Annotated in this window: 41 protein-coding genes; 19 read left to right on the top strand and 22 right to left on the bottom strand. The window is 65.1% G+C overall.

Going from position 1 to position 42,549, the window contains the following annotated elements; all coding sequences use genetic code 11:
* Positions 1-731: TonB-dependent receptor plug domain-containing protein (locus tag GTP90_RS23250; protein WP_254452012.1), on the bottom strand; the 731-nt coding region annotated here is incomplete at its 3' end.
* A 216-nt stretch (positions 732-947) separates the two neighbouring features.
* Here GTP90_RS23250 and GTP90_RS23245 point away from each other — a divergent pair.
* Positions 948-1,511, top strand: coding sequence for a TOL_0243 family YfiR-like periplasmic protein (locus GTP90_RS23245; protein WP_254452011.1), 564 nt, complete (start codon positions 948-950; stop codon positions 1,509-1,511).
* Complete coding sequence (locus GTP90_RS23240) at positions 1,508-3,466, top strand: ATP-binding protein (RefSeq protein WP_161085769.1); 1,959 nt, start codon at positions 1,508-1,510, stop codon at positions 3,464-3,466. The genes GTP90_RS23245 and GTP90_RS23240 overlap by 4 nt, the downstream gene beginning before the upstream one ends.
* Here the strand turns inward: GTP90_RS23240 and GTP90_RS23235 are convergent.
* The 5 genes from GTP90_RS23235 to GTP90_RS23215 are packed head-to-tail and all read right to left on the bottom strand — an operon-like array spanning position 3,456 to position 8,603.
* Positions 3,456-4,451, bottom strand: a complete 996-nt coding sequence (locus tag GTP90_RS23235; RefSeq protein WP_161085768.1) for a 2-hydroxyacid dehydrogenase — start codon at positions 4,449-4,451, stop codon at positions 3,456-3,458. The genes GTP90_RS23240 and GTP90_RS23235 overlap by 11 nt on opposite strands.
* Positions 4,448-4,987, bottom strand: coding sequence for a DinB family protein (locus tag GTP90_RS23230; RefSeq protein ID WP_254452010.1), 540 nt, complete (start codon positions 4,985-4,987; stop codon positions 4,448-4,450). The genes GTP90_RS23235 and GTP90_RS23230 overlap by 4 nt, the downstream gene beginning before the upstream one ends.
* A complete protein-coding gene (locus GTP90_RS23225) occupies positions 4,984-6,534 on the bottom strand; it encodes a hypothetical protein (protein WP_254452009.1) in 1,551 nt (516 codons plus the stop codon). Before GTP90_RS23225 ends, GTP90_RS23230 begins: the two co-directional genes overlap by 4 nt.
* 25 nt (positions 6,535-6,559) lie before the next feature.
* Positions 6,560-7,846 (bottom strand): NAD(P)/FAD-dependent oxidoreductase, encoded by a 1,287-nt coding sequence (locus tag GTP90_RS23220; protein ID WP_161085767.1) that lies wholly within the window; start codon positions 7,844-7,846, stop codon positions 6,560-6,562.
* 55 nt (positions 7,847-7,901) lie between these two features.
* Complete coding sequence (locus GTP90_RS23215; RefSeq protein WP_161085766.1) at positions 7,902-8,603, bottom strand: HAD family hydrolase; 702 nt, start codon at positions 8,601-8,603, stop codon at positions 7,902-7,904.
* A 99-nt stretch (positions 8,604-8,702) separates the two neighbouring features.
* Here GTP90_RS23215 and GTP90_RS23210 point away from each other — a divergent pair, with 99 nt between their 5' ends.
* The 3 genes from GTP90_RS23210 (at position 8,703) to GTP90_RS23200 (ending at position 10,787) form a co-directional block, all read left to right on the top strand.
* Positions 8,703-9,665, top strand: coding sequence for a LysR family transcriptional regulator (locus GTP90_RS23210; RefSeq protein WP_161085765.1), 963 nt, complete (start codon positions 8,703-8,705; stop codon positions 9,663-9,665).
* Positions 9,666-9,770: 105 nt separating this feature from the next.
* A complete protein-coding gene (locus GTP90_RS23205) occupies positions 9,771-10,370 on the top strand; it encodes a LysE family translocator (protein WP_161085764.1) in 600 nt (199 codons plus the stop codon).
* 27 nt (positions 10,371-10,397) lie between these two features.
* Entirely contained in the window at positions 10,398-10,787 is a 390-nt protein-coding gene (locus GTP90_RS23200; protein WP_254452008.1) for a hypothetical protein, read from the top strand.
* Between the two features lie 9 nt (positions 10,788-10,796).
* Here GTP90_RS23200 and GTP90_RS23195 read toward each other — a convergent pair whose 3' ends face one another.
* Both GTP90_RS23195 and gluQRS read right to left on the bottom strand, forming a co-directional pair.
* Entirely contained in the window at positions 10,797-12,293 is a 1,497-nt protein-coding gene (locus GTP90_RS23195; protein WP_161085763.1) for a CYTH and CHAD domain-containing protein, read from the bottom strand.
* Between the two features lie 68 nt (positions 12,294-12,361).
* Positions 12,362-13,273: a tRNA glutamyl-Q(34) synthetase GluQRS gene (gluQRS, locus tag GTP90_RS23190; protein WP_161085762.1), complete on the bottom strand. Its 912-nt coding sequence runs from the start codon at positions 13,271-13,273 to the stop codon at positions 12,362-12,364.
* Between the two features lie 86 nt (positions 13,274-13,359).
* Here gluQRS and GTP90_RS23185 point away from each other — a divergent pair, with 86 nt between their 5' ends.
* The 4 genes from GTP90_RS23185 (at position 13,360) to GTP90_RS23175 (ending at position 16,535) form a co-directional block, all read left to right on the top strand.
* On the top strand, positions 13,360-14,991 hold the full coding sequence (locus GTP90_RS23185) for a M28 family peptidase (protein WP_161085761.1): 1,632 nt from the start codon (positions 13,360-13,362) through the stop codon (positions 14,989-14,991).
* Between the two features lie 125 nt (positions 14,992-15,116).
* Positions 15,117-15,446: a type II toxin-antitoxin system RelE/ParE family toxin gene (locus GTP90_RS23180; RefSeq protein ID WP_161085760.1), complete on the top strand. Its 330-nt coding sequence runs from the start codon at positions 15,117-15,119 to the stop codon at positions 15,444-15,446.
* The gene (locus GTP90_RS36475) at positions 15,443-15,829 is read left to right on the top strand and encodes a hypothetical protein (protein WP_175048192.1); all 387 of its coding nucleotides are present in this window, start codon (positions 15,443-15,445) and stop codon (positions 15,827-15,829) included. Before GTP90_RS23180 ends, GTP90_RS36475 begins: the two co-directional genes overlap by 4 nt.
* 169 nt (positions 15,830-15,998) lie before the next feature.
* Positions 15,999-16,535, top strand: a complete 537-nt coding sequence (locus tag GTP90_RS23175) for a hypothetical protein (RefSeq protein ID WP_161085759.1) — start codon at positions 15,999-16,001, stop codon at positions 16,533-16,535.
* Here the strand turns inward: GTP90_RS23175 and GTP90_RS23170 are convergent.
* The 6 genes from GTP90_RS23170 to GTP90_RS23145 are packed head-to-tail and all read right to left on the bottom strand — an operon-like array spanning position 16,529 to position 22,330.
* Positions 16,529-17,242 (bottom strand): cyclic di-GMP-binding domain-containing protein, MshE-related, encoded by a 714-nt coding sequence (locus GTP90_RS23170; RefSeq protein WP_161085758.1) that lies wholly within the window; start codon positions 17,240-17,242, stop codon positions 16,529-16,531. The two genes, GTP90_RS23175 and GTP90_RS23170, sit on opposite strands and share 7 nt — an antisense overlap.
* 21 nt (positions 17,243-17,263) lie before the next feature.
* Positions 17,264-18,265: an AraC family transcriptional regulator gene (locus GTP90_RS23165; protein WP_161085757.1), complete on the bottom strand. Its 1,002-nt coding sequence runs from the start codon at positions 18,263-18,265 to the stop codon at positions 17,264-17,266.
* Positions 18,262-18,813, bottom strand: a complete 552-nt coding sequence (locus GTP90_RS23160; RefSeq protein ID WP_161085756.1) for a DUF2059 domain-containing protein — start codon at positions 18,811-18,813, stop codon at positions 18,262-18,264. The genes GTP90_RS23165 and GTP90_RS23160 overlap by 4 nt, the downstream gene beginning before the upstream one ends.
* An 18-nt stretch (positions 18,814-18,831) precedes the next feature.
* Positions 18,832-20,463, bottom strand: coding sequence for an OmpP1/FadL family transporter (locus tag GTP90_RS23155; protein ID WP_161085755.1), 1,632 nt, complete (start codon positions 20,461-20,463; stop codon positions 18,832-18,834).
* A gap of 16 nt (positions 20,464-20,479) precedes the next feature.
* A complete protein-coding gene (locus tag GTP90_RS23150) occupies positions 20,480-21,526 on the bottom strand; it encodes a transporter (RefSeq protein ID WP_161085754.1) in 1,047 nt (348 codons plus the stop codon).
* A gap of 36 nt (positions 21,527-21,562) precedes the next feature.
* A complete protein-coding gene (locus GTP90_RS23145) occupies positions 21,563-22,330 on the bottom strand; it encodes a C39 family peptidase (protein ID WP_161085753.1) in 768 nt (255 codons plus the stop codon).
* A gap of 563 nt (positions 22,331-22,893) precedes the next feature.
* Here GTP90_RS23145 and GTP90_RS23140 point away from each other — a divergent pair.
* From GTP90_RS23140 to GTP90_RS23120, 5 genes are all read left to right on the top strand, one after another.
* Positions 22,894-23,403, top strand: a complete 510-nt coding sequence (locus GTP90_RS23140; RefSeq protein ID WP_117015912.1) for a DUF6160 family protein — start codon at positions 22,894-22,896, stop codon at positions 23,401-23,403.
* Between the two features lie 155 nt (positions 23,404-23,558).
* Positions 23,559-24,068 carry a DUF6160 family protein gene (locus GTP90_RS23135; RefSeq protein WP_117015911.1) on the top strand — a complete coding sequence of 170 codons (510 nt, stop codon included), beginning with the start codon at positions 23,559-23,561 and terminating at the stop codon, positions 24,066-24,068.
* Positions 24,069-24,115: 47 nt separating this feature from the next.
* On the top strand, positions 24,116-24,910 hold the full coding sequence (locus GTP90_RS23130) for a hypothetical protein (protein ID WP_161085752.1): 795 nt from the start codon (positions 24,116-24,118) through the stop codon (positions 24,908-24,910).
* The gene (locus GTP90_RS23125; RefSeq protein ID WP_161085751.1) at positions 24,910-25,764 is read left to right on the top strand and encodes a DUF6160 family protein; all 855 of its coding nucleotides are present in this window, start codon (positions 24,910-24,912) and stop codon (positions 25,762-25,764) included. The genes GTP90_RS23130 and GTP90_RS23125 overlap by 1 nt, the downstream gene beginning before the upstream one ends.
* Positions 25,764-26,228 (top strand): DUF6160 family protein, encoded by a 465-nt coding sequence (locus GTP90_RS23120; protein ID WP_161085750.1) that lies wholly within the window; start codon positions 25,764-25,766, stop codon positions 26,226-26,228. The genes GTP90_RS23125 and GTP90_RS23120 overlap by 1 nt, the downstream gene beginning before the upstream one ends.
* A gap of 158 nt (positions 26,229-26,386) precedes the next feature.
* Here the strand turns inward: GTP90_RS23120 and GTP90_RS23115 are convergent, their stop codons facing one another.
* Together GTP90_RS23115 and GTP90_RS23110 are read right to left on the bottom strand one after the other, a co-directional pair.
* The gene (locus GTP90_RS23115; protein ID WP_161085771.1) at positions 26,387-27,526 is read right to left on the bottom strand and encodes an MFS transporter; all 1,140 of its coding nucleotides are present in this window, start codon (positions 27,524-27,526) and stop codon (positions 26,387-26,389) included.
* Positions 27,527-27,638: 112 nt separating this feature from the next.
* A complete protein-coding gene (locus tag GTP90_RS23110) occupies positions 27,639-28,646 on the bottom strand; it encodes an LLM class flavin-dependent oxidoreductase (protein ID WP_161085749.1) in 1,008 nt (335 codons plus the stop codon).
* 365 nt (positions 28,647-29,011) lie between these two features.
* Here GTP90_RS23110 and GTP90_RS23105 point away from each other — a divergent pair, with 365 nt between their 5' ends.
* Positions 29,012-29,923, top strand: a complete 912-nt coding sequence (locus GTP90_RS23105; protein WP_161085748.1) for a TraB/GumN family protein — start codon at positions 29,012-29,014, stop codon at positions 29,921-29,923.
* Here the strand turns inward: GTP90_RS23105 and GTP90_RS23100 are convergent.
* The 3 genes from GTP90_RS23100 to GTP90_RS23090 all read right to left on the bottom strand — a co-directional run bounded on the left by GTP90_RS23100 (position 29,920) and on the right by GTP90_RS23090 (position 32,203).
* Positions 29,920-30,399, bottom strand: coding sequence for a hypothetical protein (locus GTP90_RS23100; protein ID WP_161085747.1), 480 nt, complete (start codon positions 30,397-30,399; stop codon positions 29,920-29,922). The genes GTP90_RS23105 and GTP90_RS23100 overlap by 4 nt on opposite strands.
* A gap of 361 nt (positions 30,400-30,760) precedes the next feature.
* Complete coding sequence (locus GTP90_RS23095) at positions 30,761-31,153, bottom strand: VanZ family protein (RefSeq protein WP_161085746.1); 393 nt, start codon at positions 31,151-31,153, stop codon at positions 30,761-30,763.
* A gap of 288 nt (positions 31,154-31,441) precedes the next feature.
* Positions 31,442-32,203: an SDR family NAD(P)-dependent oxidoreductase gene (locus GTP90_RS23090; protein WP_161085745.1), complete on the bottom strand. Its 762-nt coding sequence runs from the start codon at positions 32,201-32,203 to the stop codon at positions 31,442-31,444.
* Positions 32,204-32,298: 95 nt separating this feature from the next.
* Here GTP90_RS23090 and pyrF point away from each other — a divergent pair, with 95 nt between their 5' ends.
* Positions 32,299-33,120 carry an orotidine-5'-phosphate decarboxylase gene (gene pyrF / locus GTP90_RS23085; RefSeq protein WP_161085744.1) on the top strand — a complete coding sequence of 274 codons (822 nt, stop codon included), beginning with the start codon at positions 32,299-32,301 and terminating at the stop codon, positions 33,118-33,120.
* Between the two features lie 6 nt (positions 33,121-33,126).
* On the opposite strand, the gene sbcB is transcribed toward pyrF, so the two are convergent.
* Positions 33,127-34,569 carry an exodeoxyribonuclease I gene (gene sbcB / locus GTP90_RS23080; RefSeq protein WP_161085743.1) on the bottom strand — a complete coding sequence of 481 codons (1,443 nt, stop codon included), beginning with the start codon at positions 34,567-34,569 and terminating at the stop codon, positions 33,127-33,129.
* Positions 34,570-34,636: 67 nt separating this feature from the next.
* Between sbcB and GTP90_RS23075 the strand changes: the two genes are divergently transcribed.
* A complete protein-coding gene (locus GTP90_RS23075; protein ID WP_161085742.1) occupies positions 34,637-35,206 on the top strand; it encodes a DUF5610 domain-containing protein in 570 nt (189 codons plus the stop codon).
* 48 nt (positions 35,207-35,254) lie between these two features.
* Here the strand turns inward: GTP90_RS23075 and GTP90_RS23070 are convergent, their stop codons facing one another.
* Both GTP90_RS23070 and GTP90_RS23065 read right to left on the bottom strand, forming a co-directional pair.
* Positions 35,255-38,125 (bottom strand): TonB-dependent receptor, encoded by a 2,871-nt coding sequence (locus GTP90_RS23070; RefSeq protein WP_161085741.1) that lies wholly within the window; start codon positions 38,123-38,125, stop codon positions 35,255-35,257.
* A 145-nt stretch (positions 38,126-38,270) separates the two neighbouring features.
* The gene (locus GTP90_RS23065) at positions 38,271-40,514 is read right to left on the bottom strand and encodes a formylglycine-generating enzyme family protein (RefSeq protein ID WP_254452007.1); all 2,244 of its coding nucleotides are present in this window, start codon (positions 40,512-40,514) and stop codon (positions 38,271-38,273) included.
* Between the two features lie 329 nt (positions 40,515-40,843).
* Here GTP90_RS23065 and GTP90_RS23060 point away from each other — a divergent pair, with 329 nt between their 5' ends.
* Together GTP90_RS23060 and GTP90_RS23055 are read left to right on the top strand one after the other, a co-directional pair.
* Positions 40,844-41,758 carry a sugar ABC transporter substrate-binding protein gene (locus tag GTP90_RS23060; RefSeq protein ID WP_161085740.1) on the top strand — a complete coding sequence of 305 codons (915 nt, stop codon included), beginning with the start codon at positions 40,844-40,846 and terminating at the stop codon, positions 41,756-41,758.
* Positions 41,759-41,761: 3 nt separating this feature from the next.
* A partial coding sequence (locus tag GTP90_RS23055; protein ID WP_161085739.1) for an ATP-binding cassette domain-containing protein occupies positions 41,762-42,549 on the top strand: 788 nt, incomplete at its 3' end.

Here is a 42,549-nt window from a genome sequence, read left to right as displayed (position 1 = left end):
GCCTGCACGCCCCAGGCCAGCCAGTAGGGCGACGGCGCGCCCTCGACCGCAGTGCCGAACTGCGCGCTGCCGCTGGCGGCCAGCAGGTCGGCACTGCGGCCGCCGCCGGACCATTCGTGGCCCAGCGCCAGGCGCTGCTCGGTGCCGTCGCGCCGGGTGATGACGTTGACCGCGCCCAGCAGCGCATCGGCGCCGTACAGCACCGACACCGGCCCGCGCACGATCTCGATGCGCTCGACCATGTTCATCGGGATGAATTCCAGCCCGGTCAGCTGCTGCTGGGTGCTGCGGAAGGCGATCGGCTGGCCGTCCAGCAAAATCTTGATGGCGCGGCTGGCCGACTGCGCGCCGGCGTTGATGCCGCGTACGCCGAAGTTGTGGTTGAGGCGGTCGTCGCTCTCGACAAAGCCGGCCACGTGGGACAGTGCCTCGGCCAGTGTCTGGTAGCCGTAGCGGGCGATGTCGTCGGCCGTCACCAGCGTGACCACGGCGGGCGTGGCGTGCAGCGGGGTGGCGGTCTTGGTGGCGGTGAGCACCTTGACGTTGCGTAGCTGGTCAAGGCTGAGGTCGAACAATGTGTCGTCGCCGCCGGCGCCATCGGCCGCGGCAGAGGCAGCGGCGAGGGGCAGCAACAGCAGCGCCGCCGCGCAGGCGGACGGCAGCCGCGCCCGGGGCCAGCGCGCCGGTCCGGCCGGGGCCTGGATGCTGCGAAGCTGTGTACTCTCGATCAAGAGTGTTCCCCTTTGTCGCGCGATTTAACAAAGTATTCACCAATTTCCGAACGATCACAAGCTGCAAGCCGGGCGGGGTCGGTGCGCGTTGTGTTTCAAGAACAAGTCGTTGCCGCCGACTGTAAAAAAGATTGCTCCAGGAGCTATTCGGATAAAATCAAGAGGCGTTCCAGCCTTGGAAACATGCGGCGGCGCTACTTGGAGGCAGAGGGCACGATGAAACGACAGGGCACCGTTGCATACCGGATGCTGGCCGTTCTGGCCTGCCAGCTGGCGGCCCTGGCCGGCGTTGCCGTGCGCGCCGAGCAGGCCATGCCCGAGCAGCAGGTCAAGGCTGCCTACATCCTCAACTTCACCCGCTACGCCAGCTGGCCGGCGCCGGCGCTGGCCGATCCGCACGCGCCGCTGGTGGTGTGCATGGTGGGCGCCGGCGCGGCCGACATGGCGCGCCAGTTGCAGAAGCGCGCGGCCGGCAGCCATCCGCTGGAACTGCGTATCGTCAGCCGCATGGAGGAAACCGATCCCTGTCACGCGGTCTACCTGGCGCTGCCCGAACGCAGCCGCCAGAGCGCGTGGCTGACGCGCATGCGCGAGCAGGCCATCCTCACCATCGGCGACTCCGCCTCCTTCCTGGCCGACGGTGGCATGATCAACATGATGCTGGTGGACGGCAGCATCCGTTTTGAAGTCAACCTGACGGCGGCCAAGCATTCCGGCGTCGGCCTCAATCCCCGCATGCTGGCGCTGGCCGAACGCGTGGTCGGCGGAGACGCCAAGTGAGCGCGATCCCGCACCGCTGGAACGACCTGGCCTTGCAGCGCAAGCTGCTGATCGTCGCGTTGTTGACGGCGCTGGCGGCGATGCTGGTGGCGCTGGCGGCGCTCATCGCCTACGACATCAGCGTGGTGCGGGTGCGGCTGGTGCAGGACCTGGCCAGCCGCATGGACCTGGTGTCGCTCAACCTCGACGTCGACCTGAACTTCGGCGACCGCAGTGCCGCCACCCGTACGCTGTCGGCACTGCGCGGCACGCCGGACATCGACAGCGCCTGCCTGTTCGACGCGCGGCACCAGCCGTTCGCCAGCTATGCCCGGCGTGGCGCGGCGCGCTGCGTTTGGCCGGAGGAGATGGCGCCGTCCGGCCACAGCTTCCACGGCGACTTCCTGTCGATGCTGGCGCCGGTGCGCTTCCAGCATGAGGAGGTCGGCTCGCTGCAGGTGGAATATGCCTTGCAGCCGCTGGCCGAACGCCTGAGCAAATATGGCCTGGTGCTGGCGGTGGTGTTGATGACGTTGTTGATCGGCGGCGCGCTGCAGGCGATCGGCCTGCGGCGGCTGGTGACGCAGCCTTTGGTGGCGCTGTCGAAGGTGGCGGACCAGGTCACGCGCGAGCAGCGCTACGACCTGCGCGCGCCGCACTTCTCCAATGACGAGGTGGGGCGGCTGTCGGCGGCCTTCAACACCATGCTGGCCACCGTCGCCGCGCGCGACGCGGCGCTGCGGGTGAGCCAGTCGCTGCTGACCAATATCGCCGACAAGTCCTCGGCGGTCATCTACGTCAAGGATCTTGAAGGGCGCTACCTGATGGTCAACGAGCGGCTGCGCAAGGTGCTGCCGCCAGGCTCGCCCGATCCGATCGGCCACAAGGACGCCGACATCTTCGACGACGACACCGTGCAGGTGATACGCGAGGGCGACCGCCGCGCCCTGGAGTCCGCGCATTCCTACACCTACGAGGAGGGCGTGCCGGATGCCGAGGGCGTGGTGCGCACCTATATCTCGGAAAAATTCTGCCTGCGCGACGACCAGGGCAAGACGTGGGCGATGGGCGGCATCTCGACCGACATCACGGACCGCAAGAAGAACGAGGTGGAGCTGATCCAGTACCGCGACAAATTGGAGGAGTTGGTGCAGCTGCGCACCGCGCAGATGGTGGACGCCAACAAGGACCTGGCCGAATCGCTGGAGACGCTGCGCCACGCACAGGATGAACTGGTGCGCAGCGAGAAGCTGGCGGCGCTGGGATCGCTGGTGGCGGGCGTGGCGCACGAGTTGAATACGCCGATCGGCAACAGCCTGCTGGCGGTCAGCACGCTGATCGACCAGACCCGCGCCTTCACGCGCCTGACCGCCGAGGGCATGAAGCGCTCGACGCTGCAGGCCTTCGTCAACGACGTGGCCAGCGGCGGCGAGATCGTGCTGCGCAACCTGCACCGGGCGGTGGACCTGGTGTCGAGCTTCAAGCAGGTGGCGGTGGACCGCACCACGTCGCAGTGCCGCGAGTTCCAGCTGTGCGACCTGGCCGACGAGATCCTGTTGCTGCTGCTGCCGACGTTTAAGAAGAGCGGCATCACGGTGCGCCATGAAATCCCGCCGACGATACAGATGAAGAGTTATCCGGGGCCGTTCGGGCAGGTGCTCATCAACTTGATCAACAACGGCCTGACGCACGCCTTCGAGGGCCGCTCCGAAGGCGAGATCCTCGTCACCGCCCGCATGATCGACGCCGAGCGGGTGCAGGTGGTCATCAGCGACAACGGCTCCGGCATCGCGCCGGAGAACATGGGCCGCATCTACGACCCGTTCTTCACCACCAAGCTGGGGAAGGGCGGTTCGGGGCTGGGGCTGAACATCGTCTACAACATCGTGTACGGCGTCTTGCGCGGCAAGATCGATGTCGAGAGCGAGCTCGGTGCGGGCACCCGCTTTGTCCTGACGCTGCCCGTCACGAGCTAGCAGGCAGCAGGTTGGCGCAGGGCGTGCCGTTCATGTGGCAGGCCAGGTTGTCGAAGGTGACGGCAGCGATCTCGCGCATCGCCTCGATGGTGAAGAAGCCCTGGTGGCCGGTGACCAGCACGTTGGGGAAGGTCATCAGGCGCTGGAACACGTCGTCGGCGATGATGTCGCTGGAGTGGTCGTGGAAGAACAGGTTGGCCTCCTGCTCGTAGACGTCGATCGCCAGCGCGCCCAGTTGCCGCGACTTGAGCGCCTCGATCACGGCGGCGGTGTCGATCAGCGCGCCGCGCGAGGTGTTGACCAGCATGGCGCCGGGCTTCATGCGCGCCAGGCTGGCGGCGTTGATCATGTGGCGCGTGGCTTCCATCAGCGGGCAATGCAGGGAGACGATGTCCGAGGCGGCCAGCAGTTCATCGAGACTGGCGCGCACTGCCACGCCGTCCAGCTGCGGCGTCGGCGCCGGATCGCTGACCAGCACCGTGCAGCCCAGTCCCTTGAAGATGCGCGCGGCGGCCGTGCCGATCTGGCCGGCGCCGACGATGCCGACCGTTTTCCCGTTCAGCGTCATGCCGAGCAGCCCGTCCAGCGAGAAATTGCCTTCGCGGACGCGCGCGTAGGCGCGGTGCGTGTGGCGGTTGAGCGTCATCGCCAGCGCCAGCGCATGTTCGGCCACCGCTTCCGGCGCGTAGGCCGGCACGCGCGCCATGAACAGGCCGAGGCTCGCGGCGGCGCGCAGGTCGACCTGGTTGAAGCCGGCGCAGCGCAGCAGCACGGCGCGCACACCCAGCGCGTGCAGCGCTTGCAGCACGGCGGCGTCCAGCTGGTCGTTGACGAACACGCAGACGGCGGCGCAGCCTTGCGCCAGCGGCACCGTGTCCAGCGTCAGCGGATCGGAGAAGTAGGCTGCATCGACCGCGTATCGCTGGCGCGCTTCGTCGAGGAAGCGGCGGTCGTAGGGCTGGGCGCTGTAGACGGCGATCTTCACGGTGCTTCGATGTCGGGGACGATGGCCAGCAAATCGGTGACGCCGATGTCGACGCCGGCCTGCGTCAGCAGGGTGGTGACCTGGCCGCGATGGTGGGTCTGGTGGTTGAAGAAGTGCTGCACCAGGCTGCCGAAGTGCTTGCGATACAGGACGCCTGTGAACCTGCGGTATTCGAGCGCTTGCGCCAGGTCGTCCACGCCGACCTGCGGCGCCCATTGCGTGATGATGGCGTCCAGCCGTTGGCGGTGGGCCAGCAACGACGGCAGGTCGTCGCCGTAGCTGTGCGTCATGCTGGTGAGCGGCGGCAGGTCCAGCATGGGCGCCAAGGCGCTGTAGCGGGTCGAATGCCTGGCGAAGCGGGTCAGCCAGATGGTGTCGCCGACCAGCAGGTGGTTCATGGTGCCGAGGATGGAGCCGAAGAAGGCCTTGCGGTCGGCGGCCAGTTCGGCGTGCGGCAGCTGCGCCGTCGTGGCGTACATTTTTTCGTTCATCGAGGCGTTGTAGGCCGCCATCAGCACCGTGGATTCTGGAGTCATTGGGGAAGTAAGCCTGGCTCAGGTTGCAGGTAGATCATCTGGTTGACCGCGTCCAGCGTGCGGCGGCGTTGATCCTCGTCGGGTTTGATCTTGGGCGCCAGCAGCTCGAGCAAGTCGCGGGTGTGCTTGGCGCTGAACGGTACGGTGTAGTCTTCGACCACCTTGTCCATCAGGTATTTGACGGTGCGCGTCGACTGGCTGGCCGATTGTTCCAGCGTGGCCTTGGACAATGCGCCCTCGTCGTACGCCAGCGCGGCGTTGCTGCTGGCGCTGTCGTCGACCGTGATGTAGTTGTAGTTCTGCGTGGCGGGGTCGTTCAGCATTTCCAGTATGCCGCCCGGCTTGATGGGCAGGTGGTAGTTGGCCTTGAGCTGCGATTGCTGTTGCTGCGATATCGAGCGGTCCAACTGGGTGCGGCCTTGCACGCTGGTGGTTTGCGAGGTCTGGTAATCGAAGGTGTCGTGCTCGCCGGGACGCAGCGGATTGGGCGATGTTTCGGTTTGCGTGATCGAGGCGCTGAAATCGGCCAGGCCGGTGAGCATGGCGTGGTCCTGGTCGGTCAGCGAGATCTGCTGCCATGGCGCGGCGGGCGGCTGGCCGTAGTCGCCGTGCATCTGGGTGACGGCGTCCTTGAACAGGCCGGCCAGCGCGGCGTCGCCGTGGCCGCGCGCGGCGGCCTGGTCGAACTGGTGCAGGTAGTTGTTCAGCGCCTTGGCTTGCTGCTCCTTGCCGCCCCAGCTTGCGGGCTGGCTCAGGTCCACGCTGATCTTCGCTTCACCGGCCGGGCCGTTGAAGCGCACCGTGCGCTGCTTGGCGTCGGCGTGGAAGTCCAGTTGCTGTGTGTCGGTTTCGTTCAGCTTGAGCGTCGAGCGCAGGTCCACCGAGGACAGTACCGACGGGTCGAACCCGGTCAGGCCGGCCAGGTCGATTTTCGGCGGCACGGCGGCCAGGCCGTCGATTGCCTTTTGAAATGCGCCCGAGAGTCCGGCCAGCGCTTTACGTTCATCGTCACTGAGCTTGCCGCTGCTTTGCACCTGCACGGCGATGCCGTTGTCAGAGCTGTCCAGCGCCAGGGTGACCTTGACGCCGCTCCTGGTGGTGACGGTGAGGCCGGCCTGGTTGTCGCCGAGACGATGCAGCGGCGGCAGCTTGGAGTACAGCAGCGCGTCGTAGGTGCCGGTGTCCAGATCCTGCGGTACTTGCTGCAGCGATTGCGAGAAATTGGTGTCGTCGGTCTTGAAGCGTTCCAGCAGGGCGGCGCCCAGGTTCTTGAAGCTGCTGGCAGACGGCAGGTAGTTGTAGTTGCGGGCGATGAGGGCGGACACGGCGTCCTTGCCGCTGCGTTCCCAAACCAGCGGCAGCGGCGCGCGCGCAACGCCATCGACAGCCTGCGCGCCGGCGCCGCTGAGCCGCACCACGGAAGCGGGCGTGGGAGCGGCCGTGGCGCCGGCGGCGGCCGCGTTGGCGGCCGCAATGCCGGGCGCCTCCGCCGTCGCTGGCGGAGGCGTTGCCGGGATGTTTTTGCTTAACGAAGTTAAGGTTGTCATCACCGCATTATACGGCGATTACACCTCACGACAGCTTCACTGGCGGCTGAATTTTCGCCCGCAGCCAGTCGACCAGCGCCTGGGTGGCCACGCGCGCGGTGCCGTGCAGGTTGAGCAGGTGCTTCTGGTACAGCAGCTGATACAGCAGGCTCGCCGTGGCGCCTGCCACGCGGATGCTCTTGCCGGTGATGGCGCCGGTCAGCACGCCCACCGCCGTCTGCGGCCCCAGCGAAACCAGCGAGCCATAGTCGTGGTAGCGGAAGTCCGGACGCGGCGTGCCGTTGCGGCGGGCCAGCAGGTCGGCCAGGAACATGGCCTGCTGGTGCGCCACCTGCGCGCGCGGCGGCGCGACGCCCTTGATCGGGCAGACGTAGCTGGCGCAGTCTCCCAGTGCGTACACCTGGCTGTCGTTGGCCGAGCACAGGCTGGCATCCACAATAATCTGGCGCAGATTGTTGACCGACAGTCCAAAAGTCGCGCACAGTTGCGGCGCTTCCACGCCGGCCGCCCACAAGGTCAGGTCGGCGCGGTGGACGTTGCCGGCTGCGTCGATCACGGCGTCGTGCGTGACCTCGGCGACGGCGGTGCCGGTCAATACTTCGATGCCGAGCGCGCGCAGTTCACGCGCGGCGCGGTTGGCCTGCTGCGGATGCAGTTGCGGCAGCAGGTGCTGGCCGCGCTCGATCACGCTGATGCGGATATCGGTTTCCGGGTCCAGCGTGTGCACGCGGTACGCGGCCAGCGCGCGGGCGCTGTTGCTCAGCTCCGCCGCCAGTTCGACGCCGGTGGCGCCGCCGCCGACGATGACCACGTTCACCTGGGTCTTCTGCTCGCCGGCCTTGATGCAGGCGTCGAGGAAGCGGCGGCGGAAGGACTCGGCGTCGTCCACGTTGTCGAGCGTGAGCGCGTGTTCGGCGGCGCCGGGCACGTTGTAGAAATTGGTGATGGCGCCCAGTGCCAGTACCAGCTTGTCGTAGGTGATGGTGCGGCATACGCCGTCGCTGCCGTTGCCCGCGTTGAAGCCGCCCCTCGGCGCCAGCGTGACGGTTTGGTGGGCGCGGTCCATGCACAGCACTTCGCCCTGCACGAATTCGAAATCATGCTCGACCGCCTGGGCGGGGAAGGACAGCTCCTCCACGCGGGGATCGCATTTGCCGGAAGCGACCGTGTGCAGCAGGGGCTTCCAGAAGTGGCCGGGATAGCGGTCTACCAGCAGGATGCGGGCGCGCTTGCTGGCGCCGAGGGTGTCGCCCAAGCGGGTTGCGAGCTCGAGTCCGCCCGCACCGCCTCCTACGATGACGATGGTTTCCATGATGCGCCTCCAGATAGTTAAAAAATCTGTGCTGCGGCTCTGCGGCCGCGTCGCCTTATGCGGCCAGTTCGTGCTTGGCGCGCTGGTCGGGCGTGTAGGGACTTGAACGCAGCTCGCGCAGCGCGTCGTAGGTGATGAACTGGCGTGGACGCACCACGTCGTTGCCGTAGGGGGCGACGGAGACGGTCCACAGGCCAGCCTCCTCGGCGGCGCGCAGGCCCGGCACGGCGGTGTCGATGGCGATCGCGTCCTGCGGCGACACGCTCATGGCGTTGAGGGCGCGGGCATATGGGCCGGTGCCTGCGGGGCCGTCGAAATTGGCGCCGCCGGTGACCACCGCGAACAGGCTGTTGACGTCGGCGTTGAAGCAGCCGCTCAGCAGCGCCGAGGTGGCGGGCGCCGGCAGGTCGGTCAGCACGCAGATCTTGCAGCCGTCATTGAGCGCGTCGTCGATCAGGGCCAGCGCGGCCGGCAGGGCCTTGGGCGGCCGCGCGCTGATCGCCTGGTGGAACTGGCGGTGCTTGTCGGCGAACAGTTCGGCCACGCGGGCCTTGTCGCGCGAGAGCGGCTCGCAGGCGATGGCGGAACCGATGGCGCGGGCGTATCCGTGGGTGGCGGCTGCTGCGCGCAGCGCGGGCAGCGTCCAGCGTAGCGACAGGCCGGCGTTGGCGAACGCCGCGTTGCAGGCTGCAAGGTGCAGCGCTTCGGTGTCGAACAGTACGCCGTCCAGGCCCAGGAAGATCACGTCGATGCTCATGTCGGTCTCGCTTAAAACGATGTCAGATGATTATGAATATACGGGTACAATGAACAAAAGAAAAATTAAACATATTCGATAATTGATAAGGAATAGCTTATGTATCCAGCCAGCTTCCGTCAGCTACAGGCGCTGATACTGGTGGCGCGCCACGAAAGCGTGTCGCGCGCGGCGGACGCGCTGCACGTGACGCAGCCTGCGGTTTCGTTGCAAATCCGCACACTGGAGGAGATCGCCGGCATTCCGCTGACGCGCAAGGTGGGCCGCAATATCCAGCTGACCGCCGCGGGCGAGGTGATGGTGGAGTTCTCCGAGCGCATCCTGCGCCTGTGGGAGCAGGCCAGCGACGAGCTGGCGGCGCTGCAGGGCGTCACCAGCGGCACGCTGCGCATCGGCGCGGTGACGACGGCGGAGCACTTGCTGCCGCCGTTGCTGGTGCCGTTCACGATGAAGCGGCCCGACGTGCGCCTCAAGCTGCAGGTGGGGAACCGGGCGGAGATCGTGCAGATGCTGGCGCGGCACGAGATCGAGCTGGCCATCATGGGCACGCCGCCGCGCGAGCTGCGCACCAATGCCGCCAAGTTCGCGCGCCATCCGATGGCGTTCGTGGCCAGCCCCGCGCATCCGCTGATGAAGAAGAAAAAGATCACGCTCAACGACGTGATGGCCGCCAACCTGCTGGTGCGCGAGCGCGGCTCGGGCACGCGCACGGCGGTGGAGAAGCTGCTGCGCGAGGCGGGACATCCGCTGGAATTCGGTTCCGAGGTGTCGAGCAACGAGGCGATCAAGCGCATGGTGTCGGCGGGGCTGGGGCTGGGCTTCCTGTCGGTGCATGCGTGCGGCCTGGAGTTCGAGGCCGGCCTGCTGGCGGTGCTGCCGATGCACGGGAGCCCGGTGGAGGCGGACTGGCACATCATGCACCTGAGCGGCCAGCCGATTCCCAAGGTGGCGGCGGCGTTCCAGGATTTCGTGATCGAGAACGGCCAGGACCTGGTGCGGCGCGAGCTGGAAAGCTTCTACAAGCTGCTGGGCCGCCAGGGCAAGCGGGGGCGGGTCGTATAGGTGGAATGACCAACACACTTGCGTGTACTGTTTGCTGAAGTGTACCGGTACACTTGGGAGTGGCTCCAATACCATGAGTCTTCCTTTCTGCTACCGGATAAGCCCATGTCGCTCGATTTGCTGCTCCCTTTGTGTACCTTCGCCACCATCACCACGATCACGCCGGGACCGAACAACGCCATGATGCTGGCCTCGGGCCTGAACTACGGCTTTACGCGCTCGCTGCCGCATCTGTTCGGCATCTGCTGCGGTTTTGCATTCATGATCTTCGCCACCGGTGTGGGCCTGCACGCCGTGTTCGACCAGGTGCCGATGCTGCAGGTGATCCTGAAGTACGCCGGTGCGTTGTACCTGCTGTGGCTGGCGTGGAAGCTGGCGCATGCGGCGCCCATGAGCGCCGAGCAGGCCGGCCTGTCCAAGCCGATGAGTTTTTTCGGCGCGGCGGCCTTCCAGTGGATTAATCCCAAGTGCTGGGTGATGGCGGTCGGCGCATTGACCACTTATCTGCCGCCGGGCTTCAAGGCGCTGGATGTGGCGGTTCTGGCGAGCGTGTTCGGCCTGATCGGCATCTTCTGCGTCGGCTCGTGGGCGCTGTTCGGCGTGGCCATGCGGCGCGTGCTGCAGGATGCGCGCTCGGTGCGTATCTTCAACCTGGTGATGGCGTTGCTGTTGGTCGGCAGCCTTTATCCTATCCTGCTAACATGACGCTTTAACGTCTTTCAAGGAATGCCGATGTCGCGTCACATTGTCTCCACGCTGTTGTTGTGCGCTCCGTTGATGGCCTTCGCCGCCACCACCGTGCCGTCGGACCTGATGCGCCCGGTGCCGGAGGAGGCCGCGCGCGGCTATGCCGTCAACTGGCTGCTGAAGATCGAGCTGGAGTCGGAGCAGTTGAACGACATCGAGCCGTGCCGCAAGGTGCTGGCCGAACGCGGTTTCCTGCCGACCCTGTCGAAGACGGCCAGCTCCGCCATGCCGCAGTTGCATTTCAAGATCGCCGGCACCAAGCAGTATGAGCAGGCCGATGCCGACGCCGATGCGGCGCTGGCGGCGATACAGCATGCGGCCTGTCCCGCCGTGCTGACCTGGACGGTCGAGTCCAAGCACCGCCCGGTGCGCTAGGCCGGGCGCTTACGGCAGCCGCAAGGCGTGCAGCTCGGCGCGGATCGCGTCCTGGTCCGGCGGTTGTGTGGCCTGCAGCGCCTGCAGGTAGCCGCGCGCGAACTGGATGGTGGGCGCCGCCGTGTCGTTGTCCTGGGCCAGTTCCCGCAGCAGCCGGTCGGCGACAACCAGGTCGTTGTGCCGGCCCAGTTCTTCCTGCACGGCGGATAGGGTCTTCAGATAGCCGCGCGGACCCTTGCCGTGGTAGAGCGATTGGAAGAACTCCAGCGCGTACCTGGCCCGCTTGGCGGCGATGCGCGTGCGGTGGATCGTGTCCGGCTCGCCTTCGTTCATGCGGCGCGAGCGTTTGAGCAGCTTCTTGTGCAGGCGCTGCATGATGCGCTTGGCGAAATCGGTGGCCGGTTCGTCGGCACCGTCGACCGGTTGCTGCATCCACAATCCCATCGCCAGCAGCAATCGCGTGTAGCGTTGCGAGAGCAGCGCCTGCGCCGCCGCGTGGCGCTTGTCTTGCGCCGATTTGAGCGCCAGCGCTTGCAAATCCATGACGCCGTTGCGGCTGCCGGGGTGGGCCTGGATGTGCGCCAGCGTGGAGGCCAGCAGCACATCCCAGTCGCGCGCCGCGCCCAGTTCCGAGCCGAGCCAGCGGATGTCTGCCAGGATCTCGGGCGGGCAGGGCGCGAGCGGTTCGAACAGCTTGAGCGCCGAACGCAGGCGGCGTACGCCCACGCGCATCTGGTGCAGGGTTTCGGCGTCGTCGCCTTCGATGACGGCGTTTTCGTTGCGCTGGATGTGTTGCAGGCAGTTGTTGAGGATGGCCAGCCGCGCTTCGGCGGCGGTGGCGTCCGGCGCCAGCTGGACGGCGGTCGCGCGCACGGGCACGGTGCCGGTCTGGCGGCACAGCATGTAGCCGCGCTCGGCCTTGTTGGTGTTGCTGAGGCGCTGGGGAATGTGCTCCTGCAGTTGCAGCGCGAAGGCGAACAGGCTGGCCGGGTCGCCGTCCTTCAGTTCCAGTTCGATTTCGTTGACCGGTACCTGCCGGCCGTGGCGCTCGATGTGGCCGTGGTCGAGCACCAGCTCGATCTGGTTGCCGTCCACTTCCAGGTCCCAGGTGTGGCGCTGCACCGCCACCACGAACAGCGGCTCCAGCCGGGCCTTCAGGTTGTCGGCAGCCAGCACTTGCAGCCATTGCGGATCGTCGCCGATCAGCTTGCGCAACTTGCCCAGGCGCGGCCAGGGACGGTCCACCGGGCCTTCCCATTCGTTGCGCTGGTGCAGGCCGCTTTGCACGCTGCCGCCGGCCTTCATCGTTTGTATCCAGACGCCGTCGACCTTGCGCACGCGCAGGCCGGCGCCGTGGCGCAGCAGGTGCAGGTCCGGCGTGTCGAAGTAGCGGGCCGACAGTTGCTGCGAGCGGACCGGGGTGCGCGCGTGCGCGGCGATCAGCGGGTGCCGCAGCAGCTTGTCGTTGTCGGCCGGCGAGAGCAAGAGTTTGAGTTCGACTTCCATGGGTCTAGTGTAGATGAAAAGCCGGATCGCGCGGCGCGCGCCTGTGCCGGTGTTGATCGATATCGCTTCTACGTCGGTTTCGGCAGATTCCGCAGAACTTCCGCCCAGGCGGGCACGGCGTCACGCCAGAAGGCGTCGATGCTGTCGGCTTGCAGCTCCATGCCGAGGAAGCGGGCGGCGGGCAGCATAGCGTCCTGCAACAGCTGTTGCGGCGCGGCGCCGTTGTCGAAGGCCTGGGCGCCGGTCTGCTTTGACAGTTTCTCGCCCAGCTCGTTGACCACCACCGGCACGTGCAGATAGCTTGGGCGCGGCAGGCCCAGCACCTGTTGCAGGTAGAGCTGGCGCGGCGTGGAGTCGAGCAGGTCGGCGCCGCGCACGATGTCGGTGACGCCCTGGGCGCCGTCGTCCACCACCACGGCCAGCTGGTAGGCCCAGAAGCCGTCGGCGCGCTTGATGACGAAGTCGCCCACGTCGTCGGTCAGGTCCTGGCTGACGGGGCCGGCCCAGCGGTCGTCGAATTGCAGCACGCAGTGCGGCGACTGCGGCACTTTCAGGCGCAGCGCGCGGGCGCTCTTGCCGGGCGCGAGGCCGTGGCGGCAGGTGCCGGGATATATCAGCGCTTGTGCCTGGCGGCCGGTCAGGCTCAGTTGCGAATCGGCGATTTCCTTGCGCGAGCAGCCGCAGGGATAGACCAGCTCGCCCAACTGCTGCAAGGCTTGCTGATACAGGTCGGTGCGCTGGCTTTGCCAGGTGACGTCGCCGTCCCAGTGCATGCCGCAGCGGCGCAGCGAGGCCAGGATGTGCTGGTCCGCGCCGGCCACGTTGCGGTCGCCGTCGACGTCCTCGATGCGCACCAGCCACTGGCCGTGGTGGACTTTGGCGTCGAGATAGCTGGCGATGGCGGCCACCAGCGAGCCGATATGCAGGGGGCCGGTGGGGGAGGGGGCGAAGCGGCCGATGTAGGGAGTGCGGTCAGTCATGCCGCCATTTTAGCGTGGCTATCGCATACAATGTACGCGCGGCAAATTTGATGGACCGCGACCACCTCTTACGTCTCCAGGAAATCATGCAAAAAATGACCCCCTCCTTTGTTGCCTCCGCCTTGGTCATCAGCCTGGCGCTGGCATTCCCTGCCCACGCCGATAGCGCCAAGAACGCCGCCGTCGTGAAGGAAGCTCCGCTGCGCGCCCACCTCGCTTTCCTCGCCAGCGATGTGCTGGAAGGCCGTGGCACCGGCCAGCGCGGCGCCGACCTGACCGTTGCTTATCTGGAAACGCAGGCGCTGGCGCTGGGCCTGAAGCCGGGCAACGGCGACAGCTATCGCCAGGCGGTGCAGATCGCCGGCGTCAAGACGCAGCCGGCCGAGAGCACGCTGAAACTGGAAGCGGGTGGCCAGGCGCTGCCGATCAGCTTTGGCAAGGACTGGGTGTTCGCGCCGGGCGATGCGACCGCGTCGCACAGCTTCAATGCGGACCTGGTGTTCGTCGGCTACGGTATCACCGCGCCGGATGAGCAGTGGAACGATTACAAGGGCATGGACCTCAAGGGCAAGATCCTGGTGATGATGGTTAATGATCCGCAGCCGACCGCGGCGCAGCCGAACCGCTTCAACGGCAAGGGCCTGACCTACTACGGCCGTTGGACCTACAAGTTCGAGGAAGCCAAGCGCCAGGGCGCCGCCGGCGTGCTGCTGATTCACACCACGCCGACCGCGTCGTATGGCTGGAGCGTGATCCAGAACAGCTGGTCGGGCGTGGAGCGCTTCCAGTTGGCGTCTGGCACGCTGGGCACGCAGCTGCAGGGCTGGATGACCGACGACACGGCGCGCGCGCTGTTCAAGGCGGCCGGCCAGGATATCGACGCGCTGCGCACCGCCGCTGAAAACAAGGATTTCAAGCCTGTGCCGCTGGCCGCCAAGCTGAGCGGCGAGATGAAGGCCGCCGTGCGCAAGGTCGAGCAGTTCAACGTGGCTGCGGTGGTGCCGGGTACGGATCCGAAGCTGAAGGATGAAGTGGTGATCTACAGCGCGCACTGGGATCACTTGGGCAAGCAGGGCGATACTGGCGATACCATCTTCAACGGTGCGGTCGACAATGCCTCCGGCTCGGCGGCCTTGCTGGCGATGGCGCAGGAAGCGGTGCGCGCACCGGCCAAGCGCAGCCAGATGTTCCTGTGGGTGGCTGCGGAAGAGCAAGGCTTGCTGGGCAGCGCGGCATATGCGGCCGCGCCGCTGTGGCCGCTGGCGAAGACCGCCGCCAACCTGAACCTGGATAGCTTGAACTTCGTCGGCGCCACGCGCGACATCGGCACGCAGGGCAGCGAGCGCACCGAGCTGGGCAAGATGGCCGAGACGGCGGCCAAGGCCATGGGCATGCACATCGCCGAAGCGGAGCCTGATCTGGCGGGCGGCTACTTCCGCAGCGACCACTTCAACTTCGCCAAGAACGGCGTGCCGGCGTTCTCGATCGAATCGGGCCGCGAGTATGTGAAGGATCCGGTTGGTTCGAAAGCCAAGGCCGCAGCTTACGACAAGCGCTACCATCAAGTGACCGATGAGTACGATGCGAGCTGGGATCTGTCGGGCATGGTGCAGACCGCGCAATACACGCTGAACCTGGGCCGCCTGATCGCCAACGGCGCCAAGCTGCCGGAATGGAAAGCCGGCGACGCCTTCGCCAAGCCGCGCAACGCCAAGTAATCCACTACGGCATCAGCCACACACCAAGCAGCCTTCGGGCTGCTTTTTTGTTGATACAGCCCACAGGGGGCGTCCGCCATGTCCGTTAGATTTAAGCATTGACCTGGTTTGGTGTATCAACAAAAATGAGCTATCAACTCCAACACTATATTTCACCGACTGGCCACGATTCGTTTGGCGAATGGTTAGGCAAATTACGTGATTGGAAGGCGAAGAGCGGCATCATGCAGCGTTTGAACCGTGCCGCAGATGGTAATTTTGGTGACCACCGATATTGCCGTGATGGCGTCTGGGAACTTCGCGTAAACGTAGGTGCGGGCTATCGCGTTTACTATGCGCTGGCTGGCAGCGACATCATCTTGCTTCTGGTCGGAGGGAGTAAGGCCACGCAGGCGAATGATATCGCGCGTGCCTGTGACAATTGGAATGATTGGCGACGGAGGACTCGAAAATGAGAGACAGGGCAGACAGACCGCATGACGAGGCGATGGCGGAATTGTTCCGTGATGATCCAGAATTTGCGGCGTATGCGCTTTGCGATGTGCTTGCTGATGGTGATGAACGGGATCTGACCCTGCTGTTGCCACAGCTGGAAGAAGCATTCAGTGCGGTTTGGTCGCGGGTGCCGGATCTGTCGAGCCGGCTGCGGAAGTTTTGTTCCAGCTCGGATCAGCTGCGCTGGACACCCGGTATGGCTGATGGCTGGTATTGTGTACCTGCGGAAAATGGTTTCAATGTTTATCATCAGGCCCGTGGCCTGCAGGAACGATTTATACAGTTTTCATCTGAGAAAGATGCGATGCTGTTCGTGCTGAAGGCCGCGTTTCCCAAGCGGTGATTTTCAAGTTGGGTTAACTGGGGGCATATCCTAATGTCAGACTGAAGTACGCCATTAAATTGGTAGTTGTGTCGATGCGACGGTGAAATTCTTATTACGAAACGGTAAGTTCTTATTGCCGATTTTTCATGCCATGATGCTATCTTTGATTTCTTGGGATGCCATGTTCATGAAGCGATTTGGTTGGGTGCTGTGTCTGGCATTGGCGGGGTGCGGCGGGCCGGAGGTGATCGTGGCGCGCGGCACTGGAACGCAGCAGGCGATCGAGAAAAAATCGCTGGCGATTGTTTTCAACGGCAAGACCGCCACCGGCTGGAGCAAGCATCAACGCGGCACCGGTCTGGAGAAGCCGATGATCACCGAGGAGGAAAAGCAGGCCGCCGCAGTGCGCTGCAAGGACCTTGGCACCAGCATGGCAAATAACCTGCGACCGATGACGCAGCAGCAGTTGGCGCCTTACCTGGCCACCAGCGACAAGGAATTCCATAACGCGCTGACCGTGGAGATCAACCGCATCTCCGCCGACACCGACGGCTCCGCCGATATCGTCGCCACCATTTATTACGGCGCGCGCGGCAATGAAAAGCCGGGCTGGTCGCGCATCATCCACATCCAGGCCAGCCGCTTCAGCACCGGCGAATCCGTCAGCCGCGAACTGGCCGACGCCACGCTGGCCCAGCTGAAGGCCAGCGCCCTGATTCAGTGATGGAAGGCCATCGTGATCGAGGTGCCGGTCAGGTCGATGCCCTTGATCGAGATGCTGCCGAAGCTGGCGCCTTCGGTGCCTTTCACACGGATGTTGTTGAAGTTGATCTCGCCGATCGACGACGGTAGATTCAGCGTCAACGAGCCGTCCTTGTTGATCGTGGCGGTGGCCTTGTTTGGATCGTAGACGACGTTCTTCATGCTGGTGTCCGCCTCCAGGAAACCCAGCACCGGATTGAGCAGCTTGGCCATGTCGCCCACCACTTCCAGCCCGTTGTTCCTGGTCTGCTTGACGGCCTGGATCAGCTCGTCGCTGAGGCCCTGGGCCGAGGTGTCGCCCAGTTCTTCTTCGCTCAAGGCTTGCAGGCCCGGCCGCTCCTTGATCTGCAGGCCGCGCTGGTCCTTGCTCAGCACCACCGGCGTGCCCACCGCCAGCGACGGCAGCGCTTGCGCGGCGTAGGTTTCCAGCGGCGCCAGCAGCGAGGTGGCGATGGCGGCGGCCATCCGCAGACGGCGTTGTTTGCGCAGCGCTTCTTCGATGTGCTGCTGCGTGATCAGGTTGAGCTCGGCGAAGATGTCGCCCAGCCGCTGCCCGGTCGTCCGTTGCAGCTCGATCGCGGCCGCCAGTTGTTCTTCGGTGATCAGCTTCTGCTTGACCAGCAGCTGACCCAGCATCGACTTGCTTTGATTACTCGATAACCATCCCATCGCCCCGTCTCCTTGTTATTGTTATGCCGTTTTGTGCGGCGTGGTGGCGCGCATCGATTCGGGCTCGGGGCCCGATTGATGCGCCATGTGCACGATGTCCGACGGCGCCATGCCGAACCAGCGCTTGCAGGCCCGGTAGAATGCGCTCGGTTCCGAAAAGCCCAGCTGGAAGCTCAGCATCTTCAGCGACAGTTCGCCGCAGCTGAGTGATTGCCGCGCCAGCTCGCGGCGGGTGTCGTCGACCAGGTTGGTGAAGCTGGTGCCTTCCTCGGCCAGCCGCCGTTGCAAGGTGCGCTCGCTCATCATCAGCTGGGCGGCGACGTCGTCGCGGTGCGGCGGGCCCTTGGGCAACAGGCTCGCCAGCAGGCCCTGCACCTTGGCGCTGAAGGTCGGCGGTTCGGCGCGCGCCAGCGAGGCCAGCACGCGTTCGCCGCTGCCGGGCACCAGCGGCGGGTTGGCCGGCAAGGCCATCACCAGGTCGGTGTCGGAAAATTCCATGACGTTGTGCGGCATCGAGAACTTGACCGGGCAGCCGAAGGTCTCTTCGTACACGTGGGCGTTGGCCGGTTCGGCGAAGGTGTATTCCACCACCACCGGCGCGATGTCGTCGCGGCCGGCGGCGCAGCGCAGCGAACGCAGCAGCACGCACCAGACAAAGTCGTAGCGCTGCTGCGGCACGTTGCGCTGCGCGCCCGGCAGCAGCAGGCCGACGCGGGTGTGGCCGTGGCAGCGCTCGATCGAGCTTTGCACCGTCGGCGACACCAGCATGATGTGGCCCATCACGCCCAGCCAGCCGAGCCGGTGCGGCGAGGAGATCTTCAGGCCGATCAGCGGATCGCCGGATTTTTCCACCACCAGTTCCCACAGGTGGCTCAGTTTGTCGGACAAGGTGAGGGCGTCGCAGGCGAGGCCGTCCCCTTCGTCCAGGCCGGCTTGCGCGAACAGCGCTTCCGCTTCCACGCCGGAGTGGTGCAGGCGCGATTTGACGCCGCGCACCAGATGCAGGGCGGAGGAGTAGGTCATGGCGTGACCGCGGCGCGCAGACGCAGGCCGATCTTCTCTTTCAGGCCTTGCAGTTTCGGATCGATCACGGCGCGGGTGTCGGCCGCCACGCCTTCGCCCAGCGTCTTCTGCATTTCCGGCAGCATGGCCTCGAACTTCTTCTTGACCGGCGACTCCAGGATGGCGATCAGTTGCTTGAGCTCTTCCTCGGTGTAGCGCTCGGCCAGCAGCGGGGCGATGGTGGTCGGGATCAGCTTGTCGGCGCTGCCCTTGGTGATGGGCGTGGCGTCGGCCATGAACTGCTTGGCCTCGCCAACGATGTCGTTCATGGCGGCGTCGCGCTTGTCGGGCGCGGCGCGGCCTTGCAGCATGGCGCGGGCCTGTTGCACCGCGTCGGCCACCGGCGCCTGCAGCATCTGCTGGCCGATGTTGTCCGGGTTCCACAGCTTCAGCACCTTGTCGACCAGCGCCTGCTTGGCCGGCGGCACCGGCGCGGCGCAGGCGCCGGCAGAGATGAGCGCCAGCAGCAACAGGCCGCGCTTGCAATGGATAGTGATGGGTGTCTTCATGGTGTGCTCCTCAAAAAATCAGAAACGCTTGTTGATCTCGAAACCAAAATAGCGCACGTGAATGTCGCCCTTGACGTTCTGGCCGGCATACGGGTTGTAGATGATGTTCAGGAAGTTGCTGCAGTTCAGGTTGCAGTCGGTGTTGGCCGGCACGTCGTACTTGCCGGTCATGTAGGAGGCGGTGACGCTGACCTCGGTGTTCTTGCTGAACCTGTAGCTCAGGCCGGTGCTCAGCAGCTTGGTGTTGGGCAGCGGCGCCAGCAGGTCGAGCTTGTTGTTCGGGATCGAGGTCTTGCGCGGCTCGTAGCCGAAGCGCAGCGCCAGCCGTTCCATCGGGAACAGTTGCAGGCCGTAGGCCATGTTGACCACGCTCTTGTAGCCGCGCGGGATGACCAGCTTGCCCGAGTCCGGGATGCCGTACAGCCGCGCCACCTCCAGCAGCTTGATGCTCTGGTCGAACTGGAAGCGCAGCGCGTCCCACTCGCTCCAGCGGGCATAGCTGGCGTCGACGTTGAGCTGGACGTAGCGGACCGGCTTGAGCTTGATCCCCACCTGCAGGTGCGAGGGGAAGGGGATGATGGCGCTCATGTTGCCCTTCTGCGTGGCCGGGATCGAGGTCGGGAAGCCCAGCACGGCGCCGGCGATCGGCCCCAGCAGCGAGGCGTTCATGCCGCGCACGAAGTTGCGCAGCATCGGCTCGGTGTCGAAGCGGTAGTTGCCGGTGTAGTGGGTCTTGGAGCCGCCCTGGTACACAGCCCCCAGCGCCAGCCATGGCCGCGGTTCCCACAGTACGCCGAGGTTGAGGGTGGGGTCGAACGGGGCCGTCAGTTCCAGCCGCATGTTGGCGGCCTTCTTGAACGGGCTGACCATGCCGTCCTTGCCGCCGCCGCACACGCCGAAGCCGAGCACGTCGATGATGTTGCCGCCGTCCTCCGGGCACCAGCCTTTCTGTAGCTGGCCGAACACGCCCAGCAGCTCATTCGGGAAGCGCATATTGGTGTCGACCACGAAGGCGGCGTGGGCGATGGGGACGGCCACGCCGAAGCGCAGCGTGTCCGAATACTTGTAGCCGACCGACGGCGACAAATAGACCAGGCGCTGGATCTGCTCCTGCCGGCCCTGGTACTGGCCGGGATCGTTGGGATCGGTGGTGCGGTCCAGGCTCATGGCTTGCGCCATGTAGCTGTCGGTGGCGAAGGTCCATGGCGAGCCGGCCTTGTTCCAGTACATGCCGATGCCGGGCACGGCCACCGCCGGCAGGCGCCAGCCGGGCATGCCGTAGCCGGGCACGTACATCACCTGGCGCACCGGGCCGGTGTGGGTGTTGGAGAGCGGGTCGTCCTTCCAGCCGCCGATGTCGAAGTTCGGGCCGGGCGTGAAGCTGGCCGCGGTGCGGATCGAGGCCACGAAGTTGTGGATGCTCTCGCCGTCGCCGGTCAGGCGCGCCAGGCCGGCGGGGTTGAAGTGGATCGAGGCGACGCCGGGCGGATCGGCGGTCACGGCATTACCGAGCGACATGGCGACCACGCTGGTGGTCAGGTTCTCGGTCAGCGCGGCGTGCGCCGGCAGCGGGCACAGCGTGGTGCAAGCGGCCGCAACGGCGGCCGCCAGCAGGCGCCGCTGCGCGAAGGCTGGAGGGGACGGGTTCATGAAGAGATCGGGCCGGTCAGAAGTTGAGCGGGATGTTCATGCCGACCGTCATGTTCGGCGAATCCGGCGTCAGGCCGATGCCGACCGACAGGTTGACCGTGGTCTTGGGCGAGATGCGGTAGCCCAGGCCCATGTTGAGGATGCTGGAGGTCTGCATGTGGGTCTTGGCTTCCAGGCCGTCGGCAAAGCGCAGCTTGGACCCGGCCGAGATCGCCTCCTGGAAGGAGATCGTGGTGGAGATGCCGTACGACAGCGCGTACGCGAAGCCCATGCCGAAGCCGATGGTGTTGCCGGGCTGGACGCGGGTGAGCACGCGCGTGCCGTTGACCTGCCACAGGTTCTTGGCCGGCAGGCTGGCGGTGAAGTTGAGCGAGCCGAACAGCGCGACCGGGTCGACGATCTTGTTGACGTTCAGGCCGGCCGAGAAGGCGCCGACGCCGCTGCCGGTGGCCTCGCCGCTGCCGGCGATGATCTTGAACGGGCTGCGGCCGGTCGGCAGGCGCACGTTGCTGGTGACGGTCAGGTTGGGCGTGTCGCGGTGCGCCTCGAACGGCTGCCAGCGGGCGCCGACCGACAGGTCGCCCAGCGAGTTGGAGACGCCATTGGACAGGTTGTTGTCCGAGTAGCGCGAGATCAGGGGCAGGGTGACGTTGCCGGTCAGGTTGTCGAGCACGCCGTAGTCGGCCGAGAAGGTGTTGGTGATGCTGTGCGAGCTGGTGTTCTCGATGTTGAACAGCGTGGTGCTGCCGTTGGCCAGGTCGGTGACGATGCGCTCCTCGCCGACGTAGGAATAGGTGAGGTCGTAGGTGACGGCCAGCTGGTTGCGGCGGATCAGCGAGTATTGCTTGTCGACGGCGGTCAGGGTCTGCTTGAGCAGCGCGCTCTGGTCGCCTTCGCCTTCCTTCTTGGCCAGCGCGTCGCGGGCGGCGTCGGCGCTGGCGGGGGCGGCCGGTGGAGTCTGCGTGGCCGGCGGGGTCTGTTGCGCGGTCTGTTGCGCGGCGGCGGGCAGCGCCAGCAGGGCGGCGGCAATGGCTGCGGCGATAGGCAGGGTACGGAAAATCATCGTGGTCATCCTTGAGAGAGTGGGCGCTGCTTGGGGTTAATTGCGATGCATCCAGGTGCCGGCGGCGCCCGAATTGACGGCGCGCAGCAACAGCTGGGCCGAGTTGGACAGGCCGTCCTGCCGGCCCTTGCCGGTGACGCGGTCCATGTCGGCCACGCCCAGTTCCTGATCGGACAGCGCCAGCTGCCCCACCGGTTTCTGGTCCTTGGCCGGGGAGATGATGAACAGGGTGTTCTTGTCCCACCAGCGCGCGAATTCCTCGACCGAGAACACGATGTTGCCGGCCGACGGATCGGCGATGAAGACCACGCCGTCGCGGATGCCGCGCAACACCACGAAGTGCTTGGAGCCTGCGTAGTCGATCGGCACGATGGCCGGTTCCTCCAGCGTCAGCAGGTCCTTGATCTCGGCCTTGAAGCCGGCGCCGGACAGGCCCAGCGAGCCGACGTAGCGCTTCATGTCCAGCAGCGAGAAGCCGCGCCGCTCGATGATCTTTTCCTTCTCGCCCTTGTCGAGCATGCCTTCCATGGCCTGCTGCTCGTTGACCATCACGCCCAGGTGGTAGTTGAGGATGGTGACCAGCGCGGCCGAGCCGCAGCTGAAGTCGAAGGCCTGGCGGACGATGTGCTTGTACTTGAGCTCGGAGAACGGCTCCACCGCCACCGACTGCACATAGGCGCCGCCGCCGAGCATGGTCTGCGGCATCTCGTACTGGCCCTTGGGGCGGTCTTGCGGTTCGTGGCGGGACATGAAGCCGGCGCCGCCGATGGCGGCGGCGAGGACGGTCAGCAGGATCATCAGCATGGCGTCAGCCCTCGCGCGCGGGGCGCGCTACGCGCAAGAGCGCGCCCTTGCGCGCGCGATAGAAATGCTGCCGGCACTGGCGGGAAAAACTGCGGGCGTAGGCTACGCCCAGAGGCGTCGGGCGCCCCATTGTTGGGTTCATCTTGTCTCCAATATTCTTAATTTAGAACGGTCGTGCTTTATTAAGGCGACAACTCGTCTTTCTTTTCTAGTAATTAATTAACGCATGATTTGCCAAAACCGAGCATCTGTTTTTTTAGAGATGTGACTCTAGAAAATTCCAAACGAACCTGTGCTACAGCCGACAACAAAAGTGCAACAACGACCACATGCCGTGTCCTCACTCTGTGTGGCTCTCAAGGCCACGTTGTTGGCTTTAGAAGTCAGCGCGCCGCGCTGGACCGGCGTCGGCGGCGACTCCTATGATGGACTCAATTAATAGTCAAATATTAAGATTTTCACGGCACCGGACAGTGCGCCGAAGCTCCTACCCGGAGCCGAGGACCAGACTGAACGGCCGTGGGCCCGGACAAAAAAATTCATACACAACTCGGAGATAAAAAATGCAAATCGTAAAAACCGCAATCGCAGCAGCCCTGGCAACCCTGGCTTTCTCGGCATCGGCCATGACCCCGATCCAGGACGCGGAACTGAGCACCGTCAGCGGCCAGGACGGCGTGTCGATCGCTGCCAACCTGAACATCAAGATTGATTCCTTCGTCTACACCGACACCGACGCGCTGGACGCGAACGGCATGGGTGGCGGTTCGGTCAGCTTCAACGGCATCAAAGTGAACGGCCTGATCGCCGCCAACATCGACATCCTGTCGAAGAACTCCTTCCTGGCCGCTGCCGGCGCCGCTGGCGTGACCAACCCAGGCACCTTCTACAACCCAGCCACCGGCGGCGACGTGGTGCAGATCGCCATTCCACAAAGCGTGGTTGCTGACGGCCACTACCTGAACGTGTCGGTAGACGCGATCAAGATGGGCAACAGCGCAGCATCGTTCGGTTCGGTCGCAATGAACCAGATCGACATGCGCGGCACCACCGTCTGGATCTTCGCGCACTAATCCAGGCTTGTCCGCGCTGGCTCGCAGGGCCTGTAGCTTGGCCTGAAAAGTCAGCGCGGCATGCTGGACGCTGGCGACAGCGTAGCCCTAAGATGGTTACGCAGCATTGAAAAAAACACAAAATACCCAGACCAAAACCTCACGGAGACGACCACATGCAATTCATCAAAACCGCAGCAGCAGCAGCCCTGGCAACCCTGGCCTTCTCGGCATCGGCCATGACCCCGATTCAAGACGCAGAGCTGAGCACCGTCAGCGGCCAGGACGGCGTGTCGATCGCTGCCAACCTGAACATCAAAATCGCATCGTTCACCTACACCGACACCGACGCGCTGGACGCGAACGGCATGGGTGGCGGTTCGGTCAGCTTCAACGGCATCAAGGTCAACGGCCTGATCGCCGCCAACATCGACATCCTGTCGAAGAACTCCTTCCTGGCCGCTGCCGGCGCCGCTGGCGTGACCAACCCAGGCACCTTCTACAACCCAGCCACCGGCGGCGACGTGGTGCAGATCGCCATCCCGCAAAGCGTGGTTGCTGACGGCCACTACCTGAACGTGTCGGTTGACGCGATCAAGATGGGCAACAGCGCAGCATCGTTCGGTTCGGTCGCAATGAACCAGATCGACATGCGCGGCACCACCGTCTGGATCTTCGCTCACTAATCAGCTGAGCTACAACAGCCGCCGCGGCGGCTGTTGTTCCCCACATCATGAACTCCTTCCATTCCCTGCGTTCGCTGGGGCTGTGCGCGGCTTTGGCCTGCTGCACGCTGGCGGCTTCGGCGCAAATGCAGCCGCTGAGCGAAGATGAGCTGTCCAACACGCGTGGGCAGGGTCTGGTCGCGCTCACCAACACCAGCCTGGGCGGCTACGATTTCAGCAAGATCGCGCTGGACGCGGACATCTCGCTGAGCGCCAACCTGCGCAATATGCGCCTGGGCGAATATACCTACGGACCGCGCAACGGCAGCGGCGCCGACATCGACATCGGCCTGATGCAGTTTGGCCGCAGCGACGGCACCGACGCGCAGCGCCTGGTCCACATCAGCAATCCGTATTTCGAATTCGTGTACAAGAACGCGGCCGACGGCGCCTCGCGCGAGGCGGTCGGCATGCGCTTCGGTTTTGAGGGCATCAGCGGCGACATCGGCTTGAAGGTCAACAGCCTGTCGGGCTCGATGCGGGTGACGGGCGTGGCGGCCGACGGCAGCGCGGTGCTGCTTGATTCGCACACCGACACGCTGGGCGGCAAGCGCTGGGACGGCGCGTGCACCGCGCCTTGCCTGCCGCTGGCGCAGCTGGGCGGCGTGACGGCGGGCGACGCGGCCGGGCCGAGCCGTGATTTCTGGATCTCCGTGTTGAAGACCGGCGTGCAGTTCCCGAGCGCGGCCGGCGTGCCGGCGTCCGATGCGGCGCAGGCCGGCATCTGGATGAACTGGCGCGACAAGCTGCAGGCGCTCAATACTTCCGGCCTGGTGCCGCCCAACCTGCCGAAGGGCCGCTGATGACGGCCGCGCGCGCTGCCGTGCTGGCGTTGTTGGCCGCCGTGTGCGCGCCGGCGTTGGCGATGGAGCCGTTGAACGACGCGGCCTTGTCGTCGGTGCGCGGGCGCGACGGCGTCAGCTTCGACCTGAACGGCTTCGCCATGAGCGGCGACGCGCGCGTCAGCTACACCACGCCGATCGGGTCGAGCCTGTACGTGGAAAAATTCAGCGCCTCGCGCAGCGACAATCCGCTGCCGTTTTCCGATCCCTACAAGTTGGACATCGTGGCCGGCGCGCCTGGCCTGGCTGATGTCATCAACATCGCTTTTCCCTTGAACACCAATGCCGACCAGCGCTGGCAGGCCGCCTATGATTGGGGCGTGACGGCGGATGGCGTCACGCGCGAGCAGGGCAGTGTGGTGATCAAGGATCTGGTGTTCACCGGCGGCGGGCTGCAGTTTTCCACGCCGCAGGTCAATGACGGCGTGGCGTTTGGCGCCGCGCTGCGCATGGATATCGGCCAGCTGTCGTTCCAGCCGCGCGGGCGCACCGACGCCACCGAGGCGATGGTGCTGAGCGGCGTGCACATCGGTGGCGTCGACGGCAATGGCGTGTTCAACAATACGCCGTGGATGCTGGCCAATGTGGCTTCGCAGCCGGCGGTGATCAACGCGCTGACCGACGAGACCGGGCCGCGGCTGCACATCGGCATCGACTGGCCGGATGCGCGCTACGGCAGCGGCGTGGCGCCGGCGGGGGGGATCGTGGTCGACAATATTTCGTTTGTGAGTCCTGGGCAGCCGACGGTGGATTTGGGATCGTCGCGCATCGGATCGGTGCAGATCCAGTATCTCGACATCAAGTTCAAGCACTGATGGGGCGCGCACTGTTTTTCTCGATGATGCTGGCGGCGGGCGTGGCGCAGGCCGGGAGCCTACAGGCGCTTGACGACAAGGAATTGTCGCAGGTGAGCGGGCAGGACGGCATCAGCTTCGCGGCGCATGTGTCGCTGAACGATCCGACGCTGGTGGGGGCGGTCAGCGACAGCCGGCTGTCATTGGGCTTCAACGGGGACGGGCAGAACCGCTACATCGTGTTCAAGAACGTGCGCGGCGTGGTGGACATGTTTGCCGTCAGCCTTGGCGTGCAGACGCGGCCAGACGGTGGCGGCGACTACATCGCCATCGGCCTGCCGGGATACGTACGCTACACCAACTTCGGCTTCGAATCGCTGAGTGTGCAGACCGATCCGAACGCCCCGGTCACTGGCAACCTGGGCAGTCTCAACATCAACGGTGTGGTCTCGCTGCAAGGCCAAGTCCGCCTCTGGTCGCACTAAGCTGTGGGGTCAAGTCTAACCAGTGGGGTCAAGTCTGACATTCGGACACGAGCTCTGCTTTAGCGCGACTGGGGTCAAGTCTGGCATTCGGACACGAGCTGAGCCGTAGCGGTCGCTACGGCTCAGCTCGTGTCCGAATGCCAGACTTGACCCCAATTTTATTCGGTGGCGAAGATGCAGAGCGCGGTCAGGGGGAAGGCGAGGCCGGCCCACAGGACGCCGGTCCAGCCGTGTGCGGCGAACATCCAGCCGCCCAGCGATGAGCCTAACGCACCACCCATGAAGAAGAGCGCCATGTAGAGGCCGTTCAGGCGGCTGCGGATTTCGGCCGGCAATGCGAAGATGGCGCGCTGGCCCGTTACGAGGTTGGCCGAGACGCCCATGTCGAGCACGATCGAGGTCAGTACCAGTACGCCCAGTTCGAGCAGGCGGTTGCCGTGGATGAACAACGGCATCGCGAACGCCAGCGCGCCCAGCGTCAGCGCGATGGCGGTGTTGGAGCGGCTCTTGCCCTGGTCGGCGCGGCGGCCGGCGATCGGCGAGGCGATCGCGCCTGCCACACCCACCAGCGCGAAAATGGCGACGCCGGTTTGGCTCAGCTGGAAGCGCGGGCCGGTCAGCTCCAGCGAGACGCAGGTCCAGAACAGGCTGAAGGCGCCAAACATGCAGGCCTGGTACGCGGCCCGCCGGCGCAGGATCGGCGTGGTCTTGAGCAGCTGCCACATCGAACCCAGCAATGCGAAATAGTGCATGCCCGATCCTGGATGGCGCTGCGGCAGCCGTGCGCGCAGCAGGAAGGCCAACGCGGCGGTGCCGAGCGCGGAGATGACAAAGATCGCGTGCCAGCTCAGCGCGTCGGCCACCAGGCTGGCCACCGGCCTGGCCAGCATGATGCCCATCAGCAGGCCGCTCATCACTTTGCCGACGGTCTGGCCGCGCGTTTCCGGCCGCGACATGTGAGCGGCGAACGGTACCACGATCTGCGCCGCCACCGAGCCCAGCCCGATGCTGAAGGATGCCAGCAGAAACAAGGCGGCGCTGCGCGTGAACGAGGCCGCCAGCAGGGCGGCCGACGTGGTCAGCAGGGCGATGAAGATCAGGCGGCGGTTTTCCAGCAGGTCGCCCAGCGGGACGATGAACATCAGCCCGAGGCAGTAGCCGATCTGCGTCAGCGTGACGATCAGGCCGGCGGCGCCGGGATCGAGGCCGGTGGCGCGGCTGATCGGGCCGATCAGCGTTTGCGCGTAGTACAGGTTGGCGACGATGAGTCCGGTCGCGGTGGCGAACAGCCAGACCATGCCTGGAGAGATGTCGTGCTGGGCGTGGGACTGGCTCACGGGTGCTCCTTCAATTTGCAGCCGGCAATTTTACCGGCGAACGCAAATTGCTGCTGAGCGCGGCCTGTTTTGCCTACAGCCCCGCTTGCTCGCGCACCAGCGCCTGCCGCACCTCGGCGGTGATTTCGTAGGAGCGCAGGCGCTGCGCGTGGTCGTAGATCTGCGAGGTGATCATCAGTTCGTCGGCGCCGGTGCGGGCGATGAATTGCTGCAGCTGGCGCTGCACGGTGGGCGCCGCGCCGATGGCCGAGCACGACAGCACGGAGTCGATCAGCGCCCGTTCCTGCGGCCCCAGCGATTGCAGATAGCCGGCCTGCGGCGGCGGCAGGCGGGCGGGGCGGCCGCTGCGCAGGTTGACGAAGGCTTGCTGCATCGACGTGGCGCGGTAGTGCGCCTCCTCGTCGGTGTCGGCCGCGAACACATTGAAGCCGAGCATGACGTACGGCTGGGCCAGCTGGGCCGACGGCTGGAAATTGCTGCGGTACAGGTCGATGGCCTGCATCATCATCTGCGGCGCGAAGTGCGAGGCGAAGGCGAACGGCAAGCCCATGTGCGCCGCCAATTGCGCGCCGAAGGTGCTCGATCCCAAAATCCACAGCGGCACCTTGGCGCCTTTGCCGGGCACGGCCAGCACGCGCTGGCGCGGTGTGTCGGACAGATAATCTTGCAGCTCCAGCACGTCCTGCGGGAAGGCGTCGGCGTCGCTGTCGAGGTTGCGGCGCAGGGCGCGCGCGGTGGTCTGGTCGGAGCCGGGCGCGCGGCCCAGGCCGAGGTCGATGCGGCCGGGGAACAGCGCCTCCAGCGTGCCGAACTGTTCGGCGATCACCAGCGGCGCATGGTTTGGCAGCATGATGCCGCCGGCGCCGACCCGAATGGTCGAGGTGCCGCCGGCCACGTGGGCCATGACGACGGCGGTGGCGGCGCTGGCGATGCCCGGCATGCCGTGGTGCTCGGCCAGCCAGTAGCGCTGGTAGCCCCAGCGTTCGGCGTGCTGTGCCAGGTCCAGCGTGTTACGGAACGACGCGGACGGCGTGCTGCCTTCGGCGATCGGGGAGAGGTCGAGGATGGAAAATGGAATCATGGGTGTCGGTCCGGCTGTTAGCGTTAATCAATAAAGCCCATGGAACAGGTGTGGGTATAGCCCTTCCATATGGAGCGACAAGCATACACAGAACGGGCCGGGCGCGCTGGCGGCGGCCGGAATGCGGCGTCACGCTTAAATCAGTCGTATTAATTCGCCAATCACTGAGCATATAAACATTGTTTTCATTATTTAGCTGCTATTTAGTGTGTTTATTTCGCTGAAGTTTGGTCTTCGCATTTAAAAAAATATTTTCCCGCGCATTTACTTGATTTACCATTGGAAACAGTAACGCGCCTCGCATTACACCTCCCATATTCCGTTTTATTTGTTCGATGGCATGCCCTGCTATCGCGGGGAAACTCATGCCTAAGAAACTTGTTATTCTTTTTACGTTGTTGGTCGCTTGCTGCCAGGCACTGTTTGCCGCCGGCCTGAGTGAGCCGGCATCGGTCGCGCATCGCGGCCAGCTGTTCCGGGTCACGCATGAGGGCAAGACCAGCTATTTGTTCGGCACCATCCACGTCGGCAAGGACGGCAGCTATCCGCTGGATCCGGTGGTGACGCGCGCGCTGCTCGATTCGAAGGCGCTGGTGATCGAGCTTGATATCCGCCAGGACGCGCCGTTCCAGCTGGCGCTGGCGCGCCATGGCCGCTACCCGGACGGCGATTCCGTGCAACATCATCTGTCGCCGGCCACGCTGCGCCTGACCGTGCAGGCGCTGGCGCGGGCCGGCTTGTCGCTGCAATCGGTCCAGCAGTACAAGCCCTGGCTGATCGCCAACCTGCTGATCGGCGCGGAGATGGAGGTGCATGGCTACCAGCGCAGCCAGGCCGTTGAATACGCGCTGCTGGCGGCGGCCAAGAGCCAGGACAAGAAGGTGCGCGAGCTGGAAAGCGCCGAATATCAGCTCGGGCTGTTCGATACGCTGGACGAGCGCCAGCAGGAGCAGTATCTGCTGGAGAACCTGGCCGACCTGGCCGACGGCGATTCGCTCAAGAAATCCACCGCGCTGATCGACGCCTGGAACTCCGCCGACGCGCCCCGTATCCGCGCCGTCTGGCAGTCTGCCACCAGCGGCGACACGATTTCCGCCGGCTTCATGAATCGCGTGTTGTTAGGCAAGCGCAATCCTGAAATGGCCAGCAATATCGAGCGCATCATGCAGCAGGACCAGGTCGCCTTCGTCGGCGTTGGCCTGCTGCATCTGGTGGGCGATGACGGTGTGCCGCAATTGCTCAAGCGGCGGGGCTACCAGGTCGAGCAGCTGTACTAGTAGCTGCTCAAGGTGCCGTTGCTGTACCGCACGCGGTCGCCGATCTTGTAGCTGGGCATGGAATCGACCACCACCATCTGGTTGCTGCCATCGTCCAGGCGCACGGTGACGCGATAGACTTTGTCGGTGGGCATGCCGACGCTGCCGCCAGCCGCCGCCGCGCCCACCGCGCCGACGCCCACATCCTGCCGCTGCATCTGGTCGATCGCCTGCACCACGCCGTACGATGTTTGCGCGCTCTGGCTGCTGCTGGCCGTGGCGCCGCTGCTGGTCATGGTGCCGGTGGTGCTGCTCTGGCTACTCTGGCTGCCGGGGTTGCTGCTCGGGCTGCTACTGCTGGGCGTGTAGCTGGACGTGCCGCTGGGCGTATTGCCGCTGGTGCCGCTACTGCCGCTGGGCTCGCCGCCGCGCTCCGCAGCGCAACCTGCAAGCGCCAGGATAATCAGCGCGATAGTGCTGTTTCTGGTCATATTCATATCATCCTCCTCGATGTTCACTCAACAAAATGCCTAGCCATTTGATTAAGAGGCTGGCATTGCGGTTTTGTTCCCTGACATCCCATCGCGATTGATATACATCAATTGAAGCGTGCTACTCACACGCAATAATTGTTCGGTATCACTTTAAAGGACATCGATATGTTGACACGCGTGACAGACATTATTATCGAAGATTTAATTAATTCAACCTGTGGAGAGGCGTCGGACCCGCGCAGCAGGCATTTAATGACGCATTTATTGCACGAATTGGTACGCGTGGCCAAGTTGGAGCAATTGCAGCAGATGCGGATGGACGTCGAACTGGCCATCGGCGCGCCTGGAGAACGCGCCGGCGATATCAGTTTGACGGCTGGATGCGGTAGCGGGTCCAGAGGGCCCACATGAACAGCGCGGTGAGCACGGAGGCATTGCAGTCGACCAGCCAGTCGGACACGGCGCCATGGCGGTACGGGAAGAAGCTTTGCACGTACTCGTCGAGCGCGCCCATCAGGGCGATGGTCAGTACCGCCTTGCCGGCGCGCAGCCTGGCGCTGCCTGTCCCGCCGGTGAAGATCAGGAAGGTCAGGCCCGCGTAGGCGAGGGAGTGCAGGATCAGGCCCGAGGCGACCTGGCCGATGTCCTGGCGGGCGCCGGGCAGCGAGCCGAGCACCAGTATCAGCAGGTACAGGACGATGGCGGTCCAGTAGCGAAGCCGGGCGTGGGAATTGGTCAGAAGAAGGTGCTTGATCATGCCCCGGACAATACCATGCGGCGCAAAAAAGGGGGAGTGGTGCACCGGAAGCCCGGTGCACCTTTCTTCCGTCATGCCTATCGGTTGCATGTACTGAAGATGTGACCAGTATAGGGAGCGAATATGACGCGGTAATGACAGGGAGCAAAAAAAAGCCCGCTGGTTAAAGCGGGCTTAAAACTATTTTCTTGGAGGAGAATAGTGGAGACAGGTGTAATTATGGGGGCAGGCCAGATATGTGTCTAATTGTTGTTTTAGATACCAGACATCAATATTTCGCATAACTGTTTAATTGACCGGCACCGTGTAGTTCAATGCCAGCCGGCCGCCGTCCACATACAAGGTCTGGCCGGTCATGTAGCTGGCGTCGTCGCTGGCCAGGAAGGCGGCGATCGAGGCCACTTCCTCCGGCTCGCCGCAGCGGCCCATCGGCGTGCGCGACAGGATGGTGTGGCGTGCTTCCGGGCTGGCCATCACGGCCTGCTTGGCCAGCTCGGTCAGGATGGTGCCGGGGCCGATGCCGTTGACGCGGATGCCGTGCGTGACCAGGTTGAGCGACATCACCTTGGTCAGCTGGTTGATCGCGCCCTTGGACACCACATACGGCACCTGGTTCGGAATCGCCAGCTCGGCGTTCACGCTGGACATGTTGATGATGCAGCCGCTGCGCTGCTTGACCATTTCGCGCGCCACCGCCTGGCCGCACAGGAACATGGACTTGAGGTTGATGCGCAGCACGCGGTCGAAATCGTCCTCGGTCAGGTCGAGGAAATCGGCGGCGTGGGTGACGCCGGCGTTGTTGATCAGGATGTCGATGCGGCCGAATTCGGCCAGGGTGGCGGCCACCAGCGCGTCGACGTCGCATTTCTGGCTGACGTCGGCGGCGAAGAAGCGCGCCTGGCCGCCCAGCGTGGCGGCGGCGGACGCGCCTTCCGGCTTGATGTCGACCAGCATGACCTTGGCGCCTTCGGCCACCAGGCGCTGCGCGCAAGCCAAGCCTATGCCTTGGGTGGCGCCGGTCACAATCGCGACTTTGTTCGAGAGTTTCATAGGTTTTTGCTTTCTAGGGAGTGAGGATCAAATTTTAACAGCCCGGTGCAGGCGCGTTACAATAGAGGGTTTGCAATAAATTCGAGGGGTGCGTCGTGACTTTCATCAACAAATTATCTGCCGCCTGGGCGGCCAACGACTCCCTGCTGTGCGTGGGCCTGGATCCGGACATGGCCAAGCTGCCGGCCCAGTTCCAGAACGACCCGCAAGGCATCTACCACTTCTGCCGCGAGATCATCGACGCGACCGCCGACCTGGCCTGCTCGTTCAAGCCGCAGATCGCCTACTTCGCTGCGCTGAGCGCGGAAGACCAGCTGGAAAAAATCTGCCACTACGTGCGCGACAACTATCCGCACATGCCGCTGATCCTGGACGCCAAGCGCGGCGACATCGGCGCCACCGCGCGCCAGTACGCGCGCGAGGCCTACGACCGCTACGGCGCCGACGCGGTGACCGTCAACCCCTACATGGGTTCGGATTCGGTGGAACCGTACATGGAGTGGAGCGACCGCGGCGTGATCATCCTGTGCCGCACGTCGAACGCGGGCGGTTCGGACCTGCAGTTCCTCAACGTCGACGGCAAGCCGCTGTACCAGCACGTGGCGCGCCTGGTGGCGGACAAGTGGAACGCCAACGGCCAGTGCGCGCTGGTGGTGGGCGCGACCTTCCCGGAGGAACTGGCGCAGGTCAGGGCGATCGTCGGCGACATGCCGCTGCTGGTGCCGGGCATCGGCGCGCAGGGCGGCGACATCGAAGCGACGGTCAAGTCGGGCCGCACCTACGACGGCACCGGCATGATGATCAATTCGTCGCGCGCCATCCTGTACGCGGCGCCGCAAGCCGGTGAGGACTTCGCCGCCGCAGCGCGCCGCGTGGCGCTGGAAACGCGCGACGCCATCAACCAGCATCGCGCCTGAGCGAGGCTAGTGCGCTGGAGCGATCAGCTCCACGTACTCGTACAGCTCGGCCAGGATCTGTTCGGCGCGCTCATCGGCATCCTGTTGCAGATGGTCGATCTCGCCGAAGAACTGGTCGATGCTGCGCGCACCGCCCGCGCCCTCGTAGAAGCGCGCCGCGCGGTGCTGTTCCCAATGCTCCATCTCGCCTTCGGACAATGTCTCGGGGAAGTTGCGCGCGCGGTAGCGGAACAGCAGCTCCAGCAGGCGCGGATCGCTGAACGACGGCGACGCCGTGGCCAGCCTGGCCGGCGTTTCCTTGCGCAGCGTGTCGAGCATGCGGCGGTCCTCCTTGCCGACAAAGCCGTTGTACAGATCCTCGTCCACATCTAGCTCGTCGCCGGCGGGACGGTAAAACACCTGCTCCCAGATCGCGTCCATATTGCGCCCGGCAGCTGCCAGCGCGGCGTGAGCCTTGCCTTGCTCCAGGTCGATGCCCCACTTGGCCGCCATCGCCGGCGACAGCGTCTTCAGGTTGGACACCAGCATCGGCGATTTGTTCAGGTGGATGCTCTTGACCGGCAGGCGCGTCACGCCTTCCGGCAGCGCGTCGCTGCGGCTGAAGATGCGGGTGCGGATAGTGTCGGCGTCCAGCGTGAACAGCTCGCTCGGATCGTAGGTGCAATCCCAGACGATCACCTCGTTCTTGTTGGTCGGATGCGTGGCCAGCGGCCACACCAGCGCGATGCAGCCGCGCTCGGCCGGGAACATGCCGGACACGTGCAGGAACGGCGCGCGCAGCTGCGGCGCCAGGTGCATGCCGATCTCGTCGGCCACGCGGTCCTTCTTGTGCAGCGCCAGGCAGAAGTCGAACAGCTTGGGCTGCTTCTGCTTGATCAGGCGCGCCAGCGCGATGGTGGCGCGCACGTCCGACAGCGCGTCGTGCGCGGCCTCGTGCAGCAGGCCGTTGGCCTTGGCCAGGTGCTCCAGCTTGAAGCTGGGCTTGCCGTCCTCGCGCATCGGCCACTCGATGCCTTCCGGGCGCAGCGCGTAGGTCATGCGCACCACGTCCAGCAAATCCCAGCGGCCGCACTGGTTCTGCCATTCGCGCGCGTACGGGTCGATCAGGTTGCGCCAGAACATGAAGCGGGTGATCTCGTCGTCGAAGCGGATGGTGTTGTAGCCCACGCCGATGGTGCCCGGCTTGGAGAAGGCCTGTTCGACGGTGGCGGCGAACTTGTGCTCGGGCACGCCCCATTCCAGGCATTGCTGCGGCGTGATGCCGGTGATCAGGCACGATTGCGGATCCGGCAGGAAATCATTGGCCGGCTTGCAATACAGCATGATCGGGTCGCCGATCTCGTTCAGGTCGGCGTCGGTGCGGATCGCGGCGAATTGCGCCGGGCGGTCGCGGCGCGCCTGGGCGCCAAAGGTTTCGTAGTCGTGCCAGAGAAAGGTCTGTGTGGTCATAGGGTGCGGTCAAGTTATTCGTTATTGTGCCGATAATAATGGGATATCCCCCATCAGGAGCTAGATCATGGCGACTCCAGTATCGGCAACTCCGGGCAGCTCGGCTGCCGCTTCCAGCGTTCCGGCCGCAGCCAAGGACGACGGCAATATGTCGGTCGCCGCCAAGGCCAAGGCGCAGCTCAATGTATCTATCGTACAAGCTTCCTTGACGGTTTCGCTGAATTCCTCCAACGAACCGCTGTCGGTCTTGCTGAAAACAGCGCTGACCGGCATCAACGAGGCGCTCAAGGACGATTTCGGCGACAACGCCATCCAGAAAGCCGTGTCGCAGGATAATACGCCGGAAGGCACGGCGAGCCGCATTGTATCGCTGTCGACCGCGTTTTACGATGCTTTCAAACAGCAACACCCTGGCGAGGACGGCGATGCGGTGCTCAACAAGTTCATGGAGACGCTGAAAAAAGGCGTGGACCAGGGCTTCAAGGAAGCGCGCGGCGTGCTGGACGGGCTAAAGGTGCTGAACGGCGACGTCGCCAGCAATATCGACAAGACGTACGAGCTGGTGCAGAAGGGCTATGCCGATTTCGCCGCCGCGCACAAGGCGCAGCCGGCGCCGGCGCCCAAGGCCGGCGCGTAGCGCAAAAAAATACCCCGCTCGGAAGCGGGGTAGTTACCTGGTACCGTCTTACATCTTGTAGTTCAGGCCGATCAGGAACTGGCGGCCGAAGCGGTTGGTGTAGCGCGGACGCAGCTGGTCCGGATCCGGTCCGCCGCCCACATTGCTGTAGTAGGTGACCTGGGTGTCCAGCAGGTTGTTGGCCTGGACCAGGATCGAGAGGCCTTTGTAGGGGCCGGTCTCGAAGTTGTAGCCCAGTTGCATGTCCACGACCCGGTCGGCCGAGTGTGCGCTGATGAACTTCTGCAGGTAGACGTCGGTCGAGGTGGCCGTGAACGGTGAGCGGTAGCGTTCGCTCACACGCGCCGAGAACCCGTTCTTTTCATAGTAGGCGGTGGCGTTGAAGGCGGTGCCGGACAAGCCGTCGAGCTTGACCTCGTTGCCGGCCTTGTCCTGCAGATCGCTGCCCAGCCTGGTCGCACCGAGGATGACGCCGAAGCCATCAAGCGATTTGCTGATCAACTCGCCGCCCAGCGCGGCCGACAGTTCCAGGCCGTGCAGCGTGCCGCCGTTGCCGTTGACCGGACGCGTGTACGAACCGTTACGCTGGACCACGATGTCGGCCGGCAGCGTCGACGGACGCGGCAGGAAGCTGTTGTCGCGCTCGGTGGTGCCGTCAAACACGTAGCTGAGCAGCTTCTTGTGGAACGCGGCGGCGGCCAGGTAGCTGCGTTTGCCGATGTATTTTTCCAGCGACAGGTCGGTGCCGTTGGCGAGCCAGGGCCGCAGCTCTGGATTGCCGCCGGAGGCGCCGGTCCATTCGCCGTAGTGGTCGCCCGGCTTGTCGATGATGCTCGGGGTGCTGGTGCCCGCGCGCAGCTGCTGCATGTTCGGCCGCGCCATCGTCTTGGCCAGCCCGAAGCGCAGCACCCAGTCGTTCTTCAGGTCGGCGATCAGGTTCAGGCTGGGCAGGTAGTTGTGGTAGCTGGCGCCGCCCGAGTGCGGGAACACCAGCTTGGGATCCGGCGTGACGTTGTTGCCGCGGTATTCGAAGCCGTCCGAGTTCTGCTTCGAGTGCACGGCCTGCATGCCGAGGTTGCCGTGCAGGTCGTAGCCGGCCACCGTCGTATCGATGTCGAGCTTGGCGTAGGCGGTGGAGATGCGCTCGTGCACGCCGTAGTCGTTGGTTGCCTTGCCGCCGAACAGGTCCTTGTTCGACACCACGCCGCTGGCGACCACGTCCGGCGCGCTGATGCGCGGCACATAGCCCAGGCCGGCCCACGACATGTCGACCGCGTCGCGCAGCGCGGCGGCGGGGACGTCGCGCACATAGCCGCCCTTGCCGTCGGAGGCCAGCAGCAGCAGGGTGTCGCCGTTGGTGATGACCTTGTCGCGCTTGGTGACGTTCAAGCCCAGGTCGATGCTGCGGAACGGCCCGTCGAGCTCGCGTTTGGCGCTCAGGCGCAGCGTCTTGAGCGCGTCGGTCAGCGGCCGGGTGCGCACGCCGCCGGCCCAGGCCGGCGCGTCGCTGGTGTGGTAGCCGTGCGCGTCGCCGAGCACGGTGTCCTTGAAGGTGTTGGGATTGACCGGCGTGAACGATTGCGCCGAGCCATCGTAGGGGATGTTCCAGCTGAACGCGCTGCGCTGCCAGTTGTTGATGGCCTTGTTGAACGGCGCGCCATAGATCTCGTCGTACTCCTCGTCGCGGGCGTCGCGCGAGTAGCTCAGGTCGGCGATGCCCTTCCACTTGTCGGCCAGCTTGAGCTCGGTGTTCCAGCCCAGCGCGGCGATCTTGTCGCGGCGCCGCGTTTCCGCGTTGCCGATCACGAAGCTGAGGTTGTCGGCGGTGCCGGTGGTGGCGTAGGTGTTGCGGCCCACCTGGGTGGTGCCGACGTTGGACAGCGTGATCCGGTTGGCGGCGGCGCCGTAGGCGTTGTACATGTTCTCGCGGAAGAACACGCCCACTTCCTTGGTGTCGAAGCGCGAATAGTAAAAGTCCAGCGTGCTGTGCAGGTCGCGGTTGGGCTTGTACTCCAGCACACCCATCACGCCGGTGCGCGTGCTGCGCTTGGTGTTGGCGGTGGTGTCCCAGAACAGCGGCAGCAGCGCGTGGTTGTAGCCGTTGGCCGGCTGTTGCTGCGGCGGCGCTCCGTCGATCGGAATGCCGATCTGGTCGCGGAAGTTGGCCGTCTGCGTGCGCTTGATCTGGCTGCCGCGGTCGAGGCGGGCCAGGCCCAGCGCCACGCCAATCGTGTTGTCGGCGAACTGGTCGATGTAGGAGGCGCTGAAGCGGTTGCCGATCGGGTCGGCCACGTCCTTGACGAGGGTGCCGTTGGAATTTTTCTCGGCCCGCAGGTTGAGCGCGATTTCCCGGCCGCGCGTGGCCAGCGGGCGGCGCGTTTGCAGGTCGATGGTGCCGGCCAGGCCCTGGCCGATCAGCGCGGCGTCGGGCGTCTTGTAGACCACGGCGCCGCCGATCAGCTCGGACGGAAACTGGTCCAGCTCGACGGCGCGCGATTCGCCGGAGCTGACCATTTCCCGGCCGTTGAGCAGGGTGCTGGAAAATTCAGGCGACATGCCGCGCACCGATACCCGGTCCACATTGCCGTCGCCGCCGCGTTCGCCGGTCACGCCCGGCAGCCGGGCCAGCGCCTCGGCGATGCTGGAGTCGGGCAGCTTGCCCAGGTCCTCGGCCGACACCGCCTCGACGATGGAGGAGTTGCCGCGCTTGATGGTCAGCGAATCTTCCAGGCTGCGGCGCATGCCCTTGACGATGACCGTGTTGCTGGCGGCCGGTTCGGCGCTCACTTCGGGCGGCGTTTGCTGGGCGCCGGCCGTCCCGCACAGCAGCAGGGTGGAGGCGCAGGCCGCGACGATGGGCTTGCGCTTGAATGTAGCTTGGACGCCGTGGTTGGCGCCCTGCGAATAAATGGATTGCAAAGCAGACTCCGTGAATGGTGAAGAGGTGTTCGATAAGTTCCGGACCAGATCAAGGTTGCGATCACGTCCGTCGTGGAAAGCTTTCCAAATTGGCGTTGATGAGTCCCCTAAAAAATAAAAAAATTACCCGGTTAAAGTGATGGAATCAGCGGCCGTCCTGCGCGCAGCGGAAGCCCAGGGCGCCGGCGCGGTCCTTGGACGGCGCCATCAGCAGGTATTTGCCGTGCTCGGTGAGCTTGCGCGCCTGCGGGAAGTACCAGTGCGAACCGGCCGGCTGGTAGAAGCTGCCGCCGCGCAGGATCGCGCCGCGGGTGTGCTCGTCCTCGAACTCCTCGGTCCACTGCCAGACGGTGGCGACCATGTCTTCGACACCGAACGGGCTGGCGCCCTTCGGATGCTGCCCGACCGGCGGCAGCGGCGGCAGTTCGCGCGCCGAGGAGGGCGCCGGCACCAGCGCGGCATCCCATTCATTGCCCCAGGGGTAGAGGCGGCCATCGTTGCCCTGCGCCGCGTATTGCCATTCCCATTCGTGCGGCAGGCGCTTGCCGGCGGCGTGGCAGTAGGCGCGGGCGTCCTCGATCGCTACCCAGGTGACCGGGCTGTTCGCCTCGCCCGCACGCGGCGCGCCGCCTTGCCAGTGGCGCAGGAAGTTGTGGGCGTCGGCGGGACGGTAGCCGGCGTTGTCGACGAAGCGCTGGAATTCGAGATTGGTGACCGGGTAGCGGTCGATGTAAAACGCGTCGAGCCGCATGTGGTGGAAATGGCCGCGGCGGGGCGAGTCTTCCCACGGATATTGGACGTCCATGCCGGGCCGGTTCTCGCCTTCGATCTCGATGCCGGTCACGCGGAAGTCGAAGCTGCCGGCGGGCACGCTCACCATGCCGGCCGGCGCGCTGGCCGCGCGCGCGGTGGCGGCGATGGGGACGGCCTTCTGCGGCAGGAAGGTCCAGTTGCCCGGGTAGGCCTGTAGCGGCGTGCGCGCCAGGCCGCGCATGGTGTCCAGCAGGGTCGCCAGGTCGGACGGTATCGCGGCGCCTTCGTACTGCAGCACCGCGCCGTAGCCGCGCGGTTCGAGCACCAGGTCGATCACGGCTTGGCTGCCCTCGATGCGTGGCTGCAGTTCGCGGCCGTTCCACAGGTCCAGGTAGCGCTGCCCGGCGCGATGCTCCAGCTTGAGGATGCCCTCGCTGACCTGGAACTCGTTGCGGTTGACCAGCGTCCACAGGCTGCGGCCGGCGCCGGGGAAGCGGCTGGCGTATATCCCGTAGTGCAAGGTCGGCACATGCGGCGTCCATTGCGCGCTCACCAGCAGCGCCGGCACCGCGCGGTAGATGGCGGAGATGCGCCGCAGCGCCTCGCCGTCGCGCGGCGTCATCTGGTTCCACCAGCCCCAGACGTTCTCCCAGCTTTGCACGCCGACGCCGTTGAAGAACGCCGCCTGGAAGGTGTTGCTGCGGTCGGTGGCCCAGCGGTCGCTGACGTGCACCATGTGGCGCGGCTCCAGCCATTTCCACTTGCTCACCAGCGGCACCAGCGAGCCATCCCAGTAGGCCCAGCTGTGCAGGTTGGTGGCCAGCATGGCGTCATCCTTGAACGACAGTTCCGGCTCCAGCACCAGCGGGTGGCCGCTGCGGGCGGCGGCGTCGGCGTAGCTTTGCGGCAGGCCGTTCATCGTGTCGCCGTTGATGCCGTCGGCGCCGATCTCGGCCATCAGCTGCGCGGTGGCGTCGGCCGGCGCCGTGCCCGGATCGCGCGAGCCGGTGTCCCAGGGCAAGGTCGGGAAGAACACGCGCACGCCCTGGCTGTGGAAGTCCCGCACCATTTGCCGGGTGGCGTCGATGCCGCCCGGCAGATCGCGCAGCATGTCCCATTGGTTGCGGTGGTCGATGCCCATGTTCGGATAAAGCGGCCACAGCAAAACGCTGTCGATGCCGCCGTAGCGCCGCTTCAGGTCGTCCAGGAAGCGCTGCACCGTGTAGCGCCGGGTGACGGGGTCGTACAGGTAGCGGTCTTCCACCATCGCCTGGGTCTGGATGAAATTCTTCTGGGTCCATTGCAGTTCCGGACGGCGGTACTGCGCGTCGTCGTAGGCCATTCCGGCCAGGTGCTGCGTGCGCCAGTCCCGCATGGCGGCCAGCCAGGCCGGCTGCGCGCCCGCGGTGTCGCGTTTCCAGTTGTTCAGGCGGGCCAGCCAGTCCACTTCGCCAAGGTCCATTTGCGCCGGCCCGGTGAGCTGGCTTTCCCGCACCGCGAACGGCAAGGGCTCGCCGGCCTGGGCCAGTTGCAGCGCGCACAGCGCAAGCAGCGGGACGCTCCAGCGGCGCGCCGGCCAGCAAGCCACGCCACGCCGCCGCTTGCCCTTCGGATCGCTTTTTTCGCCTGCGTTCATTGCCAGTCTCCGTCAAATTATTATGGTTGAACTACCGTGCAGGCCGCTGTCCCGGCATGCCGAAAATTACAGAATATTGTAAGCAAACGTTTGCGCAAACGTTTGCCAAGGTAGCTGAAGTGTTTATAGTTGTCAATATAAACATGGGAAAGTTGCAGGTTGATGACCGGACGCGGCGTGGCCGGCGCAATTGCCAGTGAATTTCTTGACAATTTATGGGCGAGTGGATAATGTGGAAAAACGTTTGCGCAAACGTTTTCTTTTGCGCGTCCCGCCAGTCCCAAGGTTTTATTCGATGGAGATGTCCGGTGTTACCTAGCAAATTCAAGATGGTTGTAGCCGTCGCCACGGCAATGCTCGCGCTGCCGCCAGCCATGGCGCAGGACAAGCCGCGCGTCGGCCTGGTGATGAAATCCCTGTCCAACGAGTTCTTCAAGAACATGGCCGACACCGCGCAGGCCTACCGCGCCAAGCGGGGCGACTTCGAGCTCAAGGCGGTCGGCATGAAGGACGAGACCGACGTCGACTCCCAGGTGGTGGCGGTCGAGAGCATGACGATACAGAAGGCGAACATCATCGTCCTCGCGCCGGCCGATTCGCGCGCGATGGTGGCGCCGGTGGCCAAGGCGCTCAAGGCCGGCATCATGGTGATCAACATCGACGTCGCGCTGGACGAGGCCGCCAAGAAGAAGGCCGGGCTGGAGCTGGCCTTCATCGGGCCGGACAACCGCGAGGGCGCCAAACTGGCCGGCGACGCGCTGGGCAAGACGCTCAAGCCCGGCGACAAGGTGGTGATCATCGAAGGCAATCCCGGCGCCGACAACGGCCGGCAGCGCAAGGCCGGCTTCATGGACTCGGTCAAGCAATACCAGCTCGACCTGGTCGCCTCGCGCAGCGCCATGTGGGGCACGGACGAGGCCAACCAGGTGTTCACCAACATCCTGACCGCCCATCCCGACATCAAGGGCGTGATGGCCGCCAACGATTCCATGGCGGTCGGCATCGTCAAGGCCATCGACGCGGCCGGCAAGAGCGGCAAGATCAAAGTGGTCGGCTTCGACAACATCCCGGCCGTGCGGCCCCTGATCAAGTCGGGCAAGATGCTGGCCACCGTGGACCAGTTTGGCGCCGAGATGGCGGCCAATGCAATCGACCTCGGCCTCAAGGCGCGCAAGTCGGGCGTGCCGCTCAAGGGCTGGGTGAAGACGCCGGTGGCCCTGGTCACCGCCGCGGACCTGAAGTAAGCCATGCCCGCCTCCCTTGACGCGGCCGCCCCGGCGCTGCGGGTCAGCGGCATCAGCAAGCGCTATCCGGGCGTGGTCGCGCTCGACCATGTCGACCTGGAACTGCATGCCGGCAGCGTCCACGCGCTGGCCGGCGAGAACGGCGCTGGCAAGTCGAGCCTGATCCGGGTGCTGTGCGGCACCGTCGCGCCGGACGGCGGCACGATGTCGCTGGCGGGCGCGGCGTATCGCCCGCGCAATCCGCTCGACGCCATACAGAGCGGCATCCGGGTGGTGCACCAGGAGCTGCTGATGCTGGAGCACCTGACGGTGGCCGAGAACCTGCTGTTCGCGGCGCTGCCGCGCACGCGCCTGGGCCTGATCGACCGCAGGGAGCTGAACCGCCGCGCCGGCGAGCTGCTCAGCCTTGTCGGGCTGGAGGATGTCTCGCCCGCGCAGACCGTGCACACGCTGGGCATCGCGCAGCGCCAGTTGATCGAGATCGCCAAGGCGCTGTCCGGCGCCAGCCGCATCATCGTGCTCGACGAGCCGACCGCGACGCTGACCTCGCGCGAAAGCGCGCGCCTGCTGGACCTGATCGTGCGCCTGCGCGACAGCGGCGTGGCCATCCTGTTCGTGTCGCATCATTTGCAGGAACTGTTCGCGGTGTGCGACCGCGTGACCGTGCTGCGCAATGGCCGCACGGTGGCCACCGAGCCGATCGCCGCCGTCACTCCGCGCAAGCTGGTGAACCTGATGGCCGGCCGCGACGTGCCGGCGCTGCCGGCCCGCGTGCGCGGCGGCGCGGCCCC

The organism is Duganella vulcania (assembly GCF_009857655.1).
Classification (GTDB): domain Bacteria; phylum Pseudomonadota; class Gammaproteobacteria; order Burkholderiales; family Burkholderiaceae_D; genus Rugamonas; species Rugamonas vulcania.
This window is presented reverse-complemented; position numbering and strand designations above follow the sequence as displayed.

Coding starts and splice junctions, on each gene's coding strand:
- GTP90_RS23105 (WP_161085748.1), top strand. CDS start 29,012: ATGCCTAAGAAACTTGTTATTCTTTTTACGTTGTTGGTCGCTTGCTGC.
- GTP90_RS23100 (WP_161085747.1), bottom strand. CDS start 30,399: ATGAATATGACCAGAAACAGCACTATCGCGCTGATTATCCTGGCGCTT.
- GTP90_RS23065 (WP_254452007.1), bottom strand. CDS start 40,514: ATGAACGCAGGCGAAAAAAGCGATCCGAAGGGCAAGCGGCGGCGTGGC.
- GTP90_RS23230 (WP_254452010.1), bottom strand. CDS start 4,987: ATGACTCCAGAATCCACGGTGCTGATGGCGGCCTACAACGCCTCGATG.
- GTP90_RS23225 (WP_254452009.1), bottom strand. CDS start 6,534: ATGACAACCTTAACTTCGTTAAGCAAAAACATCCCGGCAACGCCTCCG.
- GTP90_RS23200 (WP_254452008.1), top strand. CDS start 10,398: ATGTCGCGTCACATTGTCTCCACGCTGTTGTTGTGCGCTCCGTTGATG.
- GTP90_RS23160 (WP_161085756.1), bottom strand. CDS start 18,813: ATGAAGACACCCATCACTATCCATTGCAAGCGCGGCCTGTTGCTGCTG.
- GTP90_RS23145 (WP_161085753.1), bottom strand. CDS start 22,330: ATGCTGATGATCCTGCTGACCGTCCTCGCCGCCGCCATCGGCGGCGCC.
- GTP90_RS23120 (WP_161085750.1), top strand. CDS start 25,764: ATGGGGCGCGCACTGTTTTTCTCGATGATGCTGGCGGCGGGCGTGGCG.
- GTP90_RS23075 (WP_161085742.1), top strand. CDS start 34,637: ATGGCGACTCCAGTATCGGCAACTCCGGGCAGCTCGGCTGCCGCTTCC.
- GTP90_RS23170 (WP_161085758.1), bottom strand. CDS start 17,242: ATGGGATGGTTATCGAGTAATCAAAGCAAGTCGATGCTGGGTCAGCTG.
- GTP90_RS23165 (WP_161085757.1), bottom strand. CDS start 18,265: ATGACCTACTCCTCCGCCCTGCATCTGGTGCGCGGCGTCAAATCGCGC.
- GTP90_RS23180 (WP_161085760.1), top strand. CDS start 15,117: ATGAGCTATCAACTCCAACACTATATTTCACCGACTGGCCACGATTCG.
- GTP90_RS36475 (WP_175048192.1), top strand. CDS start 15,443: ATGAGAGACAGGGCAGACAGACCGCATGACGAGGCGATGGCGGAATTG.
- GTP90_RS23060 (WP_161085740.1), top strand. CDS start 40,844: ATGGTTGTAGCCGTCGCCACGGCAATGCTCGCGCTGCCGCCAGCCATG.
- gluQRS (WP_161085762.1), bottom strand. CDS start 13,273: ATGACTGACCGCACTCCCTACATCGGCCGCTTCGCCCCCTCCCCCACC.
- GTP90_RS23215 (WP_161085766.1), bottom strand. CDS start 8,603: ATGAGCATCGACGTGATCTTCCTGGGCCTGGACGGCGTACTGTTCGAC.
- GTP90_RS23115 (WP_161085771.1), bottom strand. CDS start 27,526: ATGGTCTGGCTGTTCGCCACCGCGACCGGACTCATCGTCGCCAACCTG.
- GTP90_RS23150 (WP_161085754.1), bottom strand. CDS start 21,526: ATGATTTTCCGTACCCTGCCTATCGCCGCAGCCATTGCCGCCGCCCTG.
- GTP90_RS23185 (WP_161085761.1), top strand. CDS start 13,360: ATGCAAAAAATGACCCCCTCCTTTGTTGCCTCCGCCTTGGTCATCAGC.
- GTP90_RS23195 (WP_161085763.1), bottom strand. CDS start 12,293: ATGGAAGTCGAACTCAAACTCTTGCTCTCGCCGGCCGACAACGACAAG.
- GTP90_RS23205 (WP_161085764.1), top strand. CDS start 9,771: ATGTCGCTCGATTTGCTGCTCCCTTTGTGTACCTTCGCCACCATCACC.
- sbcB (WP_161085743.1), bottom strand. CDS start 34,569: ATGACCACACAGACCTTTCTCTGGCACGACTACGAAACCTTTGGCGCC.
- GTP90_RS23130 (WP_161085752.1), top strand. CDS start 24,116: ATGAACTCCTTCCATTCCCTGCGTTCGCTGGGGCTGTGCGCGGCTTTG.
- GTP90_RS23135 (WP_117015911.1), top strand. CDS start 23,559: ATGCAATTCATCAAAACCGCAGCAGCAGCAGCCCTGGCAACCCTGGCC.
- GTP90_RS23095 (WP_161085746.1), bottom strand. CDS start 31,153: ATGATCAAGCACCTTCTTCTGACCAATTCCCACGCCCGGCTTCGCTAC.
- GTP90_RS23110 (WP_161085749.1), bottom strand. CDS start 28,646: ATGATTCCATTTTCCATCCTCGACCTCTCCCCGATCGCCGAAGGCAGC.
- GTP90_RS23210 (WP_161085765.1), top strand. CDS start 8,703: ATGTATCCAGCCAGCTTCCGTCAGCTACAGGCGCTGATACTGGTGGCG.
- GTP90_RS23090 (WP_161085745.1), bottom strand. CDS start 32,203: ATGAAACTCTCGAACAAAGTCGCGATTGTGACCGGCGCCACCCAAGGC.
- GTP90_RS23220 (WP_161085767.1), bottom strand. CDS start 7,846: ATGGAAACCATCGTCATCGTAGGAGGCGGTGCGGGCGGACTCGAGCTC.
- GTP90_RS23245 (WP_254452011.1), top strand. CDS start 948: ATGAAACGACAGGGCACCGTTGCATACCGGATGCTGGCCGTTCTGGCC.
- GTP90_RS23125 (WP_161085751.1), top strand. CDS start 24,910: ATGACGGCCGCGCGCGCTGCCGTGCTGGCGTTGTTGGCCGCCGTGTGC.
- GTP90_RS23175 (WP_161085759.1), top strand. CDS start 15,999: ATGAAGCGATTTGGTTGGGTGCTGTGTCTGGCATTGGCGGGGTGCGGC.
- GTP90_RS23140 (WP_117015912.1), top strand. CDS start 22,894: ATGCAAATCGTAAAAACCGCAATCGCAGCAGCCCTGGCAACCCTGGCT.
- GTP90_RS23155 (WP_161085755.1), bottom strand. CDS start 20,463: ATGAACCCGTCCCCTCCAGCCTTCGCGCAGCGGCGCCTGCTGGCGGCC.